The following is a 57,671-nucleotide window of genomic DNA, read 5'->3' as shown; positions in this document are numbered from 1 at the left end:
CGATTTCGCCTCGCAGCGAGCGCTGGACGACGCTCTTGGCACGTTCCGCCTGAGCAAGCGTTCGTCGCGCTTCGATCAGCAGGAGAGCGCCCGCTTCGGTCAACTCCACGTTCCGGCTGGTACGGACGAACAGGGGGCCGCCCAGATCTTCTTCCAGCGCGCGAATCTGCATGCTCAAAGCGGGTTGCACGATATGCAGACGCTGTGCCGCGCGGCCGAAGTGCCTTTCCTCCGCGACGGCGACGAAATAGCGCAGGTGACGCAAGTCCGTTCCAGCTCCACGATCACTTAAACTGATTAATCGATCATATCAATCTATTTCACTTTATAGATGACTGGCGCGACACTGCTGTTCATCGGCTGGATATTGAACAACATTGAACGCATTCGAATGGTCGCCAAACGCGGCCATTGGTTGAAATGAAAAGGAACTGGTGATGCAAACGTATTTGGATGACCGACTCAGCATTGCAGATTTGATGACCGGCTGGATTCATCGCGATCTCGCGCAGTGGGACAGCTTGCGCGATCTGTTTCATCCCGACGGCACTATCGAGATCACGTGGTTCGAAGGTCTCTTCAGCGACTTTGTCGATGGCTCGATACGAATGGGCGCGTCCGACCTTCGCACCAAGCATTTCGTCGCGGGACCGGTGGTGAGTTTTCAAGGCGATAAGGCCATCGTGGAAACTAACGCGATTATTGTCGGCGAGAACGTTCGGCTTGGCCTCGGCTGCAGCTCGCACAACCGTTTTTACGATCGTGTCGAAAAGCGCAACGGCGTCTGGAAGATCGTGAAGCGTCAAAGCGTGTATGACATGGGCTCATTCACTTTTCCGCGCGGCGTGGTCGACATCGACACTGAGCGGGTTGAACGATATCCGCGTGAATACGCACCGCTTGCTTACTTGCTGGAGGTAAGCGGCTTCCCGGTGCACAAGACGTTTGCAACGAAAGGCAGCGAACTCGAGCGAACCATGAAGGAAGAAGGGCAGGCCTGGCTGCTTGGCTGACGAACTCGACGTCCACAAGGCACACACCAAATTGAATCAATTAATTAGGAGTTTTAATCAATAAAAAAATCAGGCGTGGTGCACACCGAAGGCGCGGACATAGCCTATGACTGCGAAGGTCAAGGACCCTTGTTGCTTTTGATCGTCGGTGGCAATGGCGACAGCCGCCGTTATGTCACGCTATCCGCCCTGATGGCCAGCTCACACACCGTGGTCAGATACGACCGGCGCGCAAATTTCCGCAGCACCGGCGACATGACAGTCGATCTGGATCTGGCGCAGCAAGCCCGGGATGCGGCGGCATTGATCCGCACGATGGACGCGGGGCCGGCCTACGTGTTCGGCAACAGCGCCGGCGCGAATATCGCGATCAAACTCACGGAAGATCACCCGGACGTGGTCAAGGCACTGGTCGCGCACGAACCGCCCATCACCGGCATCCTGCCCGATGCCGCACAGCATTCGGCCTTCATGAAAGACGTACGCGAAACGTTCGTCGCTCAAGGGGCCGGGCCGGCCATGAAGAAATTCATGGGCTCATTCGTCGGCATGGATAAGACGGCAGAAGCGCCCGCGGATCAAGGCGGCAACATGGAGCATTTCATGGCCCATGAATTTTTGAGCATCAGTCGTTATGTTCCCGATCTCGATCGCGTGCGTCGCGGTGGCGTGCCGGTGGTGACTGCCGTCGGTCGAGCCAGCGGCGATGCTTTTTACGTGCAGACGGCGCGGGCGATGGCCGAGCAGTTGGGCTGTCCGTGCGTGGAGATGTCGGGCAATCACGTAGCCTTCGCTTTGCAGCCCGGCATTTTCGCGGCGGAGTTGAGCGAAATTCTTGGCAGTTTCCGGACGCCTGCTGTTACTACCGCCGGCTGACTCGCATCAACGTAAAAAGGGCATACGGCTTGTGGCCGTATGCCCTTCAGATGCCTAAAGCAGCCTAGGTTTATCAGGCGACTTTCTTCTCGAAAAACTGTTCATCTTCGGTCGAGCCGTGCAACGCGGTCGTCGATGCGTCTTTTTCAACCGCCTGCGTCACTGCATCGAAGTAGCCCGTTCCCACTTCACGCTGATGCTTTACTGCAGTGAAACCCTTCTCAGCCGCCGCGAATTCCGCTTCCTGCATCTCGACGAATGCGCTCATCTGATTGCGTGCATAGCCGTGGGCGAGGTTGAACATCGAGTAATTCAGCGCATGGAAACCGGCCAGCGTGATGAACTGGAACTTGTAACCCATCGCGCCAAGCTCTTTCTGGAATTTGGCGATAGTCGCGTCGTCCAGGTTCTTCTTCCAGTTGAACGACGGCGAGCAGTTATACGAGAGCAGCTTGCCCGGGAATTCACGATGAATCGCTTCAGCAAACTTCTTCGCGTACGCCAGGTCCGGCTTGCCGGTTTCGCACCAGATCATGTCGGCATACGGCGCGTAGGCGAGGCCACGCGACACGGCTTGTTCCAGGCCCGGCTTCGTGCGGAAGAAACCTTCCACGGTGCGCTCGCCGGTCAGGAACGGCCGGTCGTTTTCATCGACATCCGATGTCACCAGATCCGCCGCTTCCGCATCGGTGCGGGCGAGCAGGATGGTTCGCGTACCGGAAACGTCAGCCGCGAGACGCGCAGCCGTGAGTTTCGCGATGTTTTCGCGCGTCGGCACGAGCACCTTGCCCCCCATGTGCCCGCATTTTTTCACCGATGCCAGCTGATCCTCGAAGTGCACGCCCGCAGCGCCGGCTTCGATCATCGCCTTCATCAGTTCGAACGCGTTCAGCACGCCGCCGAAACCGGCTTCAGCGTCGGCCACGATTGGCTGGAAGAAGTCGAGATAGCCTTCATCGCCGGGATTCTTGCCTTCCGACCACTGGATCTGATCGGCGCGCGACAGCGTATTGTTGATGCGCTTGACTACCAGTGGCACCGAATTCGCCGGATACAGCGACTGGTCCGGATACATCTCGCCGGCAACGTTCGCGTCGCCCGCCACTTGCCAACCGGACAAGTAGATCGCCTTCAAACCGGCCTTGACCTGTTGCATGGCCTGATTACCGGTCAGCGCGCCGAGTGCATTGACGAACGGCTCTTCATGAATCGATGCCCACAGTTTTTCCGCGCCGCGTTTCGCCAACGTGTGCTCGACTGGCACCGAACCGCGCAGCCGCACGACGTCGTCGGCGGTGTAGCTGCGCTTGATGCCCTTCCAGCGCGAATCCGTGTCCCATTGCTTTTGAAGTTCCTGAGCTTGTTGTTGGCGCGACATGGCGTTTCTCCTTTGATTACCTGACTAATGACTAATGGATGGTCGTCCGGTTGAGCAGTCTTTGTGCTTCTTGTTGCTCAACTCTTATATAAGAGTCTAGGGAAAGGAAGATAGGGGAGCCAGTCGTTTAGCGAAGTTTTCTAATAAAAATTATCGTTTTAAATCAATATATTAGTATTTATATTTCACAATATAAAATGATCTTTCCCATGTTGGGATGTGAATACTTGTGCCATGCACCAACAATTTCGTGGCACAAAAGGTCTTTCCGCATTGTGAAATTCAGGGCGTGAACGAAAAAAAACCGACGCACGAGGCATCGGTTTTCTTTTTGCCGGCACACGCAAGAAGCGCGCGCCGCACTGATTACGACTTAGCTGCCACGACGCGGAGCGCGCGGGCCGTCATTGCGACGTGCTGCATAGCCGTCACGCGAACCGCCGCCAAAGCCCGAACCACCGTCACGCGATCCACCGCCGCTACGATAGCCGTCACGTGAACCACCATCGCGCGAATCGCGAGCACCACCGGCGCTTGCCGGCTTGTTGCCCCAGCCGCCCGGCTTAGCCGAGCCGCCGTTGCCAGCACCGCCGTTACCAAAGCGACGACCTGCACCACCCGCACCAGCGCCACCGCCGCCCGGACGGCCACGGCCGCCAAAGCCAGGACGACCACCGCCACCGCCGGCCGGAGCCGAGCGACGCGGTTCAAAGCCAGCGATCACGCTCACATTCAGCGGCACACGCACGAAACGCTCGATGCGCTTGAGCGCGCCTTGCTCTGCGTGATGCACGAGGCTGATTGCCGTACCCGTGCGGCCAGCACGGCCCGTACGGCCGATACGGTGAACGTAGTCTTCCGCGAACTTCGGCAGATCGTAGTTGAATACGTGCGTGATGCCCGGGATGTCGATACCGCGAGCCGCGACATCGGTTGCCACCAGCACGCGTACTTTGCGTTCGCGCAGTGCACGAATCGTGCGGTTACGCGCGCCTTGCGGCAGATCGCCGTGCAATGCAGCCGATTCAAAACCAGCGTCCGACAAACGGATAGCCAGTTGGTCAGCGTCGTTCTTGGTTGCCGTGAAAACGATAGCCTGATCCAGGCCGGCATCGCGCAACAGGTGGTCGAGCAGACGATCCTTGTGATCGCGGTCATCGACGTAATGCACGGTTTGCGCAATGTTGTTCTGCGCTTCGAGCTTTTGGATGATCTCGATGCGTTCCGGGTTCTTCAACAGGCGGCCGGTCAGCGAGCTGATCTTGCCGTCGATGGTTGCCGAGAACAGCAGCGTCTGACGCGTGGCCGGCGTAGCGGCAACAATGGTTTCGATATCGTCGATGAAACCCATGTCCAGCATGCGGTCGGCTTCGTCGAGCACGAGGATTTGGAGTTGCGACAGGTCAATACGGCCGCGTTCCAGATGGTCTAGCAGACGGCCCGGCGTAGCAACCAGGATTTCCGGGTTCTTCGCGAGCAACATCAATTGCTGGCCATACGCAACACCGCCGAGAATGCTGACCGTGCGCAACCGGCGCAGGTGCTTGCCGTACGTGGTCGCGGCAGCGGTAACCTGCATGGCGAGTTCGCGGGTCGGCGTCAGAACCAGCATGGTCGGACGAGCGACCGGCTGGGTGCGGCGGGCCGGGCGTGCGTTCGGGTCATGCGGCTCACGCGGAGCGGAAGCCTTGGCTTTTTCGAGCTGCGAGAAACGTTCGATAGCCGGCAGCATGAATGCTGCGGTCTTGCCCGAACCGGTCGGGCTGGAAACCAGCAAGTCGCGGCCGGCGAGCGCTGCGGGAATCGCGCGCTGCTGAACCGGCGTCGGCACTTGATAGCCAGAAGCGGTCAGCGCAACGATGATCTCGGGCGACAGGCCGAGCGATTCGAAGCTCGGGCCGGTCTGCACAGCGATAGCAGCGGCGACAGGCGCAACTGAAGAAATGGGGGCGGGGATAGCGGGTGAAACAGATGCTGCCGGCGCGGCGGGTGTGTCTTCGCCGAGTGCCAGTGCAGCGATGGAGTCCAGCGGGCTATGGGTGTTGCTCGAAGTCATGTCGATCCTTGAAACGGGGAATAAGGCGTATGGCGCCAATCGGCATACCCAAGTCGTCAGATTCAGCGAGCAAAGAAGCAGCGAGCAAATCGAAAAACGGGGGCAGCTCGCAACAATAAAGGCGAGCTTTTCGTTAGAAGCTGTATCGGATTCGACAGGCCGAGGCGGCTTTGTCGTCAGCCTGATGCATGATCGGCCGAAGAGAAGGCCTAGCAGGGAGGGGACAGTTTCTAAACTGGATTGGAGCAAAACGCTACGAGTCGCCGCGCTGCGCGGGTTAATCAGCTAATGAATTGACTAAAACCATCAATTCGCCCGGTCACAGTGAAGCGCAGGCAACAGTATAGCGGCAATTGTTGCGCTGCGCCAGATTTTAAGACAGTTTGATTCAACTTGTGGTCTACCGGGGCGCAGAATTTCGCCTGCCTCTTGGTAAAGTGCCGCGCGCACTCAATCAGCGGATGCCCGGCACCGGCCCTCCCGGACTTTACGCCGAGGCGCCGCTTTTCAGCGATTCCACCAGCCCGATATATTGCTGCTTTGCGGTGTCCTGCGGCGTGCCGGCGAGTGCGCTCCACGCGTCGTACTTGTATTTGCCGGCGATATCGGCGAAACCTGGCTTGTCACCTTGCACATCGCCCAGGCTCGCTTGCTTGTAGAGCGCGTAGAGGCGCAGCAGCGTCAGGTTGCCCGGCCGTTCGGACAGTTCCTTGACCTCCGCTTGGGCAAGCGCAAATTGCGCGTCGAGTTCGTTGATTCCGCTCATTCAGTTCTCCGGACAGGCTGGTTAAGGTCTGACGATCATAACAAGCCGGTTGCGCGGGCTTGTCGAGGGTTTCTTCCGGAACTCCCCGGCCAAGGCCCGATCCCCGGCACAAGCGGGCATTGTCCGCGCGGCGCTCGCAGCGTCACGGTTCACGCGTTACTTCATGCATTACGGCACGCATTACAATAGCGGCCATGACACGCACCGTTTTGCTCGCCCTCGATACCTCGACCGAATTCTGCTCAGTCGCGCTGCTGATCGCTGACCCGACGGCCGCCGCCGCGCCGACGGCTTATGGAAGCGCTCCTCATTACTCTGCCGGCGAAGTCCACGTCTGGTTCAGCCATGAATTGACGGGACCGGTATCCAGCACGCGCTTGCTGCCCGCGATCCGCGAATTATTCGATACCGCCGGCCTGACGCTCAAGGATTGCTCCGCGATCGCGTTCGGCGCCGGGCCGGGCTCATTTACCGGTTTGCGCACGGCAACCGGCGTCGCACAGGGGCTGGCGTTCGGGTTGAGCGTACCGGTGGTGCCGGTCGGCACCTTGCTCGCCTGCGCGGAGTTCGCGCGCTTGCACGACCCATCGGCAACACGCGTGCTCGCGGCGCTCGACGCCCGCATGAACGAGGCGTACTGGGCGGATTTCCGCTGGGATACCGGGGCGGGAGCGGCGGGCGAGTGGGCCACGGTCCAGGCGGCATCGCTTGATCTGCCCGAGGCAATCGTCCTGCCGGACGAGCCGTTCACGCTGGCGGGCAATGCGGCGGCGGCTTTCGGCGAACGGTTGCCGATGCCGGCCGCTCCGGCGTGCCGCATCGATTTCGATGCGCTGCCGCATGCGTTGCCCGTGGCGCTTGCCGGCTTACGCGCGCTGCGTGCCGGCCGGACGGTCGCGCCCGATCAGGCCGCGCCCGAGTACGTACGCAACAAGGTCGCGCAGACCACCGCCGAGCGGATGGACGCGCGTGCCGCCAAAGCTGCCGCTGCGGGAGATCAAGCCGATCATGCCGACCCCGCCGCTCCGATCGCTCAAGCGACGGAGCCTCTACGGTGAGCGGCGTGTTGATGGCGGATCGTTATCTGTCGTCGATGACGGAAGCTGATCTCGATGAGGTCGCCGCCATCGAAAAGCTCGCTTACGAATTCCCCTGGACCCGTGGCAATTTCCAGGATTCGCTGCGCAACGGCTATTTCGGCGTGTGCCTGCGCCATGTCACCGGGACCTTGCTGGGGTATTGCGTGCTGATGCCGGTTGTCGATGAAATGCATTTGCTGAACCTGTGCGTCGCGCCCGAGGCGCAACATGCCGGCGCCGGGCTCACGTTGTTGCGCGAAGCGGTGCGCATCTCGCGGCATCAGAAACTCGAGGGCGTGCTGCTGGAAGTACGGCCGTCGAATCCGCGCGCCATCCAGCTTTACGAGCGCTTTGGTTTCGCCACCATCGGGCGGCGCAAAAACTATTACCCCGCGCGGCACCGCTCGCGCGAGGATGCACTCGTCATGCGTCTGACGTTTTCAAAGGAGGCCGTGGATGGCGCTGCATAAGTCGATGCTGGAAGAGTTCGGACTGGGAACGGTCTGGGTGAGGCGGGGGCCGGCATCGGTTGAAACGTCCGTGGCCGTGCCTGATCAATCGACAGACTCGACGGCGATTGCGCACGATCATGCCGCCGCCGAGGTGCACCGGTCGGCTCCGCGTGTGCTGGTCGAAGAAGCGTACGCGCCGGTAGCCCGGAAAGCTGATCCACTCGACACGCTGACAGCGCTCGATGCCGCTCTTTCCGCCGCGCAGACGAGCCAGGGCAACGCGCATCAAGCGCCGCCTGCAAAGATCGCTTCCGTCGAACCGCCAGTCTTCGATGACCTCCCCTGGCTCGACGATGTACCGCCGCAATCACTGGCTGTTTCGGAAACCGTCGACGACACGGCCGCCGATATCGCGACCCTCGACTGGGACACGCTCGCCGCTCGCGTCGCCGTGTGCGAACGCTGCCGTTTGTGCGAGCGTCGCACGAACTCGGTATTCGGCGTGGGTGATCGGGACGCGGACTGGATGCTGATCGGTGAAGCGCCCGGTGAGAACGAGGACAAGCTGGGCGAACCGTTCGTCGGCCAGGCGGGCAAGTTGCTCGACAGCATGCTGCACGCGGTGGCGTTATCGCGTGAGGACAACGTGTTCATTGCAAACGTGATCAAGTGTCGCCCGCCCGGTAACCGCAATCCGGAACTCGATGAAGTCGCGCGCTGCGAGCCCTATCTGAAGCGGCAGGTCGAACTGGTCAAACCCAAGCTGATTGTTGCGCTTGGACGGTTTGCCGCGCAGAGCCTGCTCAAGACCGAGGCGAGCATTGCGTCGCTGCGGGGACGGGTGCATGACTATCAAGGTGTGCCGGTCATCGTCACGTATCACCCGGCCTACTTGTTGCGCAGTCTCCCCGATAAAGCCAAGGCATGGGCCGATCTATGTCTCGCAGAGGCGACTTACCGCAAGTCGCTGCAGGCGGCAGACGGCCCGTGACGGCCGCGAACGGGATCACGTCATTCCACGATCCCGCCGTCCGGGATCTCGCGTGGCTGCTGTTCTCGCCGGACTTGCTGAGCGTGTCGCGCGCGGGCGCGCCGCTCGCGCGTCCCGCCGCAACGGAGAGTGAGCGCGAAATCACACTCGTTTGGCTCGATGCACTCGACCGCGACCCCGCAGCGCTGCACGCGCAGGTTCACAAACCGTCGCTGACGCGGCTCGGCTTTTACGCCGAAGCGTTGCTCGAATATTTCCTGATGCATGGCCCGCACGCGCGGTTGATCGCCGCGAACATCCCATTGCGCACGGCCGAGCGTACGCTAGGCGAAGTCGACTTCCTGCTGGAGAACGTGCGTGGCGAGCGGTTGCACTGGGAACTCGCAGTGAAGTTTTATCTGCATATTGGCGAGGGTCAGGGGGCCGCTACGCTCGCTCATTACGTCGGTCCGAATCTGCAGGATCGCTTCGACCTGAAGCACGCGCGGCTCTTGAATCATCAACTGGGTTTAAGTGCGCGCGATGAGTTTGCATCGCTCGGTTTCGAGGGTCCGTGGCGCGCCGAGTTGTTCGTCAAAGGGCGCTTGTTTTATCGCGATGACGGCCATGACTATCGCATTCTCGCGTCGAACCTGCCGCCCGAGCTTGCCGGCGATCATCTGCGAGGCTGGTGGAAAACGGCGTCGGAATGGCGGGATTCGAAGACGGATGGATTGTTTGCTTCGTTGCCCAGGTTGGGATGGATGGCAGAACGAACGTTATCGGCGCAAGAGAGTGACGCGCTGGTGGAGCAGGCTGCGGTGTTGTCTGAGCGCGTTGCAACGCTGTCGTCGCCGGTCATGGTTGCTCGTTATGAACGTTATGACGGCCACGACTGCGCCGCCGGCAATGTCTGGCGCGAGCATTCGCGCGGTTTTATCGTGCCCGATGAATGGCCGGCGCGCGCCGCTGACTTTGCCGGGTAAACAGGGTTAAACAGCGTTAAGCCGGGTCGAGCTCGCGTGTAGCAAAGCGACCCTCACCACCACCTGAAAAAATGATGCACCGGGCCAACTCCGTGCCCGACTTCCAGCCGCGCGCTTTGTTCGATCGCGCCGGTCAGATAGAGTTTGGCGTCGGCGGTAGCGGCAGCGAGCGAGTCGCGTTGGGTCAGCAGCGCCGCAATCGATGACGACAACGTGCACCCCGTCCCATGCGTATTCTTCACCGGCACGCGCGGCCCGCCAAGCCGCAGCGCGCCGCTGTCCTCGATCAGCCAGTCGGGGCTATCGGTGGAACTTAGATGGCCGCCCTTCATCAATACCGCCCGCGCGCCCAACGCCCGCAGCGCTTCGCCCTGGCGCACCATCGCGTCCTCGTCTTCGGCTGATGCCACGTCCAATAACGCAGCCGCTTCCGGCAAGTTCGGCGTGACCAACGTCGCGAGCGGCAGCAGTTCATCGCGCAGTGCTGCCACTGCATCCGGCGCAAGCAAAGCGTGATTGCTCTTGGAAATCATCACGGTATCAAGCACCACATGCACCGGCCGATACCGGCGCAACGCCGCCGCTACCGCGCGCACTACATCGGCATTGGCGAGCATGCCGATCTTCACGGCATCGATGCGGATGTCGTCGAAAACGGCGTCAAGCTGAGCGGTGACGAACGACGCGTCGGGCGTATGGATCGCCGTCACGCCGCGCGTGTTCTGCGCGGTGAGGGCGGTGATAACGGACAAACCGTAAGCGCCGAGCGCCGAGAATGCCTTGAGGTCGGCCTGGATGCCCGCGCCGCCACCGGAATCGGAACCGGCGATGGTGAGGACGTTGGGGATCGAATGGGTCATGAGATTTTCAGGAGGATGCCAGCAATCGTTGCGCGGCGAGATGCGGGTCGGCAGCGGTGCAGATCGCAGATACCACCGCGATACCGCCCGGCCCCGCGCGTTTGACATCGGCGGCGTTGTGCAACTGGATGCCGCCGATAGCCACCGTCGGATGAACAGAGCGCGCGCACAGCGCGGCGAGGCCGTCGATGCCACATGCCGCCGACGCGTCCGGCTTGGTCGGTGTATCGAATACCGGCCCTACGCCCACGTAATCGATCATGGCGCCCAGCGTGTTGGCGCGATCGACCTGCATGGCATTCGATACCGATAGCCCGATCAGCGCCTGCGCCCCCAGCAGCTTCCTGGCGACATCGGGTGGCAAGTCGTTCTGGCCGATATGCACGCCATCGGCGCCGGCCGCGAGCGCGACATCCACGTGGTCGTTGATGATGAGCGGCACGCCATACCGGCGCGTGAGCGGCAGCAGATCGAGCGCGAGGTCTAGCCACGCGCGTTTATGCCACTCGGGCGCGCGCAGCTGCACGATCGTGACGCCACCATCGAGCGCCGCCCGGGTCACATCGAGCGCGCGTGCATGGCCGCCGCACTGGACGGGATCGAGGACGAGATACAGCGCGAGATCGAGGTTCATCACGCGGTGGGCACGACATCACGCGACACGAGCGTGGCGGCGAATTCGTTTGCATCAAGCGATGCCAGCCGGTCGAGATACGCAACCGCGAAACTGCCGGGCAATGCAGCGTCGCGCGATGCCAATTCGCCCGCGATGCTCGAATAGGCGATCGCGGCGACCGTTGCGGCCCAACGGTCATCGTTATCGGCAACGCCCACAAACGCCGCGACCGTCGCTGATAACGCACAGCCCACGCCGGTCACGCGTGTCATCAACGGCGATCCATTCGATAACGCGACCGTGCGGCGGCCGTCGGTGACGTAATCGGTCTGACCCGTGACCGCCACTACAGCGCCCGTATTCAGCGCGAGGAGTTGGGCTGCGTCGAGCGCGGCTTCGGCGAAAGCGGTGCTGTCGACGCCGCGTGCGCTAGATTCGCCGCCCGACAAGCTGATGATCTCCGACGCGTTGCCGCGAATCACGGCCGGATGTGCATCGAGCAGATCAAAGGCGAATGCCGTACGAAAACTCAGCGGACCGACCGCCACCGGATCGAGTACCCACGGTTTGTGCGCGCGATTGGCGGCCTCTACCGCGGCGCGGATCGCCTTGCTTTGCGGCAAGTCGAGCGTGCCGAGATTCACCGATACCGCATTGGCCAACGGCACGAATTCACCCACTTCCTCACGGGCGATGACCATGGCGGGTGCGGCGCCCAGCGCGAGCAGCACGTTCGCCGTGAAATTCGTGACAACGAGATTCGTCAGGCAGTGGACAAGCGGCGCGCGTTCGCGCACGCGCACGGCGAACGAATAGAGATCGGCGGCGAGCATGGGCAGGGTGTAAAGAAAATGGTGGTAACAGGATTATCGCGCGCCGGGCGGCTGGGCGCCCGGTGTGATTTCAAGCTTTGATTGGGTCAGGTCAGGCGCAATCCGTACGCACTGACCATTCCGAAGTCGCCGCTCAATGCCGCGACTCGCCGATCAGCGCGACCGAATCGAAGGCCCGCTGATTCGCCTGATGCCGCCGCATGACAAAGTACATCATCAGGCAGACGAAGGTGCCGAACAGCACGATCACGAATTGAATCGGTACGTCGAGCCAGACGAGCACCGCGTACAGGCACAACATCACGAGCACCGAGAGGTTCTCGTTGAAATTCTGCACCGCGATGGAGTGACCCGCCGACAACAGCACGTGGCCGCGATGCTGCAGCAGTGCGTTCATTGGCACCACGAAAAAGCCCGACAGCCCGCCGACGATCATCAGGAAGATATACGCGACGATCAGGTAACCCGGAATGTGCATCCGGCCGAAATAGATGCCCCAGTGCACGGGAAACAGATGCTTCGAATAGAACGCGAGCAGCATCACCGCAACGCCCATCATGATGCCGACCGGCAGCACGGAAAGCGACTTCTTCAGCGGCACGCGGGCGGCCGCGAGAATAGCGCCGACCGCGACGCCAACGGCGATGATCGCCTGCAAAATGGCGGCTTCCGATAACGACATGCCGAGCGAGACTTCCGCCCACTTGAGCACGATGAACTGCAGCGTCGCGCCCGCGCCCCAGAACAGCGTGGTCACGGCGAGCGAGATCTGGCCGAGCTTGTCGTGCCAGAGCGCGTTGAAACAATCGGCGAAATCGGTGATCAGCTTGAGCGGACGATGCTCCTGCTTCGGATAACGCGCGCCGGTGTCGGGAATCCGCAGGTTGAAGATGGCCGCGACAATGTACATGAGCACGATCACGAGCATGGCGGCTTCGGCGGGGGTATCGACCTTCGGAATGTGCAGGGAGAGAATGTGCGAGGCGATGTGCGGACTGATCAGCGCACCGCCCATGACGGTGCCGAGGATGATCGAACCTACCGTCGTGCCCTCGATCCACCCATTCGCCGCGACCAGCCGGTCAGCCGGCAATAGCTCGGTGAGAATGCCGTATTTCGCGGGCGAATACGCAGCGGCGCCGAATCCGACAATGCCGTAGGCGAGCAACGGATGCGCACCGACCAGCATCGTCAGGCAGCCGACGACCTTGATCGAGTTGGTGACGAACATCACGTGGCCCTTCGGTCTCGAGTCTGCAAAGGCACCCACGAAAGCGGCCAGAACAACGTATGACAGCACAAAAAACAGCTTGAGCAGCGGTGTCATCCAGTTCGGAGCGTGAAGATCTTTCAGCAGGGCGATCGCAGCGATCAGAAGGGCGTTGTCGGCCAGCGACGAGAAAAACTGCGCGGCCATGATGGTGTAAAAACCTTTTTTCATCTGATCCGATGCTAGTCCGCACTGCGGGTAATCCGCCCCGTTCGCACACGGCGCGCTCGTCGCTCGCGTCCGGCTTTGCGCTCAGGCTCCCGTTCAGGCAATTTCTGTTCGAAATGGGTTGTGTGCACGGCTTTATAACACGAAAATAGGCGCATTCTGACTAGCAGTAACCTGCATGACAATTCGCGGACGTTCAGGCCGGAACGTCACCGGTCTGCAAGGTAGCGATAAGGTATTGATTCGGGTACTGATTCAGCAATTGGCCTGGCTATCGGTACTTTTCGAATTTATCATCATGTGCACGGGCTATTGCCAAGTGGCCATCAGATGCAATGATCGATCGCTGGCTGATCAACGCCAGGCGGCCGGTATCGCTTCCGAGAGATCATGAATCGATCCCAATGAATAGGGCACGATCGGCCGCCTCCGTGCCGGGGTAGTCACGCAGCGTTCCGGCAACCGTCGAGCTGCACCCCGTTCTTGCATAATCACCTGTTTTTTCCAACCGACCTCCCATGCCGCGCCCGATATCCGCCACGATCCACACCGCCGCACTTGCCAGCAATCTCGCCGTCGCACGCCGTCATGCGCCGAAATCCAAGATATGGGCCGTGGTCAAGGCTAATGCATATGGCCACGGTGTAGCGCGAGCGTTCCCCGGATTGCGCGCAACGGACGGCTTTGGCCTTCTCGACCTTGAAGAAGCGGTCAAGTTGCGTGAGCTGGGCTGGGCTGGCCCCATCCTGCTGCTGGAAGGTTTTTTCCGACCGACGGATATCGACGTGATCGATCGCTACAGCCTGACCACAGCAGTGCATGGCGATGAACAGTTGCGAATGCTGGAAATGGCGCGACTGTCGAAGCCGGTCAATATCCAGTTGAAAATGAACACCGGCATGAACCGGCTAGGTTACACGCCGGAGCGTTTCCGGGCAGCGTGGGAACGCGCGCGGGCAGTACAGGGTGTCGGCCAGATCACGCTGATGACCCATTTCTCCGACGCCGACGGTCCGCGCGGCATCGGTCATCAACTCGAAGCGTTCGAACGCGGTGCTGAAGGTATCGCTGGCGCGCGCAGCCTCGCCAACTCCGCGGCCACGCTGTGGCATGCGGCGTCGCATTTCGACTGGGTGCGGCCCGGCATCATTTTGTACGGCGCTTCGCCGTCGGGCAAAACGGCCGATATCGCCACGACCGGATTGCGGCCCGCCATGACGCTTGCGTCCGAGCTGATCGCGGTGCAGACGGTGCCGGCGGGTCAGTCGGTCGGCTATGGGTCGGTGTTCTCGGCTACAGGTCCTATGCGGATCGGCGTAGTGGCGTGCGGTTATGCGGACGGTTATCCTCGAGTGGCGCCTGAAGGCACGCCGGTTATCGTCGATGGCGTGCCGACGCGGATTGTCGGCCGTGTCTCCATGGACATGCTGACGGTCGACCTGACCCCGGTTCCGACGGCGGGAGTTGGTACGCCGGTGGAGTTGTGGGGCGAGAAGCTGCTGATCGATGACGTGGCGGCTGCGTGCGGCACGATCGGTTATGAGTTGATGTGCGCGGTCTCGCCGCGCGTGCCGATGCGGGCGGAATAGAGCGTTCGCTGGCTTGTTTGGGTAGGTAACGACGCAATAACGACGGAATTCAGGAAGGCGAGTGGCGAAAGTAGCGAAGGTCAAGACACTGTACGTATGTACCGATTGCGGCGGCCAGGCGCCGAAATGGCAAGGTCAATGTCCCGCATGCGGAGCGTGGAACACGCTGGTCGAGTCGGTGGCGGAATCGCCGTCGGCGCATCGCTTTCAATCACTCGCGAAGACCTCTCCGGTGCAGCGTTTGTCGGAGATCGAAGCGTCGGACGTGCCGCGCTTTACCACGGGTATCGGCGAATTTGACCGGGTGCTGGGCGGCGGCCTGGTGGCCGGCGGCGTGGTGCTGATCGGCGGTGACCCAGGCATCGGAAAATCCACGTTGCTGCTGCAATCGCTGGCGGAGATCGCCCGTGAGCGGCCAGCGCTTTATATCAGCGGCGAAGAGTCCGGCGCGCAGATCGCGTTGCGCGCGCAGCGGCTCGGCCTGCTAGGCGATTCCGGCAAGGCAGCGCCTGATTTGCGCTTGCTGGCGGAAATCCAGCTTGAACGAATTCAGGCGACGATCGATAAAGAACGGCCGGAAGTTGCGGTCATCGATTCAATCCAGACCGTTTATTCCGAAGCGCTGACTTCAGCGCCGGGATCGGTCGCCCAGGTACGCGAATGCGCGGCGCAACTCACGCGGATCGCGAAGCAGACGGGCACGGCCATCATCATGGTCGGGCACGTGACGAAGGAAGGCAACCTCGCCGGGCCGCGCGTGCTTGAACACATCGTGGACACGGTGCTGTACTTCGAAGGCGACACCCATTCATCGTTCCGGCTCGTGCGTGCGTTCAAGAACCGTTTCGGCGCGGTGAACGAACTTGGCGTATTCGCGATGACCGAGCGCGGCTTGCGTGGCGTGGCGAATCCATCGGCGCTGTTTTTATCGCAGCATGAGCAGAGCGTGCCTGGTTCGTGTGTGTTGGTGACGCAGGAAGGTTCGCGGCCGTTATTGGTGGAAGTGCAGGCGCTTGTCGATACCGCGCATGTCCCGAATCCACGCCGTCTCGCCTTGGGGCTGGAGCAGAACCGGCTTGCATTGCTGCTGGCCGTGTTGCATCGGCACGCGGGCATTGCGTGCTTCGATCAGGATGTATTCCTGAACGCGGTGGGCGGCGTGAAGATCACGGAACCCGCGGCCGATCTGGCGGTATTGCTCGCGATCCATTCGTCGATGCGTAACAAGGCGTTGCCCAAGGGTCTGATCGTGTTCGGCGAAGTCGGGCTGGCGGGTGAAATCAGACCGTCGCCGCGCGGTCAGGACCGTCTGAAGGAAGCCGCGAAACTGGGCTTTTCGATCGCGCTGATTCCGAAGGCGAATGCGCCGAAGCAACCTATCGACGGGCTGGAAGTGATTGCGGTCGATCGGATTGAAGAGGCGATAGACCGGGTGCGGTCGCTGGCCTGAAGCAACTCGGCAGCGCGCTGGGGTCGCGTTGCGAGGCGTCGTCGATCGGTCCCTTAGTAATGTCGTGTAAAAAACCGCGAGATTCGTGTAACCCAAGCGGGGCGTGCTTTTTCTATCCTTGTATCGCGACAAACCCGGATACGAGCGGAAAAGGAAAAAGGACTACGCCTTGAAACACGCAGATCAAACTTTGTCTCGCCCAACATTCCATCTGCGCGGCTGCCGTGTGTCCGCGCCCATCCAGCAGCCATGGGGCGGCGGTTGCCGGATTGTCGAGTGGATCGACGCTGAAGGGCAGATATCGCGTCGCGTAGTAGCCGAAGACGTGACCGAAGATGAGGTGGTGGCGACCATTCGGCGCCACGTGAAGGGCCGCAAGCACGTACTGGTCGACGACGAAGGAATGCCGCGGCAAACCCTGCCGAGGCGTTAAGCCAGGGCGGATCAGCCGATCTGCTCCAGTTCCTCGTGCGCTTCCAGCCATTGCGCTTCGAGCGCTTCCAACCGGCCGTTCACATCGGCCTGACGGCGAATCGATTCCGTGAGCTGCGCCTTCATGGCGGGCTCGTAACTGGCTGCATCGGCCACGAAAATATCAAGCTGCGCTTTCTCGGCATTCAGCTTGTCCATCTCCTTCTCGATCTTCGAAATCCGCGATTGCAGCGGCTTTTTCAAATGCGAGAGTTTCTGCCGCTCTTGTGCCTCCAGGCGACGCTGCTCCTTGCGGTTCTGCCCTGATTCCAGCGAATCGTCCGATGTACCATTGCTGGCCATTTCCTTGGCCGCTGCTCGCTGTTCGGCCGCGTGCTGCAACAGCCAGTCGCGATAATCGTCAAGATCGCCATCGAACGGCTGCAGCCGGTGCTTCGCCACGAGCATGAAGTTATCCGTGGTGGCACGTAGCAAATGGCGGTCGTGCGACACCAGGATCAATGTGCCTTCGAACTGCGCGAGCGCCATGGTCAGCGCGTGACGCGTTTCGAGATCCAGATGGTTCGTCGGTTCGTCGAGCAGCAGCAAATTGGGTTTTTGCCAGATGATCAGCGCAAGCGCGAGCCGCGCCTTTTCTCCCCCGGAAAACGGTGCGATCTTCGCGGTCGCCATTTCGCCGGAAAAATTGAAGCCGCCGAGGAAATCGCGTAATTCCTGTTCGCGTGTGTCGGGCGCGAGCCGGGCGACATGCTCTAGCGCCGAGTCCTGGGGACGCAGCGTTTCGAGTTGATGTTGCGCAAAATAACCGATCCGCAAGCCCTTGCCCTCGCGCACCGTGCCGCTCAACGCTTCCAGCGTGCCCGCCAGCGTCTTGATGAGCGTCGATTTCCCCTGACCGTTCGCACCCAGCAAGCCGATTCGCTGACCGTTCTGGATGGACAGCGTGACGCCTTCCACGATCGGTACTTCACCGGCGTCCGTGTGATAACCACAGCGCACGGACTCCATCACCATCATCGGGTTCGGCGCGGCATCTGGCGTGCGGAACTCGAACGTGAAAGGCGAAGAAGCATGCGCCGGCGCGATGATTTCCATGCGCTCCAGCGCCTTCACGCGGCTTTGCGCCTGCTTCGCTTTGGTCGCCTGCGCCTTGAAACGGTTGATGAAGCTTTGCAGATGCTCCACCGTCTTTTGCTGCTTCACATACGCGCTTTGCTGCAACGCCATTTGTTGCGCGCGCAGGATTTCGAACTGGCTGTAGTTGCCGCCGTAACGCTTGATTTGCCGGTTTTCCAGATGCAGCGTGACGTTGCAGACGGAATCGAGGAATTCTCGATCGTGCGAAATCACGATCAGCGTTCCCGGATAGCGATGCAGCCAGTCTTCCAGCCAGATGATGGCATCGAGATCCAGGTGGTTCGTGGGTTCGTCCAGCAGCAGCAAGTCCGAGCGGCACATCAGCGCCTGCGCGAGGTTCAGGCGCATGCGCCAGCCGCCGGAGAAGCTCGTGACCGGGTCTTTTGTTTGCGCGAGCGTGAACCCCAGGCCGATCAGCAGGGTTTCGGCGCGGGCGGGCGCGGTGTAACCGTCTGCGTCGGCGAAAGCGGCGTGCGCGTCGGCTTCGGCTGCCCCATCGTGAGCCGCCGATGCCGCCGCAATCCGCGCTTCGATGCGCCGTAATTGCGTGTCGCCGTCAAGCGTGTAGTCGAGCGCGGTGCGGTCCACGGCCGGCGTTTCCTGCGCGACGTGGGCGATTTGCCACGACGGCGGCATCGAGAAATCGCCGCCGTCCGCGTGCAGATCGCCGCGTAGCACGGAGAAGAGCGTCGACTTGCCCGCGCCGTTAGCGCCGATGAGCCCCGCCTTTTCGCCAGGATTGAGCGCGAACGTGGTCTGTTCGAAGAGCGGTTTGGTGCCTCGGGCAAGGCTGAACTGGTTAAAGCGAATCACGGCGTGGAGACCCAGACAAGTACGGGAAAACGCTATTTTAGACTGGCGCGGGTAGTCGCCGCCGGCTCATTGACGTTGGTGCGTGAGGTCGGCGCGCCGTTAGCCGTTCGGTCGGGTGTTTTTTGACCTGCGTTTCGCTTAGACTGGATTTTTTCAAGCGGAGCATCGAATGAACCCTATCTACTCGTTTTCGGCGGAAACCCTCGGCGGTGAAACCGTCAGCATGGACAGTTATCAGGGCAAGGTGCTGTTGATCGTGAACACCGCGAGCGAGTGCGGATTCACGCCGCAATACAAGGGTTTGCAGGAGCTGTACGAACGTTACGCGGATCGCGGGTTTGCGGTGCTGGGCTTTCCGTGCAACCAGTTCGGCAAGCAGGAACCAGGCGATGCGGCTCAAATTGGCAGCTTTTGCGAGCAGAACTACGGGGTCACGTTCCCCCTGTTTGCGAAGATCGACGTGAACGGGGCGAACGCGCATCCGCTGTTTCGCTACCTGACCGAGGAAGCGCCGGGCGTGCTGGGGACCGAAGGCATCAAGTGGAACTTCACGAAGTTCCTGGTCGACAAGGAAGGCAACGTGATCACCCGGTTTGGCTCGGTGACGAAACCGGATGCGCTTTCCGGCGATATCGAAAAACTGCTCTGACGGCAGTTTTGACAGGGCGACGTCCGGCTGGACGTCGCCCTGTCAAAGAATGGGTGAAAACAGGCGCGCGACGTGCATTGTCATGCGGCGCCACGCGGGGGCGCCGAGATAATCGTCGCGGCTGATTTCCCATGATTGCGCGAAGTCGTCGAGCAGCATTTTTTCGACTTCGCTTGCAAAGCGCCGGTCCACGGTCAGGACCATGATCTCGAAGTTGAGACGAAACGAGCGGTTGTCGAGATTCGCGCTGCCAATGGCGGCGGACATATCGTCCACCAGCACCACTTTCTGATGCAGGAAACCCGGGCGATATCGAAAGATTTTCACGCCTGCCAGCAGCGCATCGTAGGCATAGAGTTTGGACGCGGCAAATACCACGCGATGATCTCGGCGACTCGGAATCAGGATGCGTACGTCCACGCCGCGCAAAACCGCGAGCCGCAGCGCGGAAAGCACGGCTTCGTCGGGGATGAGGTACGGCGTCGTGATCCAGATACGCGAACGCGCCGCGTTGATTGCCTCGACGAAAAACAGCGAGCACGTTTCCTGATGGTCGGCGGGGCCGCTCGCGAGGATGAGGCAGCTCATGTCATCCGCCGATGTCTTCGACTCCGCCACTTCTGGAATGCGCTGTGTTGCCCAGTACCAGTCTTCTATGAACACAAACTGGATGCTGGCGACCGCCGGCCCGCGCACTTCAATGTGGGTATCGCGCCAGGGTGACAAACGTGGATTCGCACCGAGATATTCCACGCCTACGTTGTGACCGCCGACAAACGCGCATTCACCGTCAACGACCACGATCTTGCGATGATTACGAAAGTTGATCTGGAAGCGGTTAACGAACTTGCGCTTGGTCGCGAACGGATGCGTCTGCACGCCGCCCGCGCGCAGCGTGTTCACATAGCGTTTCGGCAAATCGAAGCTGCCGATGCTGTCGTAGAGAAAATAAACCCGTACGCCTTGCTGCGCTTTTTGGATCAGCAGGTCTTTCAGCTTGCGGCCAAGGTCGTCGTCGCGGACGATGAAAAACTGCACGATCACATAGACCTTCGCCGCGTCGATGGCTTTGAAGATGGCGTCGAACGTGGCGTCGCCGTTGATCAGCACGCGCACGGAATTGCCGCGCAGGAACGGCATGCCGCTCAAACGCGTCAGCGCGCGTATGGTCGGATGGCCGAGATACTCTGCAGGATCGCCGTCCGCCGCGCCGCGCAGACGCGCGGCTTCATCGGGGAAATTCCATTCCGTCGGGTGCGCGCTCTTGCGCAGGATCTCGTTTTCCAGCCGACGCGCGTCAATGTACCCGGCGAACTTGCTGCGCCCGAGAAAGAGATACGGGATCAGCGTGAAGTAGGGCATGGCGACAAGCGACACGGCCCACGCGACCGCGCCTTGCGAGGTGCGCGTGTTGAGCACCGCGTGGCACGCTGCGGCGGCGCCCAGTAAATGGGCGATGATCACAAACGTGCCGAGATGAAGCCAGTCCTGCCACTCGAAGTGCATGTACGCGGTGCCTGGAAGTCGGGGGTTGTGCCGTCAGCCCGGCAAGTCGGCTGCCTGGATGAGAAACACGTTGTCGTCGCCGGCGCTGGTTGAGAGCCAGACAATGTCGAGGCCACCGAGCGTCGCTTCCACGTTGGCCCGTTCGTTGCCGATTTCGACCACGAGCACGCCGTCTTCGGTCAGCCACTTGCGCGCTTCGCCTACGATCCGCTTCACGATATCCATGCCGTCCGCGCCGCCCGCGAGTGCGAGTTCCGGCTCGTGGCGATATTCAGCGGGCAGTGTCTGCATGGCCAGCGCGTTGACGTACGGCGGATTCGTGATGATGACTTCGTAGCGGCCAACGGGTAGCGGTCCGAACAGATCGCCCTCATACAACGCGACGCGCGAATCCAGGTCGTAGTCGTCCACGTTCCGGTGCGCCACTTCCAGCGCGGGTGCGGAGATATCGACGGCGTCGATGTCCGCATTCTGGAACGCCTGCGCCGCGAGAATCGCGAGGCAGCCGGAGCCCGTGCAGAGTTCCAGCACGCGCGACACTTCGTCAGGGTCCTGCACATAGGGCTGCAAGCCATCCTGCAACAACTCGCCAATGAACGAACGCGGCACTATCACGCGCTCATCCACGTAGAAACGGTGCCCGTGCATCCACGCTTCGTGCGTGATGTACGCCGCCGGCACGCGATCCGTCGCGCGGCGCTCGATCACTTTCATGATGGCGTCGATTTCGGTGTCGAGCAGGCGCGCGTCGAGGAACGGGTCGAGCGTGTCGAGCGGCAAGTGCAGGGTATGCAGCACGAGGTACGCGGCTTCATCGAATGCATTCGATGAACCGTGGCCAAACGACAAGTCTGCCTCGGTAAAACGCGACACGGCAAAACGCAGCAGATCGCGAACGGTGGTGAAGGGAAGCGCCATCGCAGGCTCCTTATAAGAGTGAGTCGGATCAGGCAAGCAGGGTTTCAAGCACGCGCCTATACACATTTTTCAACGGTTCGATAAACGCGACTTCAACGTGCTCGTCGATCTTGTGAATGCTGCCGTTCGGCGGTCCGAATTCGACCACCTGTTCGCAGATGCGAGCAATAAATCGGCCATCCGAGGTGCCGCCCGTGGTGGACAGTTCGGTGCGCACGCCGGTTTCATCGAGGATGGCTTGCTCCAGTGCGTTCGACAACGTGCCGCGCGGCGTGAGGAACGGCAGGCCGCTGACGCTCCACGCGAGATCGTAGTCCAGCGCGTGCTTATCGAGGATCGCGTGAACGCGGCTTTGCAGGCCTTCCACCGTGCTTGCCGTGGAGAAGCGGAAATTGAACATCAACTCGATGTGACCCGGGATCACGTTCGTCGCGCCCGTGCCGCTATGCAGGTTGGACACCTGCCACGTGGTCGGCGGGAAATATTCGTTGCCGTCGTCCCAATGCGTCGAGACCAGTTCGGCCAGCGCCGGTGCGAGCAAGTGAATTGGATTCTTCGCGAGATGCGGATAAGCAATATGACCTTGCACGCCTTTGACGATTAGCTTGCCGGACATGGAACCGCGTCGGCCATTCTTGACCATATCGCCGAGCGTGGCGCTGGAGGTGGGTTCTCCCACAATGCAGTAGTCCAGCCGCTCGCCGCGTGCTTTCAACACTTCGATTACTTTGACGGTGCCGTCGGTGGCGGGGCCTTCTTCGTCGCTGGTGATCAGGAACGCCAAAGAGCCGCGATGTGCCGGGTGCGCCGCGACGAACTCTTCGCTCGACACAACGAACGCGGCTATCGATGTTTTCATGTCCGCCGCGCCGCGACCGTACAGCTTGCCGTCGCGATGGGTCGGCACGAACGGCGGCGACGTCCATTGTTCCAGCGGACCGGTCGGCACGACGTCGGTATGGCCGGCGAACGCGAGCAACTTGCCGTCGGTGCCGTCGGTGCCACGTTTCACGGCCCAGAGATTCGTGACGCCGCCCGACGCGATCGTTTCGCACTCAAAGCCGAGTGCCGATAACCGCTCGATCAGCAGATTCTGGCAGTGCTGGTCGTCGGGCGTGACGGACGCGCGCGCGATGAGTTGTTCCGAGAGGAGAAGGGTGCCGGACATGGATTCGAGCCACTTTCAATAAAAAAGCCGGCGCGGCGGCCGGCAGGGATCAAGATTCGCGCGCCTTTATCGAAGGGGCGCGCGATGCTGCGCTTAAAAGCTTAGAGCTCAATCTTTAAACGAACAGCGTTTCGTACTTGTCGGCATCGAAACCGAGCGATTTCACACGGCCGTTCACCACGAGCACGGGCCGTTTGATGATCGACGGCTTGTGGATCATCAACGCGATCGCGCCGGCCGTGGAGCCGGCTTCGTCCTTGTAGGTATCCGACAGGCCGCGCCAGGTGGTGCCGCGCCGGTTGATCAGTTCGTCGAGCGTGACGTCCTTCAACCAGTCCTGCAACAAGAACGTCGATACCCCGGCTTTCTTGAAGTCATAGAACTCGAACGGCACGTCATGTTCTTCCAGCCACACGCGCGCTTTTCTCACGGTGTCGCAATTCGGAATCCCATACACGACGATCTTTTTCGCGGCCATGGATCAATCGCCTCGCAGCAACTCGTTCAGGCCGACTTTGGCACGCGTTTTCGCGTCCACCTTCTTCACGATCACCGCGCAGTACAGGCTGTGCGAACCGTCTTTCGAAGGCAGGTTGCCCGCGACCACGACCGAGCCCGCCGGAATGCGGCCATACGTGACCGAACCCGTTTCGCGGTCGTAAATCTTGGTGCTCTGGCCGAGATACACGCCCATGGAGATGACCGAGTTCTCTTCCACGATCACGCCTTCCACCACTTCCGAACGCGCACCGATAAAGCAGTTGTCTTCGATGATCACCGGGTTCGCCTGCAGCGGTTCCAGCACGCCACCGATGCCCACGCCGCCCGACAAATGCACGTTCTTGCCGATCTGCGCGCACGAACCGACGGTGGCCCAGGTATCGACCATCGTGCCTTCATCCACATACGCGCCGATGTTCGTATACGACGGCATCAACACGACGTTTTTAGCGATAAACGAACCACGGCGCGCGATAGCCGGCGGCACGACGCGAAAGCCGCCCGCAGCGAAATCTTCAGCCGTGTAGTTGGCGAACTTCGACGGCACTTTGTCGTAGAACTGGCTGTATCCGCCAGCCGGCATGGGCGCGTTGTCTTCCAGGCGGAACGACAGCAATACCGCTTTCTTCAGCCATTGATTGACCACCCATTCGCCGTTCTGCTTTTCGGCAACGCGGGCCAGGCCTTTGTCGAGTTGCTCGATGGCGTGAGCGACGGCGTCGCGCACTTCGGCGGGGGCCGATTTCGGCGATAGCTCGGCGCGGTTGTCCCAGGCGGTATCGATGATCTGCTGAAGTTGTTGCGACATGGTCGTGAACTTAAGTGAGTACTGTGATTAAGGAGAGATTTACCGGGTCGGTCAACGCTGCTTCAGCGTGCCGCAAAATTCGACGATACGCCGTGCACCTTCCACACATTCATCGACATCGGCGACCAGCGCAATGCGAATGAAGCCGCTGCCGGGATTCGTGCCGTGGGCGTCGCGCGCCAGGTATGAGCCCGGCAAAACCGTCACATTATAGTCGGCGTAAAGGCGTGCGGCGAACTCGGTGTCGGACAGGCGGGTGCGCGCCACGTTCGCCCACAGATAGAACGCGGCGTCGGGCAGACGGACGTCGAGCACCTCGGCGAGCATGGGGGTGACGGTCGTGAATTTCTTGAGGTACAGCGCGCGGTTGTCGCGCACGTGCGCCTCGTCTTTCCACGCAACGACGCTCGCTGCCTGGAACATGGGCGAGAGCGCTGCGCCATGATAGGTGCGGTAGAGCAGGAATTGCTTGAGTATCGACGGATCCCCGGCGACAAAACCCGAGCGCATGCCGGGCACGTTCGAGCGCTTCGACAAGCTCGACAGCATCACCAGCCGTTCGAAACCCCGACCCAGCTTGTGCGCGGCTTCCAGGCCGCCCAGCGGAGGCGTGGCTTCGTTGAAATAGATCTCGGAATAGCATTCATCGGAGGCGATCACGAAGCCGTGCCGGTCCGATAGCGCGAACAACTCGCGCCAGTCGTCGAGCGTCAGCACGGCGCCGGTCGGGTTGCCGGGGGAGCAGACGAAGAGCAATTGGGTACGTGCCCAGACGGCGTCGGGGACGGCTGCGTAATCGCAGGCGAAGTTGCGCGCCGGATTGCTGTTCACGAAGTACGGCTCGGCGCCGGCCAGCAAGGCTGCGCCTTCGTAGATCTGATAGAACGGATTCGGGCACACGACAACGGGCGGTTCAACGGTGCTGCGGCTGTCGATCACGGTTTGCGCCAGCGAGAACAAGGCTTCGCGGGAACCGGAAACGGGCAGGACTTCCGTGGCTGCATTGACCGCGGGCAGGTCGTACCGCTGCTTCGTCCAGTCAGCAATGGCCTGACGCAACGGCTCGCTGCCGGCGGTGGCGGGATACGACGCGAGGCCGGACATCGCATTCACGACTGCCTCGCGGATCAGCGCCGGCGTTGCATGTTTCGGCTCGCCGATACCAAAGCTGATCGGCGCCAGATCCGCGCGCGGCGTGACGCCCTTGAATAGCGCGCGCAGCTTTTCGAATGGATACGGCTGAAGTTTCTGGAGAAGTGGATTCACGGCGAAGTCGGTGCAAATGATGAAACGACAAGGCTCGGATTATAGCCCCCTCGTGCCTCCTGGTTGGGTTTGCTGGCGCTTTGAGGCGGTCCTGCCGCCGGCCGGAAGGCCGGTTTGCGCCATGCGCAGCCATTGGACCGCCGCTGCCGCCGGCTAGCTGAAACAGACTAGCATTGACCCTTGCAGAACCCCGGCCCGCCCACCGTTGCGAGCAAGAAACCCTCTGTCAGCAAACCAAAAGAATTCAAGACGGGCGATGGTATGATTGTCACCGTTCGCCGGGTTGCGTGCTCGCGGTTGCTTGTAGTTATATACATAAGCCGTCGGGCAATGGCACCACGGGTTGCGCTCCGTCGCTTCGATTCGACAGGGTTCGACCCACCGCCCGAGCGTTTTCGACCGGCGTTAGTCGTTATCTCCTGCCGCACAAGCATCACGGCTCGGAGGCCCGCCGGCCCGTTCTCCCGAATTCTTTTCAATCAGCGATATCGCCGTGCGTCTGACCTCGATAAAACTCGCTGGCTTCAAGTCCTTCGTCGATCCCACCCATTTCCAGGTCCCAGGCCAGCTTGTCGGCGTGGTGGGCCCGAATGGCTGCGGCAAGTCCAACATCATCGACGCCGTGCGCTGGGTGCTCGGCGAATCGCGCGCGTCCGAGCTGCGCGGCGAGTCGATGCAGGACGTGATCTTCAACGGCTCCACCGCGCGCAAGCCTGGCAGCCGGGCCAGCGTCGAACTCATCTTCGATAACGCCGACGGCCGCGCCGCCGGCCAGTGGGGCACCTACGCCGAAATCGCCGTCAAGCGCGTCCTCACGCGCGACGGCACCTCGAGCTACTACATCAACAACCTGCCAGCCCGGCGTCGCGATATCCAGGACATCTTCCTGGGTACGGGCCTCGGACCGCGTGCTTACGCGATCATCGGGCAGGGCATGATTGCCCGGATCATCGAAGCCAAGCCCGAAGAGCTGCGCGTGTTCCTGGAAGAAGCCGCAGGCGTGTCCAAGTACAAGGAACGCCGCCGCGAGACCGAAAACCGCCTGCACGATACGCGCGAAAACCTGACCCGCGTGGAAGACATCGTGCGCGAGTTGAGCGCGAATCTGGAAAAGCTCGAAGCCCAGGCGATCGTCGCGACGAAATACAAGACGCTGCAGGCCGACGGCGAAGAAAAGCAACGGCTCCTGTGGTTGTTGCGCAAGAACGAAGCGGGCAACGAGTCGGAGCGTCAGCAGCGCGCCATCAGCGACGCGCAGATCGAACTCGAAGCACAAACCGCCAAGCTGCGTGAAGTAGAAGCGCAACTGGAAACGTTGCGGGTGGCGCACTACAGCGCGAGCGACGCCATGCAGGGCGCCCAGGGCTCGCTGTACGAAGCGAACTCGGAAGTGGCCAAGCTTGAGGCGGAGATCCGCTTTATCGTGGAATCGCGCAACCGGGTGCAGGCGCAGATCGCGGCTTTGAGCGCTCAGCGCGAACAATGGCAGATGCAAGCCGAGAAAGCCCGTGGCGAGATCACGGATGCCGAAGAAGCGTTGGCTATCGGCGAAGAAAAGGCGGCGATCGCGCAGGAAACGGCTGCCGCGAAACACGACGAACTGCCGGCGCTCGAAGCGCGCTTCCGCGACGCCCAGGCCGAGTTGAACGCAGAGCGCGGCGGTATCGCGCAGACTGAACAAGCGTTGAAGCTCGAGGCCGCGCATCAGCGCAATGCCGATCAGCAACTGCAGCAGTTGCAGCAGCGTCACGAACGCCTGAAAAGCGAAGCGGGCGGCCTGGACGCGCCCGACGAAGCGCAGCTCGAAGAGTTGCGCATGCAACTGGCCGAGCACGAAGAAATTCTCGCTGAGGCCCAAGCCCGCCTCTCCGACGCGCAGGACACGCTGCCGCGTCTGGATGGCGAGCGTCGCGCGGCACAAGAGAAAGTGCAGGCCGAAAGCGCGCAGATTCACCAGCTCGAAGCGCGGCTCGCGGCATTGAAGCAGTTGCAGGAAAGCGTCCAGACCGAAGGCAAGATCCAGCCGTGGCTCGACAAACACGAGCTCGGTTCGTTGCCGCGTCTTTGGAAAAAGCTGCACGTTGAAGCGGGTTGGGAAACGGCGCTGGAGTCGGTTCTGCGTGAGCGGATTGCGGCGCTGGAAGTATCGAATCTCGACTGGGTGAAGGCGTTTGCAACCGATGCACCGCCCGCCAAGCTCGCGTTCTATGCACCGCCCAACGCCGGCCGTCCGCAGGAAACGCCCGCCGGCTTGCGGCCGCTGCTGGCGCTGATCCGTATTGACGACGCCGGTCTGCGCGCCGTACTGACCGACTGGCTGGGCAACGTTTTTGTCGCCGATGACATCGCTCAGGCTCTGGCCTCGCGTTCGCAATTGCCGGACGGCGCTGCGTTCGTGGTGAAGGCCGGGCATGTGGTGACGCGCGTCGGCGTACAGCTTTACGCCGCCGATTCCGAGCAGGCCGGCATGCTCGCCCGCCAGCAGGAAATCGAAAACCTGACGAAGCAAGTACGCGCGCAAGCCCTGCTCGCCGATGAAGCCAAAGCCGCCGCTGTACGAGCGGAAGCGGCGCATACGCAGGCATCGGCGAGTCTGGGCGATGCCCGTTCCTCCGCCGAACGCGCGACCCAACGCGTACACGCGTTGCAAATGGACGTGTTGAAGCTCGCGCAGGCGCACGAACGCTACATGCAGCGCAGCACGCAGATCCGCGAGGAACTGTCGGAAATTACCGCGCAAATCGATGAACAGCGTGCGTTGCGTGCTGAATCGGAAGCGAATTTCGAGCGCCACGACGGCGAACTCGCCGAGTTGCAGGCGCGTTTCGAAGATCATCAGTTGGCGTTCGAAGCACTCGACGAAGCGTTGACCAACGCACGCCAGGAAGCGCGGGACCTCGAACGCGCGGCCACCGACGCCAGCTTCGCGGCGCGTGGGCTCGCCGCCAAGATCGAGGAATACCGGCGCAACATTGAAACGGCCAAGGATCAGAGCGAACGCGTGGCCGGTGCACTGGAAGACGCCCGCGCCGAACTCGAAACGATCAACGAGCAAACGGCGCACACCGGCTTGCAGGACGCGCTCGAACTGCGCGCGGCCAGGGAAGCGGCGTTGCAATCGGCCCGTATCGAACTCGACGATCTCACCGCGCGACTGCGTCAGGCCGACGAATTGCGGCTTATCGCGGAACGTTCGCTGCAGCCGTTGCGCGACAAGATCAACGAATTGCAGTTGAAGGAACAGGCGGCACGCATCAGCGGCGAGCAGTTCGTCGAGCAACTGGCGGCGGCGGGTGTCGATGAAGCCGAGTTGCAGGCCAAGCTCACACCGGATCTGAAACCTTCGTATCTGCAAGGCGAAGTCACGCGGCTGAACAACGCGATCGCGGCCCTTGGCGCCGTGAACATGGCCGCGCTCGATGAACTCGCCGCGGCCAGTGAGCGCAAGGATTTCCTCGACGCGCAATCGGCGGATTTGAACGACGCCATCGGCACGCTGGAAGACGCGATCCACAAGATCGACCAGGAAACGCGGTCGTTGCTGCAAGGCACGTTCGACGAAGTGAACCGTCATTTCGGCGAGCTTTTTCCGCGTCTTTTCGGCGGTGGCCAGGCGAAACTCGTGATGACCGGCGACGAAATCCTCGATGCCGGCGTGCAGGTGCTCGCGCAGCCGCCGGGCAAGAAGAATTCGACCATTCACTTGCTGTCGGGCGGCGAAAAGGCACTCACCGCCACGGCGCTCGTGTTTGCGATGTTCCAGTTGAATCCGGCGCCGTTCTGTCTGCTGGACGAAGTGGATGCGCCACTCGACGACGCCAACACGGAGCGCTTTGCGAACCTTGTGCGGGCGATGTCGGAGAAGACCCAATTCCTCTTCATCTCGCACAACAAGATTGCAATGGAAATGGCGCAACAACTGATCGGCGTGACGATGCAGGAACAGGGCGTCTCGCGGATTGTTGCCGTGGATATGGAATCCGCGGCGGGTTTCGCCCAAAATGCTTGAACGTTTGACCGGGCTTTTTTAGAACGGGCATCAAGATAGTAGGGAGAACCGGCCCCGGAGGCCGGTTCTGGCGCGCAGGCGCGGAGTGACCCACGCGGTATCGGATGAAAATCCAATACCGCGCGGGGCGCAGATCGCACAGCGTAAGCTCAACAAGCGCTCAAATGAGCGCCGGATGCCTTCAATAGCGCCGCCAAGCGCGCCGAGAGCGCAACCAGAAAGTAGGACGGAGAGTGCATGGACGAGTTGACACTCGGGTTGATTGGAGCGGGAGCCGTGGTGGTAGGCGGCGTGGTGGTGTACAACGCGTGGCAGGGCGCCAAAGTGCGCCGCAAGATGCCGCGCCCGATGCCTGACGAAGCAGCGGAGTCGCTCGCGCGCAACGACGCCGACGAGGAGCAGCCGTTCATCGAACCTACACGCCCGGTGCGGCGTGAACCCGCCATGGGCGAGGGCGATGGCGAGGCGGCGGACACGCGGGTCGAGCCGAGTTTCGGCGGTGCGCCGCTTTCCACTGTAGCGCCGGCCGATACCGCAGTCGATATCCAGGCTGAATCGACCTCGGTGAATGGCGATTTCCAGGAGACGAATTCGTCCCCCATCCTTGACGACGATGACGAACCCGTTTTGCCCGGCGCGACCACCATTTCATCGGCGCCGCCGGCTATCGTGGATCGGCGGATCGATTGCGTGGTGCCCATCCGTTTGCTTGCCCCCATCGCGGGCGAAAAGCTGATTCCGAGCGCGCAGAAGCTACGTCGCGCGGGCGCGAAGCCCGTGCATATTGAAGGCAAGCCGGAGGGCGGCACGACCTGGGAATTGCTCAAGAACGGCGCGCGTTACGAAGAGTTGCGCGCAGCGGCACAGTTGGCCAATCGCGGTGGCCCGCTGAACGAACTGGAGTTCTCGGAGTTCGTGACGGGGGTGCAGCGTTTTGCCGACACTATCGACGGTTCCCCCGAATTCCCCGACATGCTGGAAACGGTCGGCATGGCGCGCGAACTCGACGCGTTCGCGGCTCAATGCGACGCGCAATTGTCGATCAACATTCTCTCCGACGGCGCGCCGTGGTCCGCCAACTACGTGCAGGCGGTGGCCTCGCAGGATGGTTTGCTGCTGTCGCGCGACGGTACGCGTTTCGTCAAGCTCGATGCCCGCCAGAACCCGGTGTTCATGCTGCTCTTCGGCGATACCAACTTCCTGCGCGACGACCTGACCTATAAGGGCGGCCAGATGATCACGCTGGTGCTGGACGTACCGGTGGCCGACGAAGACATCCTGCCGTTCCGCCTGATGTGCGATTACGCGAAGTCGCTCTCCGAGCGCATCGGCGCGCGCGTGGTGGACGACCAGCGCCGGCCGTTGCCGGAGTCGTCGCTGCTGGCTATTGAAAAGCAGTTGATGACGTTGTACGCGAAGCTCGAACAGGCTGGCATTCCGGCAGGTTCCCCCGCCACGCGGCGATTGTTCAGCCAATAAAATCTTACGGCGACGCCCGTTGGACAGTTAGCGATTTTCGTCAGGCATCGACTGTACGGTCGATGCCACGATCACCCGATCTCTGAGACAATCAACAGGCCGGTTTCCTCTAACTCTCTAGCCTGTCCAACGCGCATGTCCGTCAAGCCAAACGCTGCCTCCAAAAGCAATCTAAGAACTCGCGCGGCCCGTGCTTCCAAAGTAGACGCGGATGGACCGGAAAAGCGGGTTTTATGGCTTCGTGAAGAGCTCAAACGTGCGAACCACGCGTACCACGTGCTCGACCAGCCCAGCATGTCAGATGCTGAGTACGACACCTTGTTTCAGGAGTTGCAGCAGATCGAGGCCGACCATCCGGAACTCAGCGATCTGTGGTCACCGACCCAAGAAGTCGGAGGCGAGGCTTCGTCAGGATTTCAGCCCGTCGTTCGTGAGATTCCGATGTTATCGCTGGAAAAAGGATTCAAAGACGAAGATATTTTAGCTTTCGATAAGCGGGTTTCGGGTGCGCTCAGGAAATCGCCTGTGGAATACGCCTGTGAATCGAAGCTTGATGGGTTGGCTATTTCACTGCTTTACAAAGAGGGGCGACTCACCCAGGCTGCAACACGTGGCGATGGGCTGATCGGAGAGGATGTGACGGAAAACGTCCGCACTATCGATTCGGTTCCGAAAAAATTGACTGGCGAAAAGTTGCCGGAACTGCTTGAAGTGCGTGGTGAAGTGTTGATGTTCAAGCGGGACTTCGAGCAATTGAATACCCGCGAGGAAGCCGCTGGGCGAAACGGTTTCGTCAACCCGCGTAACGCGGCGGCGGGCGCTCTACGACAGCTAAATGCCCAACTTACGGCTGCACGAAAGCTATCGTTCTTCGCCTACGGTATTGGCGCGCTAAAAAGCGCGGACTTACCACGAACGCATTCAGCTCTGCTCGACTGGCTTGAGCAAATGGGATTGCCGGTCAATGCGGAGCGAGACGTTGTCCGAGGGGCAGAAGGGATGCTCAGTTTTTTTCGCCGTATTGAGGTCAAACGGGAGCAATTACCATACGAAATCGATGGAGTGGTTTATAAAGTTAATCCGGTTACTGACCAAGAACGACTAGGGTCCACATCGCGAGCGCCACGCTTCGCTCTAGCGCACAAGTTTGAAGCACAGGAAGCTCGTACCACGGTGCGTGCTATCGACGTACAGGTCGGCCGAACCGGCGCAATCACTCCAGTCGCGCGGCTCACACCTGTCTTCGTAGGCGGAGCCACAGTGACGAATGCCACACTACATAACGAGGACGAGGTGCGGCGTAAGGATGTTCGGATCGGCGACACGGTACGGGTTCGACGTGCCGGCGATGTGATTCCCGAAGTCATTGGAGTGGTCATTGATGACCGTCCTGAAAATACTCGCATGTTCGAGATGCCGACAGAGTGCCCAGTCTGCGGATCGAAGATCGCAAGGTTGCCCAATGAAGCCATTGCTCGCTGCACGGGCGGCCTGATCTGTCCCGCGCAACGCAAGCAGGCGTTGTGGCATTTCGCGCAACGGCGCGCGCTGGATATCGACGGGCTGGGTGAGAAGATCATCGACCAACTGGTCGATGAGAACATCGTGCGCACGCCCGCGGACCTGTTCAATCTCGGTGTGGCAACGCTCGTCGCGCTCGACCGTTTCGCCGATAAATCCGCCCAGAATCTGTACGATTCCCTCGAAAAGGCGAAGCAGACCACTTTGCCGCGTTTTCTGTACGCGCTGGGTATTCGTCACGTCGGGGAGTCGACGGCGAAGGATCTGGCCAAGCATTTCGGCTCACTCGATCCGATCATGGCGGCAAGCGTCGAGGAATTGCTGGAAGTGAACGATGTTGGCCCGGTCGTGGCCGAGTCGCTGCACAATTTTTTCAGCGAACCGCATAACCAGATGGTGATCGAGCAATTGCGCGCGCCGGGCAAGGTGACCTGGCCCGAAGGCCCGCCCGCGCCGAAGGCGCCGCAGGGCGTTCTCGCCGGCAAGACGGTCGTGCTCACCGGCACGCTGCCTACTCTGTCGCGCGAAGACGCGAAGGAGATGCTGGAGGCGGCGGGCGCGAAAGTGGCGGGATCGGTATCGAAGAAAACGGATTACGTGGTGGCGGGGGCGGAGGCCGGCAGCAAGCTTGTGAAGGCTGAGGAACTCGGCGTCCCGGTACTCGACGAAGAGGGTATGCGCAAGCTTTTGGAGGGAGAAACACCATGATTCGCGAAATCCTCAAAATGGGCGATCCGCGTTTGTTGCGTATCGCCGAGCCGGTCGATCACTTCGATACACCCGAGCTGCACGCTCTGGTTGAAGACATGTTCGACACCATGCGCCACGCAAACGGCGCCGGGCTTGCCGCGCCGCAGATCGGCGTGGATTTGCAGGTCGTGATCTTCGGTTTCGCGCACAACGAGCGTTATCCGGAGGCCGAGCCGGTGCCGGAAACGGTGCTGATCAACCCGATCATTACGCCGGTCTCGCACGACATGGAGGAAGGCTGGGAAGGGTGTTTGTCGGTGCCGGGCCTGCGCGGCGCCGTGCAGCGGTATTCCATGATCCGCTATCAGGGGTTCGATCAGTACGGCTCGCCTATCGAACGGCTGGCCGAAGGCTTTCACGCGCGCGTCGTGCAGCACGAATGCGATCACCTGATCGGCAAGCTGTATCCCATGCGCGTCACGGATTTCTCGAAGTTCGGCTTCACCGAGATCCTGTTTCCAGGACTCGATCCGAAAAGCGACGATTGATCGATCGACGGGCGAACGGCTGGTTTGACCGGCTGGTCAGCCGCTGAAAGGAATAAGGGCCGCGAAGAATCGCGGCCCTTTTGTTTGGTGGGGTGGTTTGGCCAAATGCGGCTTTCGTTGCGGTGCATGAATTGGCGACGTGCTCAGCCGTGCCGTACAGGATCCGACCGTTTAGCCGGATCATTCATGTATCAAGGAAGCAAAAACCGCCGGAGCCCGGCGGCTTCATCCTTCAAGCGAAGCTTTTCTTGGGTCCCGACGCCATTGCCGGCTGGCGGAACAATGCAATGTGCTCCGGATTCGCCGATGCCTGCAAGCGTCCGTCCGGCAACCGCGCGATGACCACTTCACCCACGCCCGGGCTCATCACGACAACTTCGTCGTGCACGGCGAGCAGCGCGTCGAGTCGACGTCGGCCGCTGATGATTTCGAGGCCGGTTTTGGTTTCGCGAACAATGATCTCAACGGACATGGCAATTCTCCAGTAGCACTTCGCAGCATTCGCCCAAGCACACGCGACTTGAAGCGGTAAATTGCGCGTGTACCTGACTAACGGTCATGTGTCATATTTTCTTTAGCCAAAAAATCGGCCAAAAAAAATCGATGCGATCGGCAGGTGCCGTTCGCATCGATTGGTAACAATTTCGTCGTTTTTCCGCGACGTTTTGAAGCGCGCGGAGAAGGCAGCGAAGCTGTTTTTAGAAAGCTTCGTCCGCGCCCAGATAACGCCACTGGCCCGGCGGCAAGGCGCCGAGCGTCACGTGACCCATCCGGATCCGCTTCAGGCCAACTACCTCCAGCCCAACCAGCTCGCACATCCGGCGAATCTGGCGCTTTTTGCCTTCGCGCAACACAAAGCGCAACTGTTCACCATTTTGCCAACTGACCTGCGCTGTTTTGAGCGGCACATCATCGAGCGAGAGTCCGTGGCGCAGCAGCGCCAGGCTTTCGGGCGGGAAGTGCGGTTCGATATCGACTTCGTGTTCGCCGAATTTCACGCGCACGAGATATTCCTTATCGACGTCGGAATGACCGCCGATCAGTTGTTTCGCCACGCGGCCATCCTGGGTCAGGACTAGCAGCCCGGTCGAATCGATATCCAGACGGCCTGCCGGCGCAAGCGTGCGCAGATGCAGCGGCGTGAAGCGGATGCCGGACTGGTCGTCGGCCCAATGGTTGGACGGATTGACCAGTGTGACAGCCGGCTGATAGCCGTCTTCCGCCTGACCCGACACGTAGCCAACCGGCTTGTGGATCAGAATGGTGACCTGCTGCATCTGGGCCGCGTGCGCGGCGGGTGCGATTTCAACGTTCTGGTCGGGACGAATCTTGGTGCCGAGCGTATCGATGACTTCGCCGTCGACCAGAACCCAGCCTTTTTCGATCCATTCATCGGCTTCGCGGCGCGAGCACAGGCCGAGTTCCGACATCACCTTCGACAAGCGCACGAGCCCTTCTTCATTTTCGCGTGCGATGCGGGCGGGTGAGGGCGGGGCGTCGGCATCACGCGGTTTTGACGGTTTCGATACCGGTTTGCGCGCGGCGGGTTTGTGCTCATCGCCGAAGCGTCCGGATGTGTCGCGTGCTACGTAAGGGCTGTCGCCCGAGGGCCGTTGGCGGTCGGTAGGGGCTGGGTGCGGGCTGCCATCGTGCGAATGGTTGCGCTCGCGCGGAGCGCTGCGGTCACCGCGGTCATTAAACGATGGGCGGGGCGTGCGGTCGCTGCTTGGGACGCGCGAATCATCGCGGGGTTTGAACGGACGACGTTCGTTGTCGCTTGAGGGGCGGTCGCCACGTGGGGCACCGCGGTCGCCGAAGGACGGACGGGGGCCGCGATCGCTGCTTGGACTGCGTGGAGCGTCGCCGCGCGGCGCGTATGGGCGACGTTCGCCATCGCCGGAAGGTCGATCACCGCGCGGAGCACCACGGTCGCCAAAGGACGGGCGCGGACCGCGATCGCTGCTTGGGCCACGCGGAGCATCGCCACGAGGTGTGAACGGACGACGTTCACCATCGCCAGAAGGCCGATCACCGCGCGGAGCGCCACGGTCGCCGAAGGACGGGCGGGGGCCGCGATCGCTGCTCGGACCACGCGGAGCATCACCACGCGGCGCATACGGACGACGTTCGCCATCACCGGAAGGTCGATCACCACGCGGAGCGCCGCGATCACCAAAGGAAGGACGCGGACCACGATCACTACTCGGACCACGGGGAGCATCACCACGAGGTGTGTACGGACGGCGTTCGCCATCACCAGAAGGCCGATCACCACGCGGAGCACCACGGTCGCCAAAGGAAGGACGCGGGCCGCGATCACTACTCGGACCACGCGGAGCATCACCACGCGGCGTGTACGGCCGACGTTCACCATCACCGGAAGGTCGATCACCACGCGGAGCGCCGCGATCACCAAAGGAAGGACGCGGGCCGCGATCACCACTCGGATCACGCGGAGCATCGCCACGCGGCGCGTACGGCCGACGTTCACCATCGCCGGAAGGGCGGTCACCACGCGGAGCGCCACGGTCGCCAAAGGAAGGACGCGAGCCACGATCACTACTCGGACCACGCGGAGCATCGCCACGCGGCGCGTACGGGCGACGTTCGCCATCGCCGGAAGGGCGGTCACCACGCGGAGCCCCACGATCACCAAACGAAGGCCGCGGACCGCGATCACCACTCGGACCACGCGGAGCATCGCCACGTGGCGTAAACGGACGACGTTCACCATCACCGGAAGGCCGATCACCACGCGGAGCGCCACGATCACCAAACGATGGCCGCGCCCCGCGATCACCCGCGCCCCGCGAGTCATCACTACGCGCCTTGAAAGGTTTCCGCTCACCCGCCCCCGAAGGCCGTGCACCGCCAGCCGGTTTATCACTACGCACTGGCCGATCGCCGCTCGCGATTTCAGCGCGTGCGGGCTTTTTTCGTCCGGCAGCGCTGCCGGTACGAACGGGGGAACGTGCCGGCGATGCCGGGCGCGGGTGCTTCGCTGTCAGTTTGACGCGCATATATTCTCAGGCTGCGATCGCGCGCAGCAGTTCGGTTTCGACCTGGATCTGCGTCCGGTTGTCGGATAGGGTTTTGCCGTCGAGCAGGAACACGTCTTCCACGCGTTCGCCAAGCGTATTGATCCGCGCCGCGTGGACGCCGATCCGGTGCTGGGCCAGAACCCGCGCGATCGAATAAAGGAGGCCCTGCCGGTCGTTAGCCGATACCGACAGGATGTAATACTGACCACGTTCGTCGGGACGTAAATCCACGCGCGGCGTGATCGGAAAAGTGCGCACAAGCCGCGAAACACGTCCCTTCGACGGTTCCGGCAAAATGCCCTCGGCGGTCAGCAGCGTACTCAACTGCTGTTCGACGAGATTCGCAATGTCGCGATAATGCCCGTCATGGTCGGGATGCGCGACCAGAAAATTGTCGAGCGCATAGCCGTGGCGCGTTGTTGTAACGCGTGCATCGAGCACGGACAGGCCGTTTTTGTCGAAATACGCGCAGATCCCGGCGAACAAATCGGGCCGGTCCTGCACATACACCAGCACCTGAAGCGCGGCGCCAATCGGCGAAGGCCGCGCCCGCACGATCGGCTTTTCGCTCTCCACGTGTTTATAAAGCACGCGGGTCTGCCACGCGATATCGGCGGCGTCGTGGCGCAGGAAATAGCCGACATCAAGCTTGTCCCACAACACTTTTTCCGCGTTTTCGGGCACGGTTTCAAGGCGCAGCAACGCGAGCGCGTCTTCCTGGCGCGACTTGAGTTCCGAGTGCGCGTGCAGTTCGGCGCCGCCGAGCACGGCGCGCGTGGCACGGTACAAATCCTCGAGCAGCTTGCCTTTCCACGCGTTCCAGACCTTGGGGCTGGTGCCGCGGATATCGGCGACGGTCAGCAAATACAGCGCGGTCAACCGGCGCTCGGTCTTGACCATCGATGCAAATTGCTTGATGACTTCCGGATCGCTCGTGTCCTGCTTTTGCGCGACCTGGCTCATGGTCAGATGCTGTTCCACGAGCCAAACGACCAGATCGCTGTCGTCCGCGCCAACATCGTGTTCACGGCAAAAACGCCGTGCATCCGCCATGCCGAGCACGGAGTGATCGCCGCCGCGGCCCTTGGCGATATCGTGAAAAAGTGCCGCAATATACAGCACCCAGGAGCGCTCGAAATTACCCATCAGCTGGCTGCAGAACGGGTATTCATGCGCGTGTTCGGCCATCGCGAAGCGCCGGATGTTGCGCAACACCATCAGGATGTGCTGATCGACGGTATAGACGTGATACAGGTCATGCTGCATCTGGCCGACAATGCGCCGGAAGTTGAGCAGGTAACGCCCCAGCACGCTTGTCTGGTTCATCAGCCGCAGCGCATGTGTGATGCCTTCGGGCTGCTTCAGGATCTCCATGAACAGGCGCCGGTTTTCGGGGTCCCGCCGCCAGTCGCGGCCCATCAGGTCACGTGCGTTATAGATTGCCCGGAGCGTTCGGGCGGATAAACCCTTCACGCCGCGCGTCTGTTCGTACAGCAGGAACGCTTCGAGAATGGCGTTGGGTTCGCGTTCGAAAACGTCGTCGCTGGCAATTTCCAGCATGCCCTGCTTCTCGACGAAACGCTCGTTGAGCACGCGGGTAATACCGCTCGTCGATGGAAACAGTTGCGCTTCCACGTTCTGGATCAGGATGGTGGCAAGCTGCGTGACGGCCTTCGCGGCCCAGTAGTAGCGGCGCATGAGCTGTTCGCTCGCGCGCTTGGACGATGTGGCTTTGTAGCCGAGGCTTTCGGCCAGCGCCGTCTGCAAGTCGAAGACGAGAATGTCCTGGCGCCGCCGGGCAATCACATGCAGCCGCGCGCGCAGGGTCTTCAGAAAACCTTCGTTGCGGCGCAGTTCGCTGGCTTCGCGCTCGGTAATCAGCCCGCGCGAATCCAGTTCACGCCAGCTGCTGCCGAAACCGGCCGCGCGCGAGATCCATAAAATAAGCTGCAAGTCACGCAGGCCGCCGGGGCTTTCCTTGATATTCGGCTCAAGGCTGTACGGCGTGTCCTGATACTTGGCGTGCCGCTGGCGCATCTCCAGGACTTTCGCCTGGAAGAACGCACGCGGATCGAGCGTCTGCCGATACCGCGCCTCGAACGTTTCGAACAGTGTTTCGCTGCCTACTATGCGGCGCGCTTCCAGCAGCGAGGTCTGGATGGTGATGTCGTTGCTTGCTTCATCTATGCACTGCGTCACCGACCGCACGCTGCTGCCGATCTCCAGGCCAAGATCCCACGCCATGCCAATCAGCCGCTCGATACGCGCGGCCAGTGAAGCGGTGTGGTCGGGCGTTTCGTCATCGGGCAGGAGGACGAGGATATCGACGTCCGAATAGGGCGCAAGTTCGCCGCGCCCGTAACCGCCGACCGCAATCAGCGCCGCCGATTTCGGCATCGCGCAGGCTTCCCAGGCGCCTTGGAGCGCTTCGTCGGTGGCGCGCGCGAGGGCATGCATCAGGCCATCGACGTTGGTTGCGCTTTGGAAGCGCTCGAGCAGGGCGGCCTTGGCCGTCTTGTACGAGGCTTTCAACGAATCGGCTTGGGGCGGGGCGTCGGCAGGTACGCTCATGGGCAGGCGGGTCGTCAAGTCAGTGGATGAAAATTGATCGTGGCGAACAGGCGGTTCGCCGGTTTTAAATCAGGTCACGCGCGATGCGGTCAGTGCGCACCCCGGACATGGGCTGGATGCGGCGTGGCAACGCAGGGTGCTGTCTGACCAGTCTTGACCACGAGCCCGAGTTGTTGGACGCGGACCAAGGCGAGATGCCGTAAGCTTCCTATACCACGCTATACAGCAAGCTTAAGCCGTCTTTAAACCGGGCGAAATAACTCTGGCTTGATCGGGCACAACTCAAGATCCGGCGCGACTCAACGACAACAATTCATGGCGCGAAAAGCGCCTGACGGGCGGAGCACAACCCAAATAGCGAGATTCGCCCCGGTTGATATAGGCCGGAACACGATACGTGCACGACTCGGCCACAACCTGCAGCGTCAAAAAAACCCGGCCGGTCAACGGTAGAACCACATGCTCCGGGTTCTCGGTCAAGCCGCTTCAAGCCGCTGCGGCGATCAATTCCGAAGGCGCTTGCGTGCCCGCCGACACGGTCAGCACTTCATAGCCTGTCGGCGTAACCAGCACCGTATGCTCCCATTGCGCGGACAGACTGCGGTCGCGCGTCTTGACGGTCCACTGGTCGGGCATGGTGCGGATATCGCGGCGGCCAGCATTGATCATGGGTTCGACCGTAAAGATCATGCCCGCCTGCAATTCGATGCCCGTGCCGGGCCGGCCATAGTGCAGCACTTGCGGATCTTCGTGAAAAACCTGGCCCACGCCGTGGCCGCAGTACTCGCGCACCACGCTGTAGCCTTGCGCTTCAGCATATTTCTGGATGGCGTGCCCGATATCGCCCAGATGCGCGCCCGGCTTGATCTGGTCGATTCCGAGCCACATGCAGTCGAACGTGGTTTGCACCAGGCGTTTTGCCAGAATCGATCCTTCGCCGACCAGGAACATCCGGCTGGTATCGCCGAAATAGCCTTCCTTGATCACGGTGATGTCAATATTCAGCGCGTCGCCGTTTTTCAGCGCCTTGTCGCCGGGAATGCCGTGGCAAATCACGTCGTTGACCGAGATACAGGTGGCTTTCGGGTACGGCGGATAGCCGGGCGGCTGGTAGTTCAGCGGCGCGGGCACCGTGCCTTGTTCTTTCAGCATGTACTCGTGGCAAAGCCGATCGAGTTCGCCCGTCGTCACGCCGGCGACAATATGAGGCGTGATGAAGTCGAGCACTTCGCTGGCAAGTCGGCAGGCGACGCGCATTTGCGCGATATCGTGGTCGGTTTTCAGCGTAATGGACATGACTTGTATCGAGAATGCGTGTAAGCGGCGGCTGGCGCCAATCGGTCATTATCGCACCTTAGAGGGCTCGCCGCACCCGGGTGCGGGCCGGCGCGGCGGTTTTAGAGCAGCCGGCACATGAATTCTGCGATTGTTTTGCCGACGTTTTGTTGCTTGTTGTCCCGCCCGCGCCGCTTGGGCGGCACAACAAGCAACACCGCCCGGGCTCGCATCCGGATGAACGAGCATCTTGAGTCGTGCCATTTGAGCGTGATATACTCGCTGGCTAAGTCTGCATCTACTTTGTAATCGTCTTCTCAATGCGTTTTTTCTGAAAATTATGTTTTCTGAAAAACACATGGAGAGAAGGTGCGGGGAAGAGTGGACTTGAATCGCAAGCCGGCGCACCCAGGGTGTCCGGCGCCCCGAAAAGCTAAGAAACACGGGGCGCCCGATGCGGCAGCCGGCTTAAGACCTAACCCTCGCGGAGAACTCTCATGGCAGTAACAATGCGTGAAATGCTGGAAGCCGGTGTCCACTTCGGTCACCAAACTCGCTTCTGGAACCCGAAAATGGCTCCGTTCATTTTCGGTCATCGCAACAAGATTCACATTATCAACCTCGAAAAAACGCTGCCGATGTACAACGACGCGCTGAAGTACGTGCGTCAATTGGCAGCGAATCGCGGCACGATTTTGTTCGTTGGCACGAAGCGCCAATCGCGTGACACGGTGGCGGAAGAAGCGCAACGCGCTGGTATGCCTTTCGTGAACGCGCGCTGGCTCGGCGGCATGCTGACCAACTTCAAGACGCTGAAAGTATCGATCAAGCGCCTGAAGGACATGGAAGCAGCGCTGGAAGCCGGTGAAACGGAACGCATGAGCAAGAAGGAAGCGCTCCTGTTTGAACGTGAAATGGCCAAGCTGATCAAGTCGATTGGCGGCGTGAAGGACATGGGCGGCATTCCGGACGCAATTTTCGTGGTTGACGTTGGTTACCACAAGATTGCCGTGACTGAAGCCAAGAAGCTGGGCATTCCGGTTATTGCCGTGGTTGATACGAACCACTCGCCGGAAGGCATCGACTACGTGATCCCGGGTAACGACGACGCCAGCAAGGCAGTCATGTTGTACACGAAGGGCGTGGCCGACGCGATCCTGGAAGGCCGTTCGAGCGCGGTGAACGAAGTGGTTCAGGCAGTTCGCAGCGGCGAAGGCGACGAGTTCGTGGAAGTCAACGCAGAAGCGTAAGTCTCTGCAGAAGACGCCGGCATGATGGTTTCGGCAAAAAAGGGGGCTTTGCGAAAGGCCCCCTTTTTTTAACCGGCAGCTACTGCAACGTAAAGTAACAACGGCACTATTCGTGGGCAGCAGGGCGCGAAACAGTCGTGAAGTATCTGTGAAGTATCGAAGTTATCGAAGTATCAGGCAGCACCCCCATTCTGGCCGCGGGCATTTCTCGCCGGCGGCGCGTGTCAATAGTGCGAACGTGTGAAAGCACGGCACAGACTCAAGGAGCAAATGATGGCGGCAATTACCGCAAGCATGGTGGCAGAACTGCGCGCAAAGACCGACGCGCCCATGATGGAATGCAAGAAGGCGCTGACGGAAGCCGAAGGCGACATGGAGCGCGCTGAAGAGCTGCTGCGCGTGAAGCTGGGCAACAAGGCGAGCAAGGCTGCGTCGCGGGTGACGGCTGAAGGCATCATCACGGCGCACATCGACGGCGGCGTGGGCTCGCTCGTTGAACTGAATTGCGAAACCGACTTCGTCGGCAAGAACGACGACTTCCTGGCATTCGGCAAAACCGTCGCCGAGATCGTGGCGAAGAGCAACCCGGCCGATGTCGCCGCCCTCGGCGCGCTGCCGCTGGAAAGCTCGACGGTCGACGCCGTGCGTCTCGCGCTGGTCGGCAAGATCGGTGAAAACGTGTCGATTCGCCGTTTCGTGCGTTTTGAATCCGCCAACAAGCTGGCTTCGTATCTCCACGGCACGCGCATCGGCGTGCTGGTCGAGTTCACGGGCGCGGACGAGCAGGTCGGCAAGGACGTTGCCATGCACATCGCTGCCATGAAGCCGGTCTCGCTGTCGTCGGACGACGTTCCGGCGGAACTGATCGCGAAGGAACGCAGCATCGCCGAGCAAAAGGCCGCGGAATCGGGCAAGCCGGCTGAGATCGTCGCCAAGATGGTCGACGGCAGCGTCCAGAAGTACCTGAAGGAAGTTTCGTTGCTGAACCAGACGTTCGTTAAGAACGACAAGCAGACGATCGAACAGATGTTGAAGGCGGCAGGCGCGTCGGTGCAGAAGTTTGCGCTGTTCGTGGTCGGCGAAGGCATCGAAAAGCGGTCGGATGACTTCGCTGCCGAAGTGGCCGCACAAGTTGCCGCCGCCAAGCAAGGCTAAAGCGTCAAACGGCGGTCAGGACTGCGCGGCTGGCTAGATACAGAAGTCGCGCGCGCAGTCGGCGCAGCATCAGCCGGCCCGTTCAACCGGGCCGCTCGACGCAGACGCACTGGCCTCCGAGTCAAAAATGCAGTGAAAAGCAGCTAAATGCAGCTAAATGTGAGGCGGGCGTTCCCCAACGCGGAACGTCCGTCTCGCGCCCTCATGGCGGTCAAGACCGCGCTGGACGGGCAAACCGGGGTTGATTCAGGTTAACCCCCGGGTGAATCCGTTGCGCCGCCGCGGCTTGTCCAATATGGGATGCTTGCCGGAAATATCGTTTCACCCCTACAGTTCTACGTTGTTGCACTCCCTCTCGGCGCGATCGGAACCCTCATATGCCCACAGCCTACAAACGCGTACTCCTCAAACTCTCCGGCGAAGCACTAATGGGCGACGATGCCTTTGGCATCAATCGCGCGACAATCGAAAGGATGGTGGCAGACGTTGCGGAAGTGGTGCGCATGGGTACGCAACTCGCGGTTGTTATCGGCGGCGGTAATATTTTTCGCGGCGTGGCGGGCGGTGCGGCCGGCATGGACCGTGCAACGGCCGACTACATGGGCATGCTCGCGACCATGATGAACGCGCTCGCGTTGCAGGACGCCATGCGCCACGCCGGTATCGAGGCGCGCGTGCAATCCGCGCTGCGCATGGACCAGGTGGTCGAGCCGTACATCCGCCCGCGCGCCATTCGCCAGCTCGAAGAAGGCAAAGTGGTCATTTTCGCGGCGGGTACGGGCAACCCGTTTTTCACCACCGATACCGCCGCTGCGCTGCGCGGTTCGGAGATTGGTGCGGAAGTCGTGTTGAAAGCGACGAAAGTGGACGGTGTATATTCCGCCGATCCCAAGAAAGACCCGACCGCCACCCGCTACAGCACGATCAGTTTCGACGAAGCGATCGGCAAGAATCTGCAGGTCATGGACGCGACGGCGTTTGCGCTGTGCCGCGACCAGAAGCTGCCTATTCGCGTGTTTGCGATCAATAAGCCGGGCGCGCTCAAGCGCATCGTTCAAGGCGACGACGAAGGTACGCTCGTCCACGTGTAAACTCTCGCGGTGACAAAAGGGCAAGGGCGGGTGCGCTCCCAAGGAACCGCGCCGCCACCGCCAGCACTGCATGCAATAAAAGTACGGAGGCTCACATGAGTTTGGCTGACATTAGGAAGAGCGTCGATCAGAAGATGCAAAAATCGATCGAAGCGTTCAAGAACGATCTCGCAAAGATCCGTACGGGCCGCGCCCACACGGGCTTGCTGGACCATATCCAGGTGGATTACTACGGCTCGAGCGTACCCATTTCGCAAGTAGCGAACATGACGCTGATCGACGCCCGGACAATTGGCGTGCAGGCGTGGGAAAAGAAGATGGTGCCGGTGGTGGAAAAGGCGATTCGTGATTCGGATCTGGGCCTGAACCCCTCCAACCAGGGCGATCAGATCCGCGTCCCAATGCCCGCGCTGACCGAAGAACGCCGCCGCGAGCTCGTGAAGGTTGTAAAAAGCGAAGGCGAAAACGCCAAGATTGCCGTGCGCAATCTGCGTCGCGACGCCAACGAGCAACTCAAGAAACTCGTGAAGGACAAGGAAATCTCCGAGGACGACGAACGTCGTGCAAGCGATGACGTCCAGAAGCTCACCGATAAAAACGTCGCGGAAATCGACAAGCTGGTTGTGTCGAAAGAAGCCGAAATCATGACGGTTTGAGGCCGTTTCCGGTCTCTTGCGTCGTGCCGGCGCGTCACTCTGTCGATACTTAGATTCAGCGGCCATGACCTATACCAGCTCTACCGTTCGCGTACCCGATGTCGCGGCTGTCCCGCGTCATATCGCGATCATCATGGACGGCAACGGCCGTTGGGCGACGCAGCGGCGCCTGCCGCGCGTGGCCGGCCACACGCGCGGCGTTGACGCCGTGCGGGCAACGGTCGAAAGCTGTGCGCGCCAGGGCGTCGAATTCGTGACGCTGTTCGCTTTCAGTTCCGAAAACTGGCGTCGTCCGACTGACGAAGTCTCGTTCCTCATGCGCCTGTTCGTGACGGCGCTGGAGCGGGAAGTCGGCAAGCTGCACGCGAACGGCATCCGTTTGCGCGTGGTCGGCGACACCTCCATGTTCGACGAGCGCATCCGTGCGCTGATCCAGCGCGCCGAAACCAAGACGGCGCGCAATACGCGCCTGACACTGACCATCGCGGCAAATTACGGCGGCCGCTGGGACGTCATGCAGGCGGCGAAAAAGCTGGCGGAGCAGTCGGTTCTGGAAGGCCGCGTTGTTCCGGTCGACGAAGCGGCGTTCGAGCAGCACCTGGCCATGGCCTATGCGCCGGAGCCGGACCTGTTCATCCGGACGGGCGGGGAGCAGCGCATCAGCAATTTCCTGCTGTGGCAGATGGCGTACACAGAACTCTATTTCACCGATACCTACTGGCCCGATTTCGACGCCGAAGCACTGGCTCGCGCGATCGAATCGTATGCTGAGCGCGAACGGCGGTTCGGGCGGACCAGTGCGCAACTCGAACCGCAATCGCAGAAGGCCGACACCCTTTCATGCTAAAGACCCGTGTCATCACGGCAATCGTCCTGCTGGCAGTGCTTCTGCCAATCACGTTGTTCGCGCCGGTGGGCGTTTTCGCGGCATTGATCGCGGTTGTGGTCATCTTCGCCGCCTGGGAGTGGGGGCGGCTGCTCAAGCTGACCGGAGGGTCGCCGGTGGTGTACGCGGTGATTGCCGGCATGGCGCTGATCGCCAGTACGCGACTCGGGCTGGGTTACAAACCGCTGTATCAGATGGCGGCCATATTCTGGGTGCTGGCCGGCCCGTTCGCACTTGCGCGCAAGCCCGCTCTTGCCGACGGCGCGTGGCGCGTCTTCCTGCTGTTCGCCGGCATTGTGACGTTCGTGGCCTGCTGGCACGCGCTGGTTGCAGCCCGTACGGTCGGGGTGGCGTTCGTGCTATCGCTTCTCCTAGTCGTATGGCTGGCCGACATTGGCGCATACTTCGCCGGAAAAGCGTTCGGCCGGCATAAACTTGCACCGTCCATCAGCCCCGGCAAAACCCGCGAAGGCGCGTTGGGTGGCTGGCTGGCGGTGATGATCGTAGGTTCGGCGGGCGCGGCCACGCTGGTTTTTGCGCCGACACTTTTTTCGGCGCTGGTGGCGCATCTCGGCTGGGCCGGGGCGCTCCTCTCGTTGACGGTGCTGACCGTATTCAGCGTAATTGGCGACCTGTTCGAGTCTCTGCTGAAACGCCAGGCGGGCGTCAAGGATTCGAGCGGATTGCTGCCCGGGCACGGTGGCGTCCTTGACCGGATCGACGCATTGTTGCCTGTATTGCCGATCGCACTCCTGTTGCTCGGTCCTGTTGCCCAGTCAATCGGCTAATCGGCTAAAGAAGGATTTATGCAAAAACGTCTGACTCTGCTCGGCTCCACGGGCTCGATCGGCGAAAGCACGCTCGACGTCGTGGCGCGGCACCCGGACCGTTTCAAGGTCTACGCGCTGAGCGCGCATCGTAACGGCGACAAGCTCGTCGATCAATGTGTGCGGTTCCAGCCGGAAGTGGCGGTGGTCGGTGACGCCGATACCGCCGCGAAGGTCGCCGCCGCACTGCGCGCCCAAGGCTGCAAGACCGAGGTGAGCTACGGCCCGCAAGCGCTTGTGGACGCCTCGGCGAGCGCCGGCTGCGACACGGTGGTGGCTGCTATTGTCGGCGCTGCGGGGCTCGCGCCCACGCTGGCTGCCGCCCGTGCGGGCAAGCGCATCCTGCTGGCCAACAAGGAAGCGCTGGTCATGTCGGGCAAGATTTTCATCGACGCGGTGCACGACAATGGCGCGGTGCTCCTCCCGGTCGATAGCGAGCACAACGCGGTGTTCCAGTGCATGCCGCGTGAAATAGCGCTGCACGGCGGGGTATCGAAGATTATTTTGACGGCATCCGGCGGCCCGTTCCGCACCCGCGAGCCGTCAACGCTGCGCCACGTCACGCCCGACGAAGCCTGCAAGCATCCGAACTGGGCGATGGGCCGCAAGATTTCCGTCGATTCCGCCACGATGATGAACAAGGGTCTCGAAGTGATCGAGGCGCATTGGCTTTTCAACGTGCCGGGATCGCGCATCGAAGTGCTGATCCATCCACAAAGCGTGATTCATTCGCTTGTTTCTTACGCGGACGGTTCGGTACTCGCACAACTCGGCAACCCCGACATGCGCACGCCGATCGCCTATGCGCTGGCGTTTCCGGAACGTGTGGATTCAGGTGTCGCTCAACTTGATCTCGCACAAATTGCGTCGCTCACCTTCGAGAAGCCTGACCTGAAACGTTTCCCTTGCCTCGCGCTCGCGCTGAAGGCGCTGGAAGCCGGCGGCACCGCGAGCGCGGCGCTCAACGCGGCCAACGAGGTCGCGGTGGAGGCGTTCCTTGCTCGCCGTATCGGCTTCATGGCGATCGGGGAAGTGGTCGAGCGCGTGCTGGATGCGTTGCCGAACGGCAGTGCCTCCACGCTCGATGAAGTGCTCGCCGCCGATGCCGAAGCGCGTCGCCTGGCAGGCGAGTTCGCCGCTTTGCTGACAGCCGACGCGCCGCACGCCGAACGCGTCCTGCACTGAGGTCGCCATGAACTTCCTGATTGAAATCGTTGCGTTTGTGGTGGCTATCGGCGTGCTGGTCGTCGTCCACGAATTCGGCCATTACAGCGTCGCGCGACTGTGCGGCGTGAAGGTCCTGCGATTTTCGGTCGGATTCGGCAAGCCGCTCGTGAAGTGGGTCAGCAAGAGCACCGGCACCGAGTGGACGATCTCCGCGCTGCCGCTGGGCGGCTACGTGAAGATGCTCGACGAACGGGAAGCGGAAGCGAGCATTCCCGAAGCCGATTTGCCGCGCGCATTCAATCGTCAACCGGTGTTCAAGCGGATCGCGATTGTTGCAGCGGGTCCGGTGGCGAACTTCATTCTCGCCATTTTGTTGTTCGCCGGCGTGTTTGCCGGGGGTGTGTCTGAGCCGGCGGCGATTCTTGCGACGCCCGCGCCTAACACCGTCGCCGCCAAGGCGGGCTTCGAGGGCGGCGAGACGATCGTTTCAATGCGCGATGTGCAGGGCAGCAGCGACGCGAGTGGCGAGACGCACAAGGTGCGCTCGTGGTCCGATCTGCGCTGGAAACTGCTCGATGCTTCGTTCGATCACCGCCCTGTGGTGCTGACGGCCAAGACGAACGAGGGCACGTTCGATTTCCCGGTGAGCGTGGGCAAGATCGACGATCAGGACGTCGACCAGGATTTCATGGATAAACTCGGCTTCGAGCCGGGTGGCGGCACGCTGGCGGTGGCCGGCGTGGAAGCGGGCAGCGCGGCGGCGAAAGCGGGCTTGCAGGCGGGTGACGTGTTGCGCGCTATCGACGGTAAAAAGATCGATAACGCGATGGGTTTTATCGACTATGTGCAGCATCGTCCGGGTACGCCGGTTTCGCTGACAATCGAGCGCAACGGTGCGCAGCGCGCCGTGCAGATCGTGCCGGAGCTCAAGCAGGACGCTGCCACGCATCGCGATGTCGGCCGGATCGGCGCGTCGCTCGCGACCCGGATTCCGGCGGTGGACGTGCGTTACGGGCCGGTCGAAAGCCTGCAGTTGGGCGTCAGGCGGACCTGGGACATCAGCATTTATTCGCTGCGCATGTTCGGGCGGATGATCACGGGCGAAGCGTCGCTGAAAAATCTTTCTGGGCCGGTGACGATCGCTGATTACGCCGGCAAGAGCGCGCGGCTTGGATTGTCGGCGTTTCTGTCGTTCCTCGCGCTCGTGAGTATCAGCCTCGGCGTATTGAACTTGTTACCGATTCCGGTTCTTGACGGTGGGCATCTGTTATATTATTTGGTTGAAGCCGCAACCGGCAAAGCCGTGTCAGATCGCTGGCAGTTGGTTTTGCAGCGGGCGGGTCTTGTTTGCATCGTCGCCTTGTCGATGATCGCGCTCTTTAATGACCTTGCCCGCCTGATCCGCTTTTGATCTGGCTTGGCCGTAACCTTGATCCTTTTTCATCTTGTCTGGCGGCGCTTGAACGAACGCCGTCCGGCTCGATGCAGCTATACACACTGGGGAAGCACGTTGTTCAAACCTCATCGCTTTGTTCCTAAGTCGGCTGTGGCCGCAGCATTGGCCGCAACCGGAATGGCGGCGCACGCGACAACGCCGTTTGTCGTGCAGGACATCCGGATTGACGGCCTGCAGCGCATTGAACCCGGTTCGGTATTCGCCTATTTGCCTATCAAGCAGGGCGACACGTTCACCGACGACAAAGCCTCCGAGGCAATTCGCGCGCTTTATGCAACGGGCTTCTTCAATGACGTCCAGATCGCCACACAGGGCAACGTGGTGGTGGTGCAGGTGCAGGAACGTCCGGCCATTTCGCAAATCGATTTCTCCGGGATCCACGAGTTCGAAAAGGACAACCTGGCGAAGGCGTTGCGCGCGGTAGGCTTGTCGCAAGGGCGCTCGTACGACAAGGCGCTCGTCGACAAGGCAGAACAGGAACTCAAGCGTCAGTATCTGACGCGCGGGTTCTATGCTGCCGAAGTCACGACTACCGTGACGCCGGTCGACCGCAACCGCGTGCAGATCCTGTTCTCGGTGGCGGAAGGTCCGAGCGCGAAGATCCGCCAGATCAACTTCATCGGCAACAAGGCGGTCAGCACGAGCACGCTGCGCGACGAGATGCAGTTGTCCACGCCGAACTGGTTCTCGTGGTACACGAAGAACGACCTGTACGCGAAGGACAAGCTCTCGGGCGACCTTGAAAACGTGCGCTCGTACTACCTGAATCGCGGTTATCTCGAGTTCAACATCGACTCGACGCAGGTGTCCATCTCGCCCGACAAGAAGGACATGTACCTGACGATCGCGCTGCACGAAGGCGAGCCGTACAAGATCAGCGCGATCAAGCTTTCGGGCAATCTGCTTGACCGCGAGGCGGAGCTGACCAAGCTCATCAAGATCAAACCGGGTGACCGTTTCTCGGCCGAGAAGCTGCAGGCGACCACGAAGTCCATCGTCGACAAGCTCGGCGAATATGGCTACGCGTTCGCGCAGGTCAACGCACAGCCGCAGATCAATCAAGCCGATCACTCCGTCGACCTGACGCTGAATGTGGATCCGAGTCGCCGCGTGTATGTGCGGCGCGTGAACATCGCCGGCAATACGCGTACACGTGACGAAGTCGTGCGCCGGGAAATGCGTCAGCTCGAAAGCTCATGGTTCGATTCGAGCCGGCTGGCGCTGTCGAAGGATCGCGTGAATCGTCTCGGGTACTTTACCGATGTCGATGTGACCACGGTTCCGGTCGAAGGGACGAACGACCAGGTGGACGTGGACGTGAAAGTCACGGAAAAGCCGACCGGCGCGATTACGCTCGGTGCGGGTTTTTCATCGACGGACAAGGTGGTGCTGTCAGCGGGCGTGTCGCAGGACAACGTGTTCGGTTCGGGTACCAGCCTTTCGGTCAATGTCAACACGGCCAAGACGTACCGGACGTTGACGGTGACGCAAGTCGATCCGTATTTCACCATCGACGGCATCAAGCGTATTACCGACCTGTACTACCGCACGTATCAGCCGCTGTATTACTCGACCGATTCGAGCTTCAAGATCGTTACCATCGGTGGTGACCTGAAGTTCGGCATTCCGTTCTCGGAGCAGGACACGGTGTACTTCGGCGCGGGCCTCGAGCAGAACACGCTCGACGTCGATGCCAACACGCCGCAGAGCTACAAGGACTACGTCAACGAGTTCGGCCGCGTAGTGAACAACGTGCCGGTGACGGTTGGCTGGTCGCGTGACAATCGTGACAGTGCATTGGTCCCGAGCCGCGGGTATTACACGCAGACGAACTTCGAATACGGTACGCCGGCGGGTAACACCACCTACATCAAGGCAGACGCCCAGGTTCAGTATTACTACTCGTTCGCGCGCGGCTTCGTGCTCGGCCTGAACTTGCAGGGCGGCTACGGTAAGGGCCTGGACGGCCAGACGTACCCGATTTTCAAGAACTACTATGCTGGCGGTATCGGCTCGGTTCGCGGTTATGAACCGAGCTCACTGGGTCCGCGTGACACGACCACGGGAGACCCGATCGGCGGTTCGCGCATGGCGGTGGGTAACATCGAGCTGACCTTCCCGTTGCCGGGTACGGGTTATGACCGCACGCTGCGCGTCTTCACCTTCCTCGACGGCGGTAACGTCTGGGGCGATCCGGGTCAGGGCGGCACCAGCACGGGTGCGAACGGCCTGCGGTATGGTTACGGTTTCGGTCTGGCCTGGATTTCGCCAATTGGTCCGCTCAAGTTGAGCTTGGGTTTCCCTGTGACGAAGCATGCCGGCGACCAGTATCAGAAGTTCCAGTTCCAGATCGGTACGGCGTTCTAAACCACGATCGGGATGTGTCGGTGGCCCGGTTTTCCGTTCTTGTCGCGGAACCGGGACGCCTGACGCAGAGGCTTGGCTTAGTGATCTGACTTAGTGATCTGATTCAGTGACCTGATTGGGTGGCATCATCAGTCAGTGGTGTAAATAAGTAACGTGAGGAAGACTTTGCGAACCGGTAAGCTTTCGAAACATGTAGCGTTGGCGCTTGTTATGTCGGTGACGCTCGGCCTGATGGGTGCCGCCAAGGCAGAGGCGCAGGAGACCCGGATTGCAGCCGTCAACTCCGATCGCATCTTGCGTGAGTCCGCAGCGGCCAAGGCGGCGCAGACGAAGCTCGAACAAGAGTTTTCGAAGCGGGACAAGGCGTTGCAGGACATGGCGGCGCGGCTGAAGACCATGTCGGACGCAATGGACAAGAACGGCGCCGCCATGGCGCCTGCCGACCGTGCCTCCAAGCAACGCGATTTGTCGCAGCTCGACCAGGACTTCCAGCGCAAACAGCGCGAATTTCGCGAAGACCTGAACCAGCGCCGCAACGAAGAGCTTGCTGCCGTGCTGGACAGGGCCAACAAGGTCATCAAGCAGATTGCCGAGGCGCAGCACTACGACCTGATCGTGCAGGAAGCGGTGTACGTCAGTCCGCGCATCGATATCACCGATCAGGTGCTGAAGGCGCTGGCCGCGAATCAGGCGAGCCTGTCGGCCAATCCAGCTAGTAGTTCGAACTGATCGGGAGCGGTACCGGATGGCATCAGACAGCGCGATCACGCTTGGCGAACTGACACAACGGTTCGGTGGAGACATAGCAGGCGATGCAGCGCATCGCGTGAACGGCCTCGCGCCGCTCGACCAGGCCGGCCCCACGCAACTCGCCTTTCTCGCGAACCTGAAGTATTTGTCTCAAGTGGAAAGCACGCAGGCCGGCGCGGTGTTGATTTCGCCGGCGGACCTGGAGAAAGTGACGTCGCGGCAAGGGCGTAACTTTATTGTCACGGCGAATCCCTACGCTTATTTTGCGCGTGTCGCGCAGGTTTTCATCGACCTCGCGACGCCGCCGGTCGAACCCGGCGTGCATCCCACGGCGTTTATCCATCCTAGGGCGAAGGTGGCCGCCAGTGCCGTGATCGGGCCGCACGTGAGCGTGGAAGCGGGCGCCGAGATTGGCGAGCGCGTGAAGCTGGATGCGGGCGTGACTATCGGCCGGGGCGTGAAGCTGGCTGACGACGTCCATCTTTATCCCCACGTGACCGTCTATCATGACTGTAAGCTCGGCGCGCGCGTGATCGTGCATGCGGGTGCGGTGATCGGTGCTGACGGTTTTGGTTTTGCGCCGGATTTTGCCGGCGACGGCGACGCGCGCACCGGCAGCTGGGTCAAGATCCCGCAAGTCGGCGCCGTGGTCGTGGCGCAGGACGTGGAGATTGGCGCGAACACCACGATCGACCGGGGTGCAATGGCCGACACGGTGATCGAGGAAGGCGTAAAGATCGATAATCTGGTCCAGATCGGGCATAACTGCCGGATCGGCGCCTATACGGTGATTGCAGGCTGTGCGGGCATTGCGGGCAGCACGAATATCGGGCGGCATTGCATGATCGGCGGCGCGGTGGGCATTGCGGGCCACGTAACGCTGGCGGATTACGTGATTGTCACGGCACAGTCCGGCGTGTCGAAGTCGCTGCTGAAGCCGGGCATGTACACCAGCGCATTCCCCGCCGTGAATCACGCGGACTGGAACAAAAGCGCGGCCATTGTGCGTAATCTGGACAAGTTGCGGGAACGCATCAAGACGCTCGAAGCGGCGGTAGCCGCAGGCATTAACCCGGATACCACCGCGAATAACACCCCGGACAGCACTTCAGGCAAGCATTAAGACGGTAAAACCCGCGGTAAAACCCGCGGTAAAAACCGGCATCCCACGCGAAGCCGCTTGGCAGGCTTGTTAGCTTATAAGTTTCCTGACGAGCGGTTTCGCAGTCAACACCCGCGCTGTGAAGCGCGCGAGCAGAACGACTATGAGCACCGAAAAAATCAATCTAGACATCCACAAGATTCTCACGTTGCTGCCGCATCGGTATCCGATCCTGCTTGTCGACCGTGTACTCGAACTCACGCCGCATCAGAGCATCAAAGCGCTGAAGAACGTGACGGTCAACGAGCCGTATTTTCAGGGTCACTTCCCGACACGGCCGGTGATGCCCGGCGTGCTGATTCTCGAAGCGCTTGCGCAGGCGGCCGCGCTGCTGACGTTCGCCGAGGAAAAGGAACCGCACGATCCGGAAACGACCCTGTATTACTTCGTGGGCATCGACAAGGCGCGTTTCAAGCGCGTGGTCGAACCCGGCGACCAGCTGATCCTGAACGTGAACTTCGAGCGCTATATGCGCGGCATCTGGAAATTCAGCGCACGTGCCGAAGTGGACGGTGCGGTGGCAGCCGAAGCCGAGTTGATGTGTACCGTGAAGAACACGGCCGCCGACACGAAGACGCCAGGCACGCCTTAACCGGCGCGGCTGATCAGGGCAGAGCAGAGCAAACTCAGCAACAGAACACCAAGCGAGGGCGCATGAGCAAGATTCACCCTACCGCGATCATCGAGCCGGGCGCGCAGCTCGACGAATCCGTCGAAGTCGGTCCGTACGCGATCGTCGGCCAGCACGTGCAGATTGGCGCGCGCACGACTATCGGCTCGCACAGCGTAATCGAAGGCCATACGGTCCTCGGCAGCGACAACCGCATCGGCCACTACGCATCCGTCGGCGGCCGGCCGCAGGACATGAAGTACAAGGACGAGCCCACCCGGCTCGTGATCGGCGACCGCAACACCATCCGCGAATTCACCACCATTCATACCGGTACGGTGCAGGATACGGGCGTGACCACCATCGGTGACGACAACTGGATCATGGCGTACGTGCACGTGGGCCATGACTGCCAGCTCGGCAGCAACATCGTCATGTCGAGCAACGCGCAACTGGCAGGGCACGTGATCATTGGCGACCACGCCATTGTCGGCGGTATGTCGGGCGTGCATCAGTTCGTGCGCATTGGCGCGCATTCCATGCTGGGCGGCGCTTCGGCGCTCGTGCAGGACATTCCGCCATTCGTGATTGCCGCCGGTAACAAGGCTGAACCGCACGGTATCAACGTGGAAGGGCTACGCCGGCGCGGCTTTTCGGCTGAGGCTATTTCGGCGCTGCGTTCGGCGTATCGCGTGGTGTACAAGAGCGGCGCGACGCTTGAAGAAGCGAAGGTGCAATTGCGCGAACTCGCGTCCGCAGGCGGCGATGGTGATGCGCCCGTGACGGCGCTGGCCGATTTTATCGACGCGTCGCAGCGCGGCATCATCCGTTGACCGAGCGCCCAATGACGCTGGCCCCCGCCCCCCTGCGCGTTGCGATGGTGGCGGGTGAGCCGTCGGGCGATCTGCTCGCGGCTTCCCTGCTGGGCGGCCTGAATGAGCGCTTGCCGGCCGGTACGCAGTTCAATGGTATTGGCGGCCCACGCATGACGGCCGTTGGTTTCGACGCGCACTGGCCGATGGACAAGCTCACGGTGCGCGGTTATGTCGAAGCGCTGAAGCATATTCCCGAGATCCTGGGCATTCGCAACGAGCTTAAGCGGCAACTGCTGGCGGAGCCGCCGTCGGTGTTTATCGGCGTGGATGCGCCCGATTTCAATTTTGGTCTCGAGCACGCGTTGCGCGACGCCGGTATTCCGACGGTGCATTTCGTGTGTCCGTCGATCTGGGCGTGGCGTGGCGGGCGGATCAAGAAGATCGTCAAAGCCGTCGATCACATGCTGTGCGTGTTCCCGTTCGAACCGGCGCTGATGGAGAAGGCGGGTATTGCGTCCACGTACGTGGGCCATCCGCTCGCCGATGAAATCCCGCTCGTGCCTGACGTTGAAGGCGCGCGGCGCGCATTGGGCTTGCCGGAAGGCGGACCGATTATCGCCGTGCTGCCGGGTAGCCGGCGTTCGGAGATCGCGCTGATCGGCCCGACCTTTTTCGACGCGATGGAATTGATGCAGCGTCGCGAACCCGGTGTGCGTTTCGTGATGCCGGCGGCGACTGCCGCGTTGCGCGAATTGTTGCAGCCGCTGGTGGCCGCCCATCCGAATCTGGCCCTGACTATTACTGAAGGCAAGGCCCAGGTCGCGATGACCGCCGCCGACGCCATCCTGGTCAAGAGCGGCACGGTGACGCTGGAAGCGGCGTTGCTTAAGAAGCCGATGGTCATCTCGTACAAAGTGCCCTGGCTGACGGGTCAGATCATGCAGCGGCAGGGTTATTTGCCGTATGTCGGTTTGCCGAACATTCTGGCCGGGCGGTTTGTCGTGCCGGAGATTCTCCAGCATTTCGCCACGCCGGAAGCGCTCGCCGACGCCACGCTCAAACAGTTGAACGACGAAGCGAACCGCGCGACACTGACGGAAATCTTCACGGAAATGCACCACGCGCTGCGTCAGAACACCGCACAACGTGCGGCCGAGGCCGTGGCGCAGGTTCTGGAAACGAGGAGGCCGCGGTAATGGTGAAGATCGTTGCGAAGGGCGTGGTACGGCGCGCGGGGCAGCCTGCGTTCGACTTCGATGTCGATACGCCGTCCGACGTCATTTGCGGCGTGGACGAAGCTGGGCGTGGCCCGCTGGCGGGTCCTGTGGTTGCGGCTGCGGTGATCTTCGATCCATCGAAACCCAGAATTCGCGGACTTGACGACTCGAAGGTGTTGAGCGCCAGGAAGCGCGAGGAGTTGTACGAGAAAATTATCGACCGTGCGCTGGCTTATTGCGTGGCTTCGGCGACGGTTGAGGAAATCGACACAATCAACATTCTCCACGCCACCATGCTCGCGATGAAACGCGCGGTGGAAGGGCTGTCGGTTACGCCGACGGTGGCGAAGATTGATGGTAATCGGTGTCCTCAATTGTCGATGCGTTCGGTGGCTATTATTGGTGGCGATGCGTTGATCGCGCAGATTTCGGCTGCGTCGATTCTGGCTAAAGTCACGCGCGACCGCATGCTATTGCAATTGCACGAAGTCCACCCCGTTTATGGTTTCGATGCCCACGCTGGTTACGGTACGCCACAGCACCTTAGGGCGTTGCTTGAACATGGGCCTTGCGAGCATCATCGGCGTTCGTTTGCGCCCGTGCGCGAGGCGCATGCGCGATTGAGCACGGCGCTGCCGGTTGTCGCAGCCGGGGTGCTGGAAGCGGCTGCCGCGGAGCAGGGCATCGACGCTCCTCCGTTCTGAATTCTCCCCAAGTGAAAGCCATTACCTCGCGGGATAACCCGCTTTACAAGCGCCTGAAGGCGCTCGCCGGATCGACCGCGCAGCAGCGCCGCAGTGGTCACGCGTTGCTCGAAGGGCTGCATCTCGCCAGTGCTTATCTTGATGTGGGTGGGCAGCCTGAGACGTGCGTTGTCACCGAGGGTGCGCTTCAGCACGATGAAGCGCGGCAGATTGTCGGGCGGATCGATCCTGCGCATGTTTATACGTTGCCCGATGCTTTGTTCGGACAGCTATCGAGTGTCGTGCATGGTGTGGGGATGGTGTTGCTGGTCGAGAAGGTTGCGCCATTGTTGCCCGAGCGCATTACCGGGACGTGTCTGGTTCTCGATGGCATCCAGGACGCCGGCAATGTTGGATCTATTTTGCGGAGTGCCGCGGCGGCTGGGATTCAGCATGTGTTTTGCATGCCCGGGACGGTGTTTGCGTGGTCATCGAAGGTGCTGCGGGCTGGCATGGGCGCGCATTTCCTGCTCGGCATTTACGAGGATGTTGAACCGGCGGAATTGTTGTCGCGGTTTTCTCCCGAGGTGCGGGTGACTATCACTGATTCGCACGGTGCGAAGGCGATCTACGATGTGGATTTGTCGGGGCCTGTGGCTTGGGTCATGGGCAATGAGGGTGCGGGTGTTTCGCCATTTTGGCGCGACCACGCGACGCTTCGGGTGACCATTCCCCAGCCGGGTGGCATGGAGTCGCTGAATGTAGCGGCGGCCGCTGCGGTTTGCCTTTTTGAGCAATGTCGGCAGGGATTTCGCTCGCGCTAGGGGGGCGGTGGTCGGGGTTTGTGCTGGGGTGGTCGGTTCTGGGGTTAGCGGTCCGGGTCAA

General features: G+C 61.2%; 50 protein-coding genes (1 of these 50 running past the window's edge). 30 read left to right on the top strand and 20 right to left on the bottom strand.

All coding sequences use genetic code 11. From position 1 onward, the window contains the following. Positions 1-265, bottom strand: the 5' end (the start) of a protein-coding gene (locus HB376_RS08810; RefSeq protein ID WP_218627208.1) for a LysR substrate-binding domain-containing protein. 608 nt of this gene lie to the left of the window's left edge; 265 of the gene's 873 nt are visible here — the first part of the coding sequence; it begins with the start codon at positions 263-265; its stop codon lies off the left edge, out of view. A gap of 172 nt (positions 266-437) precedes the next feature. Between HB376_RS08810 and HB376_RS08805 the strand changes: the two genes are divergently transcribed. Both HB376_RS08805 and HB376_RS08800 read left to right on the top strand, forming a co-directional pair. Continuing rightward, a complete protein-coding gene (locus HB376_RS08805) occupies positions 438-1,013 on the top strand; it encodes a nuclear transport factor 2 family protein (RefSeq protein ID WP_213763156.1) in 576 nt (191 codons plus the stop codon). Between the two features lie 132 nt (positions 1,014-1,145). Continuing rightward, complete coding sequence (locus HB376_RS08800; protein ID WP_213763154.1) at positions 1,146-1,889, top strand: alpha/beta hydrolase; 744 nt, start codon at positions 1,146-1,148, stop codon at positions 1,887-1,889. Positions 1,890-1,962: 73 nt separating this feature from the next. Here the strand turns inward: HB376_RS08800 and aceA are convergent, their stop codons facing one another. The 3 genes from aceA to HB376_RS08785 form a co-directional block, all read right to left on the bottom strand. Then, a complete protein-coding gene (aceA, locus tag HB376_RS08795; RefSeq protein ID WP_213763152.1) occupies positions 1,963-3,267 on the bottom strand; it encodes an isocitrate lyase in 1,305 nt (434 codons plus the stop codon). 373 nt (positions 3,268-3,640) lie between these two features. Then, positions 3,641-5,323 carry a DEAD/DEAH box helicase gene (locus HB376_RS08790; protein WP_213763150.1) on the bottom strand — a complete coding sequence of 561 codons (1,683 nt, stop codon included), beginning with the start codon at positions 5,321-5,323 and terminating at the stop codon, positions 3,641-3,643. A gap of 487 nt (positions 5,324-5,810) precedes the next feature. Next, positions 5,811-6,080, bottom strand: coding sequence for an acyl-CoA-binding protein (locus HB376_RS08785; RefSeq protein WP_213763519.1), 270 nt, complete (start codon positions 6,078-6,080; stop codon positions 5,811-5,813). A 203-nt stretch (positions 6,081-6,283) separates the two neighbouring features. On the opposite strand from HB376_RS08785, the gene tsaB reads away from it, so the two are divergent. The 4 genes from tsaB to HB376_RS08765 are packed head-to-tail and all read left to right on the top strand — an operon-like array spanning position 6,284 to position 9,576. After that, entirely contained in the window at positions 6,284-7,147 is an 864-nt protein-coding gene (tsaB, locus tag HB376_RS08780) for a tRNA (adenosine(37)-N6)-threonylcarbamoyltransferase complex dimerization subunit type 1 TsaB (protein ID WP_213763148.1), read from the top strand. After that, on the top strand, positions 7,144-7,638 hold the full coding sequence (rimI, locus tag HB376_RS08775) for a ribosomal protein S18-alanine N-acetyltransferase (protein WP_213763146.1): 495 nt from the start codon (positions 7,144-7,146) through the stop codon (positions 7,636-7,638). Before tsaB ends, rimI begins: the two co-directional genes overlap by 4 nt. Beyond that, a complete protein-coding gene (locus HB376_RS08770) occupies positions 7,625-8,611 on the top strand; it encodes a uracil-DNA glycosylase (protein ID WP_213763144.1) in 987 nt (328 codons plus the stop codon). Before rimI ends, HB376_RS08770 begins: the two co-directional genes overlap by 14 nt. Beyond that, entirely contained in the window at positions 8,608-9,576 is a 969-nt protein-coding gene (locus tag HB376_RS08765; protein WP_346730466.1) for a DUF1853 family protein, read from the top strand. The genes HB376_RS08770 and HB376_RS08765 overlap by 4 nt, the downstream gene beginning before the upstream one ends. A gap of 53 nt (positions 9,577-9,629) precedes the next feature. On the opposite strand, the gene thiD is transcribed toward HB376_RS08765, so the two are convergent. From thiD to lplT, 4 genes are all read right to left on the bottom strand, one after another. Beyond that, complete coding sequence (thiD, locus tag HB376_RS08760; RefSeq protein WP_213763140.1) at positions 9,630-10,436, bottom strand: bifunctional hydroxymethylpyrimidine kinase/phosphomethylpyrimidine kinase; 807 nt, start codon at positions 10,434-10,436, stop codon at positions 9,630-9,632. Positions 10,437-10,443: 7 nt separating this feature from the next. Beyond that, the gene (gene thiE / locus HB376_RS08755) at positions 10,444-11,070 is read right to left on the bottom strand and encodes a thiamine phosphate synthase (RefSeq protein WP_213763138.1); all 627 of its coding nucleotides are present in this window, start codon (positions 11,068-11,070) and stop codon (positions 10,444-10,446) included. Beyond that, entirely contained in the window at positions 11,070-11,885 is an 816-nt protein-coding gene (thiM, locus tag HB376_RS08750) for a hydroxyethylthiazole kinase (RefSeq protein ID WP_213763137.1), read from the bottom strand. Before thiM ends, thiE begins: the two co-directional genes overlap by 1 nt. A gap of 133 nt (positions 11,886-12,018) precedes the next feature. Next, complete coding sequence (gene lplT, locus HB376_RS08745) at positions 12,019-13,326, bottom strand: lysophospholipid transporter LplT (RefSeq protein WP_213763135.1); 1,308 nt, start codon at positions 13,324-13,326, stop codon at positions 12,019-12,021. Between the two features lie 515 nt (positions 13,327-13,841). Here lplT and alr point away from each other — a divergent pair. The 3 genes from alr to HB376_RS08730 all read left to right on the top strand — a co-directional run bounded on the left by alr (position 13,842) and on the right by HB376_RS08730 (position 16,795). Beyond that, entirely contained in the window at positions 13,842-14,912 is a 1,071-nt protein-coding gene (gene alr / locus HB376_RS08740; protein ID WP_213763134.1) for an alanine racemase, read from the top strand. 61 nt (positions 14,913-14,973) lie between these two features. Beyond that, complete coding sequence (radA, locus tag HB376_RS08735; protein WP_213763132.1) at positions 14,974-16,362, top strand: DNA repair protein RadA; 1,389 nt, start codon at positions 14,974-14,976, stop codon at positions 16,360-16,362. A gap of 169 nt (positions 16,363-16,531) precedes the next feature. Continuing rightward, positions 16,532-16,795, top strand: coding sequence for a DUF2866 domain-containing protein (locus HB376_RS08730; RefSeq protein WP_213763131.1), 264 nt, complete (start codon positions 16,532-16,534; stop codon positions 16,793-16,795). 11 nt (positions 16,796-16,806) lie between these two features. On the opposite strand, the gene HB376_RS08725 is transcribed toward HB376_RS08730, so the two are convergent. Next, the gene (locus HB376_RS08725; protein ID WP_213763130.1) at positions 16,807-18,744 is read right to left on the bottom strand and encodes an ATP-binding cassette domain-containing protein; all 1,938 of its coding nucleotides are present in this window, start codon (positions 18,742-18,744) and stop codon (positions 16,807-16,809) included. Positions 18,745-18,913: 169 nt separating this feature from the next. Between HB376_RS08725 and HB376_RS08720 the strand changes: the two genes are divergently transcribed. Further along, entirely contained in the window at positions 18,914-19,393 is a 480-nt protein-coding gene (locus HB376_RS08720) for a glutathione peroxidase (protein WP_213763128.1), read from the top strand. Positions 19,394-19,435: 42 nt separating this feature from the next. On the opposite strand, the gene cls is transcribed toward HB376_RS08720, so the two are convergent. The 6 genes from cls to dapC form a co-directional block, all read right to left on the bottom strand. Beyond that, the gene (cls, locus tag HB376_RS08715; RefSeq protein WP_213763127.1) at positions 19,436-20,899 is read right to left on the bottom strand and encodes a cardiolipin synthase; all 1,464 of its coding nucleotides are present in this window, start codon (positions 20,897-20,899) and stop codon (positions 19,436-19,438) included. A 33-nt stretch (positions 20,900-20,932) separates the two neighbouring features. After that, positions 20,933-21,817: a 50S ribosomal protein L3 N(5)-glutamine methyltransferase gene (prmB, locus tag HB376_RS08710; protein WP_213763125.1), complete on the bottom strand. Its 885-nt coding sequence runs from the start codon at positions 21,815-21,817 to the stop codon at positions 20,933-20,935. 28 nt (positions 21,818-21,845) lie between these two features. Then, entirely contained in the window at positions 21,846-22,985 is a 1,140-nt protein-coding gene (gene dapE / locus HB376_RS08705; RefSeq protein ID WP_213763123.1) for a succinyl-diaminopimelate desuccinylase, read from the bottom strand. A gap of 115 nt (positions 22,986-23,100) precedes the next feature. Beyond that, entirely contained in the window at positions 23,101-23,463 is a 363-nt protein-coding gene (locus HB376_RS08700; protein ID WP_158936758.1) for an ArsC family reductase, read from the bottom strand. A gap of 3 nt (positions 23,464-23,466) precedes the next feature. Continuing rightward, the gene (gene dapD / locus HB376_RS08695; protein ID WP_213763121.1) at positions 23,467-24,294 is read right to left on the bottom strand and encodes a 2,3,4,5-tetrahydropyridine-2,6-dicarboxylate N-succinyltransferase; all 828 of its coding nucleotides are present in this window, start codon (positions 24,292-24,294) and stop codon (positions 23,467-23,469) included. Positions 24,295-24,345: 51 nt separating this feature from the next. Next, positions 24,346-25,560: a succinyldiaminopimelate transaminase gene (gene dapC, locus HB376_RS08690; RefSeq protein ID WP_213763120.1), complete on the bottom strand. Its 1,215-nt coding sequence runs from the start codon at positions 25,558-25,560 to the stop codon at positions 24,346-24,348. 493 nt (positions 25,561-26,053) lie between these two features. Between dapC and smc the strand changes: the two genes are divergently transcribed. The 4 genes from smc (at position 26,054) to def (ending at position 33,807) form a co-directional block, all read left to right on the top strand. Then, the gene (gene smc, locus HB376_RS08685) at positions 26,054-29,569 is read left to right on the top strand and encodes a chromosome segregation protein SMC (RefSeq protein ID WP_213763118.1); all 3,516 of its coding nucleotides are present in this window, start codon (positions 26,054-26,056) and stop codon (positions 29,567-29,569) included. A 237-nt stretch (positions 29,570-29,806) separates the two neighbouring features. Continuing rightward, positions 29,807-31,048, top strand: a complete 1,242-nt coding sequence (locus HB376_RS08680; RefSeq protein WP_213763116.1) for a cell division protein ZipA C-terminal FtsZ-binding domain-containing protein — start codon at positions 29,807-29,809, stop codon at positions 31,046-31,048. 135 nt (positions 31,049-31,183) lie between these two features. Then, positions 31,184-33,277, top strand: a complete 2,094-nt coding sequence (ligA, locus tag HB376_RS08675; RefSeq protein ID WP_213763115.1) for an NAD-dependent DNA ligase LigA — start codon at positions 31,184-31,186, stop codon at positions 33,275-33,277. Further along, the gene (gene def / locus HB376_RS08670) at positions 33,274-33,807 is read left to right on the top strand and encodes a peptide deformylase (protein ID WP_213763113.1); all 534 of its coding nucleotides are present in this window, start codon (positions 33,274-33,276) and stop codon (positions 33,805-33,807) included. The genes ligA and def overlap by 4 nt, the downstream gene beginning before the upstream one ends. Before the next feature lie 232 nt (positions 33,808-34,039). Here def and HB376_RS08665 read toward each other — a convergent pair whose 3' ends face one another. The 5 genes from HB376_RS08665 to map all read right to left on the bottom strand — a co-directional run bounded on the left by HB376_RS08665 (position 34,040) and on the right by map (position 40,715). Continuing rightward, entirely contained in the window at positions 34,040-34,279 is a 240-nt protein-coding gene (locus HB376_RS08665) for a hypothetical protein (RefSeq protein ID WP_213763111.1), read from the bottom strand. A 226-nt stretch (positions 34,280-34,505) separates the two neighbouring features. After that, the gene (locus HB376_RS41695; RefSeq protein ID WP_346730465.1) at positions 34,506-35,255 is read right to left on the bottom strand and encodes a pseudouridine synthase; all 750 of its coding nucleotides are present in this window, start codon (positions 35,253-35,255) and stop codon (positions 34,506-34,508) included. A 137-nt stretch (positions 35,256-35,392) separates the two neighbouring features. Then, positions 35,393-36,625 carry a hypothetical protein gene (locus HB376_RS41690; protein WP_346730464.1) on the bottom strand — a complete coding sequence of 411 codons (1,233 nt, stop codon included), beginning with the start codon at positions 36,623-36,625 and terminating at the stop codon, positions 35,393-35,395. 208 nt (positions 36,626-36,833) lie between these two features. After that, on the bottom strand, positions 36,834-39,419 hold the full coding sequence (locus HB376_RS08655; RefSeq protein WP_213763108.1) for a [protein-PII] uridylyltransferase: 2,586 nt from the start codon (positions 39,417-39,419) through the stop codon (positions 36,834-36,836). A gap of 486 nt (positions 39,420-39,905) precedes the next feature. Continuing rightward, the gene (gene map / locus HB376_RS08650) at positions 39,906-40,715 is read right to left on the bottom strand and encodes a type I methionyl aminopeptidase (RefSeq protein ID WP_213763106.1); all 810 of its coding nucleotides are present in this window, start codon (positions 40,713-40,715) and stop codon (positions 39,906-39,908) included. Positions 40,716-41,191: 476 nt separating this feature from the next. Between map and rpsB the strand changes: the two genes are divergently transcribed. The 16 genes from rpsB to HB376_RS08570 all read left to right on the top strand — a co-directional run bounded on the left by rpsB (position 41,192) and on the right by HB376_RS08570 (position 57,610). Then, on the top strand, positions 41,192-41,944 hold the full coding sequence (rpsB, locus tag HB376_RS08645; protein WP_213763105.1) for a 30S ribosomal protein S2: 753 nt from the start codon (positions 41,192-41,194) through the stop codon (positions 41,942-41,944). Positions 41,945-42,217: 273 nt separating this feature from the next. Next, positions 42,218-43,099 (top strand): translation elongation factor Ts, encoded by an 882-nt coding sequence (tsf, locus tag HB376_RS08640; protein WP_213763103.1) that lies wholly within the window; start codon positions 42,218-42,220, stop codon positions 43,097-43,099. A gap of 377 nt (positions 43,100-43,476) precedes the next feature. After that, entirely contained in the window at positions 43,477-44,190 is a 714-nt protein-coding gene (gene pyrH, locus HB376_RS08635; protein WP_158936770.1) for a UMP kinase, read from the top strand. A 95-nt stretch (positions 44,191-44,285) separates the two neighbouring features. Then, on the top strand, positions 44,286-44,846 hold the full coding sequence (frr, locus tag HB376_RS08630) for a ribosome recycling factor (protein WP_213763102.1): 561 nt from the start codon (positions 44,286-44,288) through the stop codon (positions 44,844-44,846). Between the two features lie 64 nt (positions 44,847-44,910). After that, a complete protein-coding gene (uppS, locus tag HB376_RS08625) occupies positions 44,911-45,693 on the top strand; it encodes a polyprenyl diphosphate synthase (RefSeq protein ID WP_213763101.1) in 783 nt (260 codons plus the stop codon). Then, complete coding sequence (locus HB376_RS08620; RefSeq protein WP_213763099.1) at positions 45,687-46,520, top strand: phosphatidate cytidylyltransferase; 834 nt, start codon at positions 45,687-45,689, stop codon at positions 46,518-46,520. Before uppS ends, HB376_RS08620 begins: the two co-directional genes overlap by 7 nt. Before the next feature lie 18 nt (positions 46,521-46,538). Further along, positions 46,539-47,744 carry a 1-deoxy-D-xylulose-5-phosphate reductoisomerase gene (locus HB376_RS08615; protein WP_213763098.1) on the top strand — a complete coding sequence of 402 codons (1,206 nt, stop codon included), beginning with the start codon at positions 46,539-46,541 and terminating at the stop codon, positions 47,742-47,744. Positions 47,745-47,751: 7 nt separating this feature from the next. Beyond that, complete coding sequence (gene rseP / locus HB376_RS08610; RefSeq protein WP_213763095.1) at positions 47,752-49,137, top strand: RIP metalloprotease RseP; 1,386 nt, start codon at positions 47,752-47,754, stop codon at positions 49,135-49,137. A gap of 99 nt (positions 49,138-49,236) precedes the next feature. Beyond that, positions 49,237-51,549: an outer membrane protein assembly factor BamA gene (bamA, locus tag HB376_RS08605; RefSeq protein WP_213763094.1), complete on the top strand. Its 2,313-nt coding sequence runs from the start codon at positions 49,237-49,239 to the stop codon at positions 51,547-51,549. A 210-nt stretch (positions 51,550-51,759) separates the two neighbouring features. Further along, entirely contained in the window at positions 51,760-52,278 is a 519-nt protein-coding gene (locus HB376_RS08600) for an OmpH family outer membrane protein (RefSeq protein ID WP_213763093.1), read from the top strand. A 16-nt stretch (positions 52,279-52,294) separates the two neighbouring features. Continuing rightward, positions 52,295-53,422 carry a UDP-3-O-(3-hydroxymyristoyl)glucosamine N-acyltransferase gene (lpxD, locus tag HB376_RS08595; RefSeq protein WP_213763091.1) on the top strand — a complete coding sequence of 376 codons (1,128 nt, stop codon included), beginning with the start codon at positions 52,295-52,297 and terminating at the stop codon, positions 53,420-53,422. Between the two features lie 142 nt (positions 53,423-53,564). Further along, positions 53,565-54,053 (top strand): 3-hydroxyacyl-ACP dehydratase FabZ, encoded by a 489-nt coding sequence (fabZ, locus tag HB376_RS08590; protein WP_213763089.1) that lies wholly within the window; start codon positions 53,565-53,567, stop codon positions 54,051-54,053. Between the two features lie 62 nt (positions 54,054-54,115). Further along, entirely contained in the window at positions 54,116-54,904 is a 789-nt protein-coding gene (lpxA, locus tag HB376_RS08585) for an acyl-ACP--UDP-N-acetylglucosamine O-acyltransferase (protein ID WP_213763087.1), read from the top strand. An 11-nt stretch (positions 54,905-54,915) separates the two neighbouring features. Continuing rightward, positions 54,916-56,082 (top strand): lipid-A-disaccharide synthase, encoded by a 1,167-nt coding sequence (gene lpxB / locus HB376_RS08580; protein ID WP_213763086.1) that lies wholly within the window; start codon positions 54,916-54,918, stop codon positions 56,080-56,082. Further along, entirely contained in the window at positions 56,082-56,807 is a 726-nt protein-coding gene (rnhB, locus tag HB376_RS08575) for a ribonuclease HII (RefSeq protein WP_213763084.1), read from the top strand. The genes lpxB and rnhB overlap by 1 nt, the downstream gene beginning before the upstream one ends. Before the next feature lie 11 nt (positions 56,808-56,818). Then, complete coding sequence (locus HB376_RS08570) at positions 56,819-57,610, top strand: RNA methyltransferase (protein WP_213763082.1); 792 nt, start codon at positions 56,819-56,821, stop codon at positions 57,608-57,610. Positions 57,611-57,671: the final 61 nt, after the last annotated feature.

The sequence above is a fragment of the Caballeronia sp. dw_19 genome (assembly GCF_018449515.1).
Classification (GTDB): Bacteria; Pseudomonadota; Gammaproteobacteria; order Burkholderiales; family Burkholderiaceae; genus Caballeronia.
The sequence above is the reverse complement of the archived record's forward strand: the minus strand, read 5'-3'. Positions and strand labels throughout refer to the sequence as shown.

What these genes read in the sequence shown, in the direction of transcription:
- HB376_RS08805 (WP_213763156.1), top strand. Translation starts at nt 438, where the DNA reads ATGCAAACGTATTTGGATGACCGACTCAGCATTGCAGATTTGATGACC.
- aceA (WP_213763152.1), bottom strand. Translation starts at nt 3,267, where the DNA reads ATGTCGCGCCAACAACAAGCTCAGGAACTTCAAAAGCAATGGGACACG.
- HB376_RS08790 (WP_213763150.1), bottom strand. Translation starts at nt 5,323, where the DNA reads ATGACTTCGAGCAACACCCATAGCCCGCTGGACTCCATCGCTGCACTG.
- tsaB (WP_213763148.1), top strand. Translation starts at nt 6,284, where the DNA reads ATGACACGCACCGTTTTGCTCGCCCTCGATACCTCGACCGAATTCTGC.
- HB376_RS08770 (WP_213763144.1), top strand. Translation starts at nt 7,625, where the DNA reads ATGGCGCTGCATAAGTCGATGCTGGAAGAGTTCGGACTGGGAACGGTC.
- thiD (WP_213763140.1), bottom strand. Translation starts at nt 10,436, where the DNA reads ATGACCCATTCGATCCCCAACGTCCTCACCATCGCCGGTTCCGATTCC.
- thiE (WP_213763138.1), bottom strand. Translation starts at nt 11,070, where the DNA reads ATGAACCTCGATCTCGCGCTGTATCTCGTCCTCGATCCCGTCCAGTGC.
- thiM (WP_213763137.1), bottom strand. Translation starts at nt 11,885, where the DNA reads ATGCTCGCCGCCGATCTCTATTCGTTCGCCGTGCGCGTGCGCGAACGC.
- lplT (WP_213763135.1), bottom strand. Translation starts at nt 13,326, where the DNA reads ATGAAAAAAGGTTTTTACACCATCATGGCCGCGCAGTTTTTCTCGTCG.
- alr (WP_213763134.1), top strand. Translation starts at nt 13,842, where the DNA reads ATGCCGCGCCCGATATCCGCCACGATCCACACCGCCGCACTTGCCAGC.
- HB376_RS08720 (WP_213763128.1), top strand. Translation starts at nt 18,914, where the DNA reads ATGAACCCTATCTACTCGTTTTCGGCGGAAACCCTCGGCGGTGAAACC.
- cls (WP_213763127.1), bottom strand. Translation starts at nt 20,899, where the DNA reads ATGCACTTCGAGTGGCAGGACTGGCTTCATCTCGGCACGTTTGTGATC.
- prmB (WP_213763125.1), bottom strand. Translation starts at nt 21,817, where the DNA reads ATGGCGCTTCCCTTCACCACCGTTCGCGATCTGCTGCGTTTTGCCGTG.
- dapE (WP_213763123.1), bottom strand. Translation starts at nt 22,985, where the DNA reads ATGTCCGGCACCCTTCTCCTCTCGGAACAACTCATCGCGCGCGCGTCC.
- HB376_RS08700 (WP_158936758.1), bottom strand. Translation starts at nt 23,463, where the DNA reads ATGGCCGCGAAAAAGATCGTCGTGTATGGGATTCCGAATTGCGACACC.
- dapD (WP_213763121.1), bottom strand. Translation starts at nt 24,294, where the DNA reads ATGTCGCAACAACTTCAGCAGATCATCGATACCGCCTGGGACAACCGC.
- HB376_RS08680 (WP_213763116.1), top strand. Translation starts at nt 29,807, where the DNA reads ATGGACGAGTTGACACTCGGGTTGATTGGAGCGGGAGCCGTGGTGGTA.
- ligA (WP_213763115.1), top strand. Translation starts at nt 31,184, where the DNA reads ATGTCCGTCAAGCCAAACGCTGCCTCCAAAAGCAATCTAAGAACTCGC.
- def (WP_213763113.1), top strand. Translation starts at nt 33,274, where the DNA reads ATGATTCGCGAAATCCTCAAAATGGGCGATCCGCGTTTGTTGCGTATC.
- HB376_RS08665 (WP_213763111.1), bottom strand. Translation starts at nt 34,279, where the DNA reads ATGTCCGTTGAGATCATTGTTCGCGAAACCAAAACCGGCCTCGAAATC.
- HB376_RS41690 (WP_346730464.1), bottom strand. Translation starts at nt 36,625, where the DNA reads ATGACTCGCGGGGCGCGGGTGATCGCGGGGCGCGGCCATCGTTTGGTG.
- HB376_RS08655 (WP_213763108.1), bottom strand. Translation starts at nt 39,419, where the DNA reads ATGAGCGTACCTGCCGACGCCCCGCCCCAAGCCGATTCGTTGAAAGCC.
- map (WP_213763106.1), bottom strand. Translation starts at nt 40,715, where the DNA reads ATGTCCATTACGCTGAAAACCGACCACGATATCGCGCAAATGCGCGTC.
- rpsB (WP_213763105.1), top strand. Translation starts at nt 41,192, where the DNA reads ATGGCAGTAACAATGCGTGAAATGCTGGAAGCCGGTGTCCACTTCGGT.
- tsf (WP_213763103.1), top strand. Translation starts at nt 42,218, where the DNA reads ATGGCGGCAATTACCGCAAGCATGGTGGCAGAACTGCGCGCAAAGACC.
- pyrH (WP_158936770.1), top strand. Translation starts at nt 43,477, where the DNA reads ATGCCCACAGCCTACAAACGCGTACTCCTCAAACTCTCCGGCGAAGCA.
- frr (WP_213763102.1), top strand. Translation starts at nt 44,286, where the DNA reads ATGAGTTTGGCTGACATTAGGAAGAGCGTCGATCAGAAGATGCAAAAA.
- uppS (WP_213763101.1), top strand. Translation starts at nt 44,911, where the DNA reads ATGACCTATACCAGCTCTACCGTTCGCGTACCCGATGTCGCGGCTGTC.
- HB376_RS08620 (WP_213763099.1), top strand. Translation starts at nt 45,687, where the DNA reads ATGCTAAAGACCCGTGTCATCACGGCAATCGTCCTGCTGGCAGTGCTT.
- HB376_RS08615 (WP_213763098.1), top strand. Translation starts at nt 46,539, where the DNA reads ATGCAAAAACGTCTGACTCTGCTCGGCTCCACGGGCTCGATCGGCGAA.
- rseP (WP_213763095.1), top strand. Translation starts at nt 47,752, where the DNA reads ATGAACTTCCTGATTGAAATCGTTGCGTTTGTGGTGGCTATCGGCGTG.
- HB376_RS08600 (WP_213763093.1), top strand. Translation starts at nt 51,760, where the DNA reads ATGTCGGTGACGCTCGGCCTGATGGGTGCCGCCAAGGCAGAGGCGCAG.
- lpxD (WP_213763091.1), top strand. Translation starts at nt 52,295, where the DNA reads ATGGCATCAGACAGCGCGATCACGCTTGGCGAACTGACACAACGGTTC.
- fabZ (WP_213763089.1), top strand. Translation starts at nt 53,565, where the DNA reads ATGAGCACCGAAAAAATCAATCTAGACATCCACAAGATTCTCACGTTG.
- lpxA (WP_213763087.1), top strand. Translation starts at nt 54,116, where the DNA reads ATGAGCAAGATTCACCCTACCGCGATCATCGAGCCGGGCGCGCAGCTC.
- lpxB (WP_213763086.1), top strand. Translation starts at nt 54,916, where the DNA reads ATGACGCTGGCCCCCGCCCCCCTGCGCGTTGCGATGGTGGCGGGTGAG.
- rnhB (WP_213763084.1), top strand. Translation starts at nt 56,082, where the DNA reads ATGGTGAAGATCGTTGCGAAGGGCGTGGTACGGCGCGCGGGGCAGCCT.